Consider the following 57,671-nt stretch of genomic DNA (forward strand, 5'->3'; position numbering starts at 1 on the left):
TGGATGGTTATTCCTATCAGAGCCAATGCGAATCCTCCGATGAACCTTAATGATCCTGATACTGCCATTGGTATGCTGGACTATTATAACAGGGAGCAGTACGGTGACTGGCCGACTATTTACGGCCAAAACTATACCGCTTTCCTTGATGCGAACGGAATGGAGAAGAATGAGGATGGCAGCTTCAGGACCAAAAAAACCGGTGAGATCTATGAAAAGGATGAGAAAACCGGAACCTACAGAAAAACAGGGGACAGGTTCAATTATGTATTCAGTCAGTCTCAGATCAGCCTTATGCCGAGAATGTTCAATCAGGACAAGGACGTAATGGCAAACTACATTTCTATGTACGGAGCTCCGGATTTCACCTTCAATTATGCCAATGAAGAAGTGGCAGACAATCCACAGGCCAAGCAGATCTTTGATGAGCTGAGAGCCAAATATGAAGACAAATCCATTACGGCAGCCGATTACCTGAAAGTGAAGCCATACAACCTGATCAATGTTCAGAAGCCATCACTGGCTCAGAATATGGATTATTTCATAACCTTCCAGAACGGGTATTATTTTGTAAGATACCTGATGTGGAACTTCGTGGGAAGACAGAATGACCTTGAAGGGAATATGGAAAACACCAAAGGAAACTGGATCTCCGGAATTCCTTTTATAGACAATGCCTTACTTGGAAACCAGGATAAAATGCCGGCTAAATTCAAGAATGAAAGTACGGTTAAATTCTTCTTTTTACCCTTAATTTTGGGACTGATCGGTTTCTTTTTTCAACTGAACAGGGATTTTGGAAGATTCTATGCATTGCTTTCATTATTTGTTTTAACAAGTGTCGGAATTGTTTTCTATACCGGTGTAAAACCTTTTGAAGTAAGGGAAAGGGATTATGCGATGGTAGGTTCCTTCTATGCATTTGCGATCTGGATTGGTCTTGGAGCCGGAGCTATCTTATGGTTTATCCAGTCTAAGGTAAAATCTAACGGAGCAAACATCGCCTTAGGTGTCATTTTATTAGGTGTACCTTTTATGATGGGTTTCCAGAATTATACGTCGCATGACCGCAGCAAAAAATCGGCGGCGCGCGACTATGCCTACTCATTCCTGAAATCAGTGTCTAAAGATGATATCATTTTTATCTACGGAGATAACGATACCTTTCCTGTATGGGCTATTCAGGAGACAGAAAGGTTCCGTGATGATGTAAAAACCGTAAATTTTACTCTGTTGGCAACTCCGTGGTATATTGATCAGGTAAAGAGGAAAACATATAATGCAGCGGGAATTCCGAGCGAACTGACTCATGAGGACTACAGAGACGGTGTAAACGACCAGATCTACATGATGAAGAAAGAAGACTGGGAAGGTGTTTTCTCTATGCTGAAAGAGCAGGGGACTCCTGATACAGAGTTCCAGGCATTCAGAAAATATCTTACACAGGATTCACTGACATTGAAGGAAGCAATCAGCTTTCTAAAGTTTAAATCTCCTGAAAAGGACGAGCTTCTGAAAATGTATTTTGGGGAAGAGAAATATGCGGAATACAATATCCTTCCGGTAAACAAATTTATTCTTCCGGTTAATAAAGAAAATGCTTTAAAAGCAGGAATCATCACGCAGGCAGACCTTCCGGACGTTGTGAACCAGATCATGATCACTTATAAAGGAAACACGCTTTATAAAAATAATCTCATGATGCTGGATATGCTGGCCAATTTCGACTGGAAGCGTCCGATCAATTTCTCATCAGGAGGAATCTACGACAGCGAAAACATCTTTTATCTTGACGAATATCTTCAGTTTGAAGGTTTCAGTTATAAATTAGTCCCTATTCATACGGCTCCAAACCCGGATGGTGATATGGGCAGGGTAGATGTCAACTCCCTATACAATGTTGTAAAGAACTTCAGATGGGGAAATTTTAAAGACCTGGGTATTCATTATGATGAAGCAGCAACCTCAAATATTATGGGCTACAGAATGACTGCAGGAAGAGCGGCTTCAGCATTGGCATTAAAGGGGCAGAAAGCCAAAGCGATAGAATTATTAGACCTTGCTTCAAAAGAAATTCCTGCTGCAAAATACAATGATCCCCGCTCATTGAGTTCTATGGTCACCGGATATATCATTGCAGGACAGGAGAAAAAAGGTCTGCAAATGGCAGAGCTTCTGAAAAAAGAGATATTTGAAGAATATGATTACTATCTGAGTCTTTCCCCGGCATTCCAAAGACAGTCAGCCAGGCAGATGAGAGTGAAGCCGATGGAATATTCTCTTGTGGTAGCCGCTGTTACAGATGCTTATAAAAAGCTGGGACAGAACGAAAAAGCTTATGCTTACCTTGTGAAATCTATAGAACCGATTGATAAGAAGTTCAATATTTTCATCAGAGAGCTTCAGCAGATGGGCAAAGAAAAGGCCAGGAAAGAATCTGAAAATATACAGAAGATCTCACCTTTCTACCAGTATTTGTTTGATGTGATGGAACCTTTTGATTCTACCTATTCAAAAGAGAAAGAAGATCAGATTACCCGGGCAATGATCAAAGTTACCCAATAGATGCTTAAAAAGCTTAGCAAAGAAAAAGTCCGGTATAGTCCGGACTTTTATTCTCTACATGATTGTTTATTTCCTAATCAATCGGCTCCCACAATTGAATCTTGTTTCCCTCAAGGTCCAGAATATGCAGGAATTTTCCGTAATCGTAAGTCTCTATACTGTCCAGAATTGTAACGTTTTCCTTTATTAATTCTTTTGCCAGTGCTTCCAGATTTTCCACTCTGTAATTGATCATAAAATCTTTTTCAGAAGGCTCAAAATATTGGGTGGTTTCCGAAAAAGGAGCCCATTGGGTAAGTCCTTTTTTGGTAGTATCTTCACTGTCCCGCCATTCAAAACTGGTTCCGTAAGGGGTTGTTTCAAGGCCGAGATGGGTTTTATACCAATCGTTCATGGCATTGGGATCTTTTGATTTGAAGAGGATACCTCCGATTCCTGTTACTTTTTTCATGTCTATTTTTTAGTCGTTAAAATGAAGAGTCTGGCCGGAAAGCTGATTGATGCTTTCCCTGATTTCAAATATATGTAAAACTTTTTACCGGAATATTCTTTTAATTTAAAATTCATAAGGCGCAGGCTCACTGACTGAAATAGCTAAAAACAATGTCTCGACTGATGACCCCTTCAGAGATCGGAGACTTTGATGAGCTGTAGGTCTCCAATCTTTAGAAAAGCCGGAAAAAATCGATTTGTTTTAATTTTTAATGACTGCTGAAAAACTCCAGCATATCATCTAATGCCGTTTCGGAATGCATCCTGTCACCGTTTTCCAGGGATTCTTTTGTAGCTTCGGCAGCCCTTTTCCGCATCTGAGTTTCATAATGGCTGATGGCGTCCTTCAGCGTGGTGAAACGATCCGATGTCAGACATTCACTCAGTTCCAAGGCATCCAGCATCGCCATATTAGCTCCTTCACCGGCAAACGGTGGCATGACATGGGCTGCATCTCCAAGCAGAGTAAGATTGGGCTTCGTTTCCCATGCCTGATCCAGAGGCATAGCGTAGATAGGACGTGGGATGAAAGGCACTGAGGCATTTTCAAAAAGCTCGTACCAGATGCTGTTCCATTCAGCATATTCTTTTTTAAACCATTCCAGTATTTGCATTTGATCGGAGAAATCCAGACCGCTTTCCTTAGCCCAGTTTTCATTGGTTCTGAAACTTGCATAAAATCCAAGATCACCGCTTCCTTTCTGGCCCATAAGCAGGTTTTTATGAGTTCCGAAAGCCATTATTTTGCCGTTTTTTATCAGCTCTTTAATATGTGGAGCGGCTTTTTCTGCATCATATACATTGCCTTCAAGCATCAGAATTCCCGAATAAACCGGTTTCAGATCTGTAAGATACGGGCGGATCTTAGAATTGGCGCCGTCGGCAGCAATCACAATATCCGCATAAGCAGAAAAGCCGTTCTTAAAATGCAGCTGCCAGCCTCCATTCTGAGGTTCCATTGAAATAAAATGACTGTCCCAGACAACTGTTTCGGGTTTTAAAGAATCCAGAAACATATTTCTTAACGGGCTGCGGTCTATTTCAGGGCGGAAGTTTTCGTTCCCGAAATCCTCATCAGGCTTTGTTTCATGGTCGGTGAATATTATTTCTGCGTGTTCATTTACGATCAGCATTTTGTCTGCCCCGGGACGGTAATTCTTTTTAAACTCATCCATAAGATCAGCACTCCTGATGGCATCCAGTCCCGACCCTTCATGCATGTCAAGCGGAGAACCCTGAACCCGGGCATTTTTATTAAGATCCCTTTCATATACCTTTACATTGGCATTTTTAAGCTGTAAAAGCCTTGCCAGCGTTAATCCTGCCGGACCGCCGCCTACTATTGCTATTGATTTATTTTCTATTAACATTGTATTGTAATTTTAAATTTTACTGATGCAAAATTATTTTTGTTTCAATACGGATAATAGTATAAATCGGTCATTTTTGTTTTTGGATAATTCCTTCGGGACTACACCTGAAAATTTTTTGATTTCTTTGATGAAATGCGTCTGATCTGTAAAATTGAGTTCAGGAAATAGCTTGCCTTCCGCAATATGTCCTAAGGAGGCTCTGAAACGCAGAATGCTGCAGTAGGCTTTTAAAGAAAGTCCGAACTGCTGATTGAAATAACGGTTGATCTGTCTGCTGCTCCAGCCTGCTGTCTCTGAAAGTTCTTTCACACTCATTTCGCCGTTTGAAGAGTAAATGAGGTCAAAAAGCTTTCGTTTTCTTTCATCAACTGCTTCAGGTAGAAGTTCTGTTACTATTTGTGATATTTTTTGTGCAAATTGTTCAAAATCTTTAAGATCATTCGGAGTGAGATTCCAAAAGTTATCGGGAAGAGTCTTAGCTGTATTGAGAAGGGCTGCGATAGAAGTATGGAGAATGTATTCAACAGCCAAAGGTCTGAAGCTTATGACAAAAGCCAGCGTTCCGGAAGGAATACTTCTTTGTTCAGGTGCCGTTTCCAATCCGATGAGAAAAACATTGAACGGCTCATTCGGGCCGGACTGCATAAAAAACAGATCAACCCTTCCATCGGGCATTACAACAACTTCCTTTTCTTTATCCATTGGATTATGAAACATCCCTATGTTTTCTACAAAGCTGTCCAGTGATGGATCCGGTTGAATAAATTTACAGTAGAATTCGTTGTTCATAGGAGTACATCTGTTAAAACCTTTTTCAAGAAACTAAATTACAAGAAATTGGAAATAAAGTGATCAATTTTAATTCAATTCTATGTAACTCTTTGTTTAGTGAATAATTTTGATTTAAAATTTGGAAAATACTCAAATAACTGATAATTTAGTTATAAATCACAATAATGAAATTCCAACTTTTTCTATGCCTCTTTATTTTTGCCATTTCCGGGATCAATGCTCAGACGATTGATAAGGAAAAGCTTCTTGAATATTATGAATCACAGCGTTATGCTGAAGCTGCCCAATATCTGCAGAGTATATATCCTGAAGATACAAAAGATATAAAAGCTCTGACGCAGATGGCATACTGCAATATGATGTCCGGAAAACTTCCGGAAGCAGAGAGAAATTACCTGAAAGTTAATGCTGCTGAGCCGGGAAATCTGCCAGTTTTATTCAGCCTGGCTAATATCAATTCCAGGAGAGGTAATACAGCGAAGGCTAAAGAGTATCTTTTGGAAGTCATTCAGCTGGACAGCCTTAATTTCAGTGCTTACAAACAGTTAGCTGGTTTGGGAAATACTCCTGAATCCCAATTACAATACCTCAAAAAAGCAAATGCCTTAAACCGTACGGAACCGGATATTGCTTACGATCTTGCTATGGCTTACCGGGAAATCAAACAATATCAGCAGGCTTATGACATTCTTGAAACAGCGATCTTTGCTGATGGGGATAATTTTACACTGCAGCAGGCACAGCTTCCGCTGGCCAATCAGCTGGGCAAATACAAAGAGGTTGTTGAAGCCGGAGAAAATCTTCTGAAAAAAAATACAGATGTCAATGTAATCAATGAAATGGGACAGGCTTATTTTTATTTAAAAGATTATCAAAGGTGCATATCCCTTTTTAAAACATTAGAAGATCTTGGGGTTCAGAATGAAGGGACTTTGTATTTTATGGCTTTAAGTTACCGAGAGCTTAAGGAATATGATCAGGCTGCGATATATGCTGAAAAGACCATTGATGAGGGTATTTCTGATCATACAGCACTTTATTATACTGCTCTGGGAGGAATTTATGAATCCAAAAACCGTTTTTCAGATGCTCTGGAAGCCTACAAAAGAGGCCTGATGTTTAAGAACAGCAACAATATCTGCTATCGCTTGGGCGTTTTGTATGACCTTAGCCTGAAACAACCTAAAAATGCAGTTACTTACTATAATCTGTACCTGAAAAATAAACCGGATCCAGAGAAAGAAAAAGAACAGATGAGTTATGCCAAGGCAAGAATCGCAGCGCTAATACATCCAAAAGAGGTGGCCATGAAGTAGGATCTATCCTGGTTGATAAATAAAAAACATCCTCAAATATAATTTTGAAGATGCTTCATTAGGTTTAGCGACAATCCGTATTGATAGAATTCAGGATATAATCTTTGTCCTGAGGAGGTTTTACAAAATAGGAAGTTCCATAAACATTTCCAGGCCGGAAAAAATCTGTAGAAATTACCTGAGCACCGCTGCTGAAGGCTGCTTTTGACCGGGTAAGGTCATTGATCTTGGCTTCATACGTTTCAATATCAGCTCTTGTCCGGACCATAAACCCCTGTTTTACCAGTTCCTGAATGTCCTGCTGCCGGACAATGGCATTATCTTTTAAAATAAAGGCTGCAAAACTGTCCTCCGGCTCACTTTCCATGAACATTAGTCTTTTTTCCAGAGAACCGTCAATAAGATAAGGGCTGTTTTTAGTAGACTGAGTTCCTGCACTTCCCGGTAACAGCATGAATATGAATTTTCCTCTGCTGTCTTCCGCTTTAGGCCAGTTATTGTGCATGACAGCCTCCCGCAGTGTAGGAAACTTACCCTGTACTTCTTTTGGAGTAATGATCTTATCTTTTCCCAGATACTGTACAATCTCCTGATCCAGATCATCGTAAGCTGTTTGGGTAAAAGGTAATACCTGGGTAGAATTAGGGAAAATAGGAAACCCTGAATCCTTGGCTTCCACCATGATAAATAGGGTGGTATGCTGGGGATGCTGGTCAGACCATTGTCTGAGTTCTTTGAGGGCATCTTTTAACGTTGGATAATGCGACCTGAAATCAATATCGGCCATGTGCAGAAGTTTAAAGCCGGGTTGGTCCAGGCCTTTGGTATTATGCGGAGCCAGATCTTTTACGTCTTTCTCCTTTAAGACGCGGTAGGATGCCGGATGATTGAAGCGGTTGCCGTCCGGATCATAGTAAACATCCAGCTCAAGGCCTCGGAGATTGGCATTAAGCTGCTCTGTAAATCCGGGATGATTATAGTTGAGGGCCTCTGTAAAATCCATTCCGTTAGGATGATATTCCTGGAACTTAGCTTTCTGCTCAGACGACATTCCGGAACCGTATTTTGCCATCAGATTTTTAATAATAGGTGCTGCCAGATCCAATACTTTGGGATCTACCGGTTCTGCATAGGAATTGTGAGTTCCCAGCACCTGTATCTGGTTAATTCTGATGTCTTTACATTTTTCCTGGGCATGGAAGATCGAGGCTGCAGCGACTGCAGCAGTGTACATATACTTTTTCATAAAAAGATGATTATTTTTTGTAAGGTTAAAAATTGAAATTAACACCAAGCTGACCTCTTATTCCGGAATAGGAGAGGTTCTCAACTCTGGATTTTTCTCCCATATAATACCGGTTGGGTTCATTAAAAATATTATTCAGTTCTACAAACAGCCTGATATTTTTATTGATGCTGTACGATGTAGAGGCATCTACCGTAAAGTTTTTATCAAAATGCTGATAATGATCGGGACCGGCAGCGGTTCTTATTTCGCTGACGTAATCACCCTTGTAATTTCCAGCCAGACGCAGCATGAGCTTACTGGTTTCGAAAAATAATATGGTATTAAAAATATGTTTGGCCTGATTAGGAATGGTCGTTTTCATGGTTCCGGTCTGTTTTCCGTTTTCATAGACTGGCATATTCATTTCGGAATTGATATAGGTGTAATTTCCTTCAAAACCAAGATGTTTCAGAAATCCGGGAAACCTTTCAAATCGTTTGGAAATTCCGATTTCGAAGCCGTAGAGTTTTGCTCCTTCCAAATTTTTAGGAGTGGTAAAGGTGTATGGAAGTCCATTGATGTTAAGGATAGACTGGTCTTTGTAGATCAGATCGGTAATGTCTTTATAGAAAGCTCCGGCAGTCACAAGGTCCAGTTTTCCGAAATAGTTTTCAAACATCACATCAAAATTATTGGAAAAAGTGGGGTTCAGCTGCGTATTTCCCTGGACGACAGTATTGGACAGATCATTGACAATAGTCCCCGGATTGAGGTCGTTAAAATCAGGTCTGGCGAAAGATCTGGTGTATGCAGCTCTCAGTATCCTATCTTTGGTCAGTTTCCATTTCATATTGATCATAGGCAGAAATATATTGTACTTTTTCCCGTCTTTAATATCTTCTGCTACAGTTCCGGTCTTGTCCGAAACTACTTTCTTGCCGGAGAAGGAAATATCATTATATTCATTTCTTACACCACCCACCAGCTGAAAGTTCTCACTGATGCGCCATGTGCCCATTACATAGGTTGCCCACACATTTTCTGTCCCTCTGTAGGAACTGGTCATATTGGAATTGCTGCTCTTACCGCTTACCTGCTGGAGTCCCAGATTATTTTGAGTAGCGGTATTATAAAATTGGTCGATCTGCCCGTTAGTAATCTGGTTAATCATGACTGACTGATAAGGATTGCCCAGAGGATTCATAAAACCTCCTTTAAAAGGAAAAGGAGCTTGCTCAAACTGACTCATATAGCTTAAAGGAGATCCCGGAATTCCCAGTGCTGATTTTGGCATCCAAACCAATACCGCAGCATCAACTACTTTTTCCTTATTATTGAATTTCGTTCCGAATTGAAGGTTAAAATGCTCTGAAACAGTATATTTCAGATCCATCTGTCCGCGCAGATCCGTTTCGCTGTTACGATTCTGGCTGAGGATCACCTGATTCAGTTTGAGCTGACTGGCAGAAACCGGACTCTGATTATGGGGTAAGGTAAAGTCTGCCGGATCACCCGTGCCGCCCGGAGCATCCATGGCAAAGTATTTTCTACCATCAGAGGCCAGATTTCCATAAGTCATAGGCTGCACAAAATTGATGATCGGGTAGCCTCTGTCATGATCGTCTAAATTTTCCGGAGAATTAAATTTAAAACTTGATCTGGCTTTAGACAAAGACCAGTCTATTTCTAAACGCTGGCCCACCTGATGATTCCCACCCACCTGCATGGAATACAAATCGGTAAGATAATCAGCATGTCTTGCCTGAAGCGTTACATTCTTAGAGTCAAAATTAAAATAGGTTTCCCGGACAGACTGTCCGTCTTTGTACTGACTGTACAGCCCCTTGAAGTACAATTTATTTTTACTGTTGATGTCATAATCCATCGCGTAATTGAAGCCCAAAGTTCTTCTGTCTGCCAGATAATCACGAAGCTGTAATTGATTGATGGAATAGGATGCAGTCTGATCTGCCAAACCATAATTGAAAATATTCCGCATTTGGTCTATAGCAGTTGAACGCTGCCATATCACAGCAGAGGAAATGAATTTCAGTTTCTCCGTGATTTTATTTCCATAAACTATGGAAGAGTTAAACGTTGGAGATTTGGACATATTTACATATCCGGTAGCGGTACTTATGGCCAGTGTTTCTTTGTTTGGAGACGTTTTTGTAATGAAATCTACATTTCCGCCGATAGCGTCGCCATCAAGATCAGGCGTCAGTGCTTTCGATAAACGTACACTCTGTATAAGCTCAGAAGGGAATATATCCATCTGTACTCCTCTGTTGGCATTGTCACCGCTAGCACTGGGCATTCTGCTGCCGTTTAATGTCGAAGAAGTCCATTGCACCGGTGTGCCTCTTACCGCTACAAAACGTCCTTCTCCCATATCCCTTTCAATGGAAACCCCCTGCATACGCTGTACTGCATCTGCAGCATTGCGGTCAGGTAATTTACCGATGGCATCTGCACTCAGAACTTCCGTAATGGTGTTGGAATTCTTTTTCATGGTAATAGCCCGGGCCTGTGAGGCTTTGTAAACACTGGTGACCACTACTTCCTGAATGGCATTCTCTTTTGTCTTTTTTTCGCCTACGCTGATCAAGCCAAGATCAACCGCTTTTTTATCCGCAACTGTAAAAGGAAAATAAATGGTTTCGTAGCCTGCATATTCAATGATCAGCCTGTAATTTCCATCGGGAATATTACTTAATACAAAAGATCCGTCTGTATTGGATGTTATTTTTTCGGCTTTATTTTCTATATACACTAAAGCATTAGGCAGATTCCCCTGCTGATCGACCACAACACCATGGACTGTGGTTTGAGCCATCGCAAGGCCCCCCAGGAAAAACCCTGCTGCAGTGGTTAAAAAAAATCTTCTTCGTAACATTTTATAAATTTTGCACAAAGATGTTTTCCCTGAGAAAGAATTCAGTTCATTTAAATTTTAACAGACTTGTTTAGATTTGTACACTATTTAACGTGTTTATTTTCAGTTGTTTATGTTTGTTAAATAATTGTAATATAGCATTTGAACGTTATAAAACATGATCTGTTGGCAGGCAGTTGAATTCTTTTTTAAAATATTTGTAAAAGGTAGATTTGGACTTAAATCCGCATTGGTAAGCGAGATCTGTAACGTTGGAATCAGGCTCTTCTTCCTGCATGCGTTTGAACTGTAAAACCCTGTTTCGGTTGGTATATTCATGAAAATTGGAAGCCAGGTACTGACTGAATGTAATGGTAAGATCGGTTCTGGAAATAGATAAATACTGTGAAAGCTGCTCCAGGGTAAAGTCTTCATCCAGATAGATAATGCTTTTATCATAAAATTCCTCTATGGAAGATTTTATTTTTTCAAAGTCTATTTTAGAAAGATCTTTGTATTGATATTTTTCCTTAAAAAGCTGCTCTTCAGGGACTATAGGTGTGTCTTTCTTCTGCTGTTCGTGGTACGTTAAAACATAAACGTACAATATCCAGGCGAACTGGATTAAAAAAGAAAGGTTATACATCTTTTGCAACAGAAGAATATCCAGCCCTAATTTGTAGCCGCCCCAAAAAGCCAAAACACTCAGCAGTACGAAAGTTAAAAACAGCCGGAATTTTTTTATAAAAGGGTTGCCGATCTTTTTTTGATGCAGGGACAATAAAACAATACAGATAACAAGACTTCCTATCCAATAATGAATATAATAATTGGCAAAGTATTTTGAGTATAAACCTATAACCAGATCTCCTTCCGGATAACCAAATAACTTTGCCGACAATCCAAAGGTATGGATGAGAACGATCAGAGAGAAAGGGTAGAGAAGATATTTCAGTTTGTCCCGGTGTTTGAAATTGATCAGATAAAAAGTAATGTACAGAAATATCAGGCCTTTAAAAACCCTCAGGCTGCCCGGTATTTCATAAAGAATAGATTCATATCCGAATCTTTGAATGATGAAATATTCATAGCCCATATCCGTTAGTACGGTCACAATATAAAGCAATAGCATATTATGAAAAGACTTTCTGTTCTTGGCCAGACAGAGTAATACAGCCAGCGTAATTACAGCCTGTAGGATGACAACCATTAAAATGTACAACATAGCCAGTTTAAATCTTCCCAAAATTATCAATAAACAGGAAGTATGCTTTTAACGGATCATTAAATTTTTGGTATTTTTATAAAAAGTTTTCAGGAACTCATGCTCATTTTCAAAAGTATAAATGTTCAGTCAGTCAATATAATTTTAAATTAAAAGTAAGCAGCAGGTATGAAATTGAAATTAGGCATTCTGGATCAGTCTCCAGCCATTGAAGGAGGAAGCTCATTACAGGCATTGAAGAACAGTATTGATCTGGCAGTGTTTGCCGATAAAGCAGGGTTTCACAGTGTGATCTACTCAGAACATCACGGCGTGGAAGCATATGGAAGTTCAAGCCCCGAAATCCTGTCTGCTGTAATATTAAGTAAGACCCAACGTATCAAGGTAGGAACAGGAGGGATTATGATGAAAAATTATTCGGCTTACAAGATCGCGGAATGGACCAAAATGCTGGGCAGTCTTTATCCGGAACGGTTTATTTTAGGTCTAGGCAAAGCTCCGGGAGGTTTAAAGGATGCCGTATCCGCATTGAATAACCACAGACCTGTTATTTTAGCCAGCCAGGAAGCTAAACTTGAAGAAATCATACAGTATATTAAAGAAGAAAAAGGAATCTATGACGGGCTTATTGCCCAGCCCAGGGATGTTGCTCACCTGCCCGAGATCCTGTGGCTGGGCTCAGGACTACAGTCTGCCAGGGAAGCGGCAAAGCATGGAGTGGGCTATTCGTATGCAGATTTTATGGGAGGCGGATCAGGATTGGAAAGCACTGAAACTTATTTAAGCGAATTTGACAAAAACCAGTACAGTCCGGCTCCTTCGCTGCAGGTAGCTGTTGCCGTATCTGTCGCAGATGATTTAAAAACGGCAAGATACAATGCCTACGGAATGGCTTATCAGTTTCTGCAGGCACGGCATATTCAGGCTCCCGAAGCACTTCTCCCAGCCGAAATAATCGAACGGAGAATAATGGGAAGCAAAGATGAAAAGGAATTTTTTAATATCCTGGATCATATCATTATAGATACACCCGGCAATATTTCAGGAAGATTACAGGAAAAGGCAGAAGAGTATAATACGGATGAACTTTTGATCCTCTGCAACATGTACAGAGAAAACGACCGGATAGATAGCTATAAAAGTATTATATTGGCCCATTAATAATCAATCCATCTCATGAGCTATAATATCCAGTTATTCAGTATTAAAACAAAAGAAAAAGAGCAGGCAGCCGATGACGACAGTTTTTTTGACCGTGAAGAAAATCTTGTTCCATTAACGGAAGAGCAAATTAACGGATTAAAAGAACGCCTTTTAAGATATAAATACGAACTGGTAAGAGAAGATGATGCCGGAATCCATTTCAGCCATCCGGATGAAGATTTCGGAATGGCTCTGCTTACCCAAAAAGGACTTTATTTCAATGCAAGCCTGAGCGAAAGTTCTATTTTTGAAGTTGGGATGACTGCATCTGAATTCACCGATACCGGTGAATTCGCGAAATATGATCCTCAGAACGAGGGCTGGGAAGAATTTTAGGCTTAGTGAAGATATTTTACAATAATTTTTTAAAGTTCTGAAGCGTTTCCACTACTCCTTCGGGCTTTTCATTTTCAAAAATTCCGGATTTTGACACTCTCTCGAATGTTATAGCCGTTCCGGAAGCAATAATATGAGGAAGATTTTCATTTTCCAACATTTCGGTGAGACCTTTCATTTCATCAATTCTTCTCAGAATATGCTGTGGATAGGTAGGTGTTGTTTTCACAAGGTCCTTATAGGTGCCGGGAAGAAATTCCTGAAGACTTTCATTCAGTTCGTCAAGAATTCCGAAATGGGCTGCTGCGGTCATGGTTTCAAAAAACAAAGCGTTTATTCCTTTATTTACCATAGAAAATAACAGTTTATAAGCAGATGATGCCTCGGTTTTTTCCCCGGCATCTTTTATTTTAAAAACGGAAGAAAACAGATTAATAAACACATGTCTGTACATACCGCTTACCACCAGAACCGCACGGTCAGGAACATCCTTGGAGGCTCCCATTACCGCTCCGTTCACGAATGGAATATCTATTGACAAAAATAGTTGCTCAATAGTAGCGGCAAGAGCTGGAGTATTAGAATTTAAATCGACATAGAGAGGGCAGTTTGAAGCTTTTTCCAGACAGGGAATAATGTTTTCCGCTACTTTCAGGCTTCCTTCCGGGCTGGTAAGAGAAAGGATAACATCAGCCTGCTCAACAGTATCCTGAAGAGAATGTGTATCGATAATTCCTGATTCTTTTATATTCTGTAATGTCCTTTCCGATCTTTCTTCTCCTGCAGTGATAACTTTAAAATTGTGGTTTATAAGTGCTTTTGCTATTTGGGTTCCCATATCTCCGGGGAACAGAACTGCAATAACGGGCTGAGTTTTCAATATTAATAATTTTTGAATGTTGAATATTCGAAGATACAAATCTCCTTAATTTTTTTCAGTTGTCACACACATTGTATCGATACGGGTTATTGATAAAACTGATTCATTAAGGAACTGTTCCGGATTTTGCTTAATTTTGATCCTTACTGCAGTACTTTATTATAATGAATAAGTCCCCGATTAATAATTATTTTCATTCCTTATTTGACATCAAAGAAGAAGTGGTTGGAAAAATTACAGAAACATTCAGTCACTTTGAGCTTAAGGCGAATGAAGTTTTGCTGAGCAAAGATGAGATCAGTACCAAAACATTTTTCCTGGAAAAAGGCTATGTACGTTCCTTTATCCTTAACGAGGACAACGAAGAAATTACAACAAATATTTACACTGCACCCTGCTTTGTCAATGATTTCCTGTCGTTCTTCAGGCAGCAGCCTGCAAAAGAAACCTACCAGACCATTACTGCCTGCTTGTTCTGGGAAACAGGCCTGGAAAATGTACAGCATAACTTTCATCATATCCCGGAATTCAGGGAGTTCAGCCGGCTTCTTTTCGTTCTCAATTATTACAGCATTCATGACAGGCTGATAGAAATGGCCAGCCAGAAAGCTTCCACACGGTATTTTAACCTGATGAAAAAGCATCCCGATATTTTCCAGTTTGTTCCTCTGAAGATCATTGCTTCTTACCTGGGAATTAAAGACAGCTCATTGAGCCGCATCAGAAGAGATATTCATAAAATGTAACCGTACGGGTTTTCGAGTCGGAGTGTTTTCGGGTTTCTGGATATGACTGGCTTTGATTTCGAGATTGTATCTGATGTCTTGCATCTTGACTTTATCATTTTACTATTCACTTGCCAAGCAAAATTAACTATTCACATTTCTGACATCAATAAAAGTCTCATGTCTCGTATCTGAAATCTGACATCTAATTTCTTTTCATTTGTCAAGTGATAATTCAAAATTTGGTGCTCATCTTTGTTAAAAATAATTTATGAGCAAGAAACATATTGCAGTGCTTGGATTGGGTGGAGTAGGCGGATATTTCGGTTTTAAAATAAGCCAGCAAAATGAAGCCTCCAAAAAGTATCAGGTGAGCTTTGTAGCAAGGGGAGAAACTTACCAGAGAGTAAAGGAAAACGGTTTGGTTCTTCTCTCACCCGAGCATTCTGTAAATCATACTTTTCCTGATGCTCTTGAGCAGCATATCAGTGATGTAAAAGATCCCGATCTTGTCCTGATCTGTGTAAAAGAATATGATCTTGAAAATATTTGCCGGCAGCTGAAAGAAATCATCAGCAGAGACACGGTATTACTTCCTATGATGAACGGAGCAGATATCTATGAAAGAATCAGAAAAATAATTCCGGGTCATATTATTCTTCCGACCTGTCTGTATGTAGCTTCGCACATCAAAGAAAAAGGAGTTGTGGAGCATAAAGGAAAAGCAGGGAAAATGATCGTAGGGAGAGATCCTGAACATTTTTCTGCCGATGTCTGCTGGATCGTGGATGTGCTTAAAGAAAGTAAAATTGATTTTGATTTTAAAGATAATTCACTCACAGATATCTGGACGAAATATATTTTCATTGCCAGTTTCGGATTGGTGACAGCTAAACATAATTCTTCCATAGGGATGGTGTGTACGGATGAAAATCAGAGAACCGAAGCATCTGAAATCATGCAGGAAATCAAAAGGATTGCTGACCAAAAAAGAATAGTTCTGGATGAGGACATTATTCAGAAAACATTCGAAAAAGCAGCTACGTTTCCTTTTGAAACTCCAACGTCTTTACAGCTTGACGTCAATTCCGGAAAAGAAAATAATGAACTTGAATTATTGGGTGGTGCCGTTTTGAATTTTGGAAAAGAATTGGGGCTGGAGACGCCTTTCACACAGAAAATTTATAATGAGATAAAAGCCCTGTAAATTGCTTACAGATTTGGCTAAAAGCCGATTGATAAATAAAAGCGGGAAATAAATCCGCTTTTGTATTTGAGGAGTTCACCCCATCTTAAGAGTGAAGGAATTTTTGCCGGCTGAATAATGTATCATCAGTTTCACGATGTTCAGGATCATCCACACAACAATCTACCGGACAGACCGTTTTACACTGCGGTTCCTCATGAAATCCCTTACATTCCGTACATTTTCCAGGAACAATATAGTAAACGTCGTCCGAGTAAGCCTGCTGGTAAGCTCCTGCATCCGTTTCAGCCCCATCCGGAAAGACCACTTTTCCTGAAAGCTTTGTTTTATCCTGCCACCTCCAGTCAACAGCGCCTTCATAGATTGCTGAATTGGGACATTCGGGTTCGCAGGCTCCGCAGTTGATGCAGTCATCGGTTATTGTAATAGCCATATTTTATATTTTACAAGATCATTTTAAAAAGGGATTTCTTTCGACTTACAGCCTGGGAAATCCCTCCGTCTAAACATAACTTAAATGAAAAAACAATAGGTTGTAAGCATGGATCAGATCCATAAACAGTTTATTTTTATGAATTAATCAGGCGCAATTTCTATGGAAAGCCCGTCCATTGCTTCAGTCAGCTGTATCTGACAGGCCAGCCTGCTGGATGGTGAAGTTGTAAAAAGTTCAGATAAAAGGGCCTTCTTCAATATCTCCTTTTTCAGGAAGTGCTGATTCCCGGCTGAGGATATAACAGTGGCAGGTTGCACACATCGCCATTCCACCACACATTGCTTCCATCGGCAGTTCATAAGCTTTACAGATATCTTTGAGGCTGAGTCCCATTTCCAGGGGGCAGATCAGTTGATGGATATTTCCGTCCAGATCCTTCACGGTGATTGTAATTTCTTCCTTCATTATCATTAATCCGTCGTTCATATTACGTGTTCTTTATTATATTCTTTCTATCCTTTTTGTTGTTGCAATACTGATCAGCTTATCGAATTTATCAGAATACAGAGCGGATACCCTCGTTGGATCCTCCTGGTCAAATAATACCGACCTGATAATCGGTACACTGAAAGGAATGGGCCACGCCCGCAGAGATTTGGCAACCGTGTCCATTGTGTTAATGCCCTGCATTGCCTGCAGGCCATCTGCCCAGCAAACCAGCCCAACTGTTTTATCCGTGAGATAAGGCTGATAGTGACTGGCTGTAACTTCAAGCCAGTCCAGGCAGTTTTTCATTACTCCCGGAATACTGCCGTGATAAAGCGGAGCCATCCAGAAATGAATATCTGCTTCCAAAAACAGCTGGGACATACGCTCTACAGCCAAAGGAATCTTAGTAAGACTAGTGTCAAAAAGTGGAATTCCTGAATCAGCCAGTGTAAAGATTTCCGCCTGGAAACCTGACTGTTCCAATCTTTCCGTGAAATATTGGGAAATTCGTCTGGAAGCAGATTCAGGTCTTTTTTCTAAAGAACCGTTAAATATAAGTGCTTTCATTGTTTTCTAGCTTTTAAAAATTACTTTCGGTAAGCCTATTTCGCCATACATCAGACTCTTAACCAAAGGTTTTAGCAGCCCGGCTGCCAATAAATACAGCGATGGATCGTGGTCAGCTCTTGCCCGGACAACAACTTTCTGATTTTTGTAGGATCTCAGATCTGCATACATGAGGCGGCGTTTCCAAAGATCCAGCAGAATGGTTCCGGCATCATTTAAATCTGCATAAACGGCATAAGGAGATAATTTTTCCATTAACATCATAAATGCCCAGGGCGGAATAATAGCATCAGTAGAACAAATGATCGCTACAGCTTTTTCATTGTATACAGAAAAGTCTGCGGCTGCAATAGATTCTTTAAACTCCTTCTCCTTCACGATCATTCCCATGAAAAGATGGTCTTTGATGTCCAGCTCCACGATTTCTGTAGTTGGCTTATAGTCTGAGAGATCAAGAGCAATGATTCCGGAGGCTTTTGCCTTATTGATGAAAATTTTCTGATCCATAATTGATTTTGTAATCAATATTAAAATTAGTTATTTAATTTTTGAAAGAGCTTCTTCGTATTTTTTTTCTACGGCAGACCAATTTAATACAGACCAGAATGAATCAAGATAATCGGCTCTTTTATTCTGGTAAGCTAAATAATAGGCATGTTCCCATACATCTATCCCAAGAATCGGGAATCCTCTGTTGATATGCAGGATATCCATCATCGGATTATCCTGATTGGGAGCCGAGGCGATAGCCAGTGAACCGCTGAATTTTACGAATAGCCATACCCATCCGGATCCGAACTGTCCAAGACCTGCTTTTTTCATTTCAGCCTTAAGGTTTTCCAGGCTTCCAAAAGTGGAATTGATAGCTTCAGCCAGTTTTCCTTCAGGATTTAACTGAGGCTCTGGAGAGAGAATTTCCCAAAAAAGAGAGTGGTTGAAATGTCCGCCACCGTTATTTCTTGCGGCAGGACTGTATTCACTGATTCTTTGCAGTATAGAATCCAGGTCGGCAGAGGTTTCTTCTGATGCCTTCAATGCCGCATTCAGGTTATCCACATAAGCCTGATGGTGACGCTGATGGTGAATGGTCATGGTTTCTTTATCTATAAAGGGTTCCAGTGCATCGTAAGCATAAGGAAGCTGAGGAAGTGTAAATGTGCTCATTGCTGTTATTTTTTTAATTAATGTGTTTCAAAGGTAATCATATATTTTAATAAAACAACTTTATTGTTGTTTTATTAGATGAATGTATTCTACTTTAAATATTTGAATATCATTGGTTTGGTATATAAAACTGAAGATTATAGAAAATGACTATATTTGTTGTGTAAAAATAAAACAACCTAAACATTGTAAAATGAAGAAGCCGGCAGCAGACCGAATCCTGATGTTCTTAAAAATGAGAGGGGAGGCGACATCGCTTCTTATCTCTAAAGAGCTCTCCATAACAAAAGAAGGCGCAAGAAAGCATTTACTGAATCTTGCCGTGGAAGGACTCATCCGTTCTGTCACAAAAAGTGAAGGAGTCGGACGTCCTACAACTTACTATACTCTTACTGAAAAAGGATGGTCACAGTTTCCGGATTCCCATGCTGATGTTACTGTACAGATCCTAAGGTCTGTAAAAAATCTTTTGGGTGAAAATGCATTGGACCTGCTGATCAATGACAGAGAGAAAAACACATATGAACGCTATGAAAAAGCCCTGGTAAAAGCAGAATCTCTAGAACATCGGTTAGATGTACTGGTACGGGTCCGAAGCGAAGAAGGGTATATGGCAGAATGGACAAAAGAAGGCAATGAGTATTTCCTCATAGAAAATCACTGCCCGATATGTGCCGCTGCTACTGAATGTCAAGGATTTTGTCGCGCAGAGCTTTCCAATTTCCGGAACCTGATCGGTAAAGAGTATCAGGTGGAAAGAGTAAATCATATTCTTTCCGGCGGACAACGGTGTGTGTATAAGATTAGTGAGTAATTTTAAATAAAAGATAAAAGATAAAAGATAAAAGATAAAAGATAAAAGATAAAAGATAAAAGATAAAAGATAAAAGATAAAAGATCTTGTTTCTAAAATTCAATAGGAGTGGGCTTTAGCCCGCTCAAAAAATATTAACCGGGCTCTTGAATATCAATAGCTGCAATTCAGAAAATTTGTTATTCCGATTTTATAACTTCCTTCTTCAGGTACCCAGCTTCTATCCCCCAATTCAATACTTCGTCAGTATTTCCATCAGCATCAGGATAGATACCAGTTTTTTAGAAGACTGGTATTCCGGGTTCAGCTGTTCCCTTATTTCCCCCAAAGCTTTGCTCAGTTTATTGCTTACCGTCTTATTGCTGATGCCGAGAGCTTCTGCCGTTTCATCAACAGACATATTTCTTCTGATTCTCATATCATACACGCTCTGTTCCGTGGTGGGAAGCTTTGAAACCACCTCATCAATCATAGATAATAAAGCAGAGATTTCATTTTCTTCAAGAATTTCAAAATATTCCGTATCCGATATATTCATTTCTCCGGCAGGGTCAAATTCGTCAATGCTAATGGTAGATGGTATCTTTTTCGAGATGTTATAATGATCGATGATCCGGTAATGAAGATAACGGAGAAGGTAGCCCTTTGCACTTTCTGTGTCGTCGGTCTGTATAGAGGCTGTATCTTCCAGGATCTTTATCCAGAGGTTCTGCAGCAGTTCTTCAGACATCTCTTTGTCTCTCGTCCTCGTGAAAACAAAACGGTAAAGACTGTCCCAGTACCGCTCATAGAACAGCATGAATGCAGGACGGTCACCTGATTTTATCTTCTTTAATATCGTATAGTCTGTAAGCATCATATCGTTGTTACAAAATTACCTAAAGAAAAATTAACTTTTTATGAACTTTAGGGATTCTAACATTAATTATTTCTGAAACATATCCCCGAAATGTGAATCAAATGTTGAGAAAACAACAAAATAGGTTGAAATTGTTAACAAGCTGGTTTTAATGTGAATACAATATTAAGAACTGCCTGGGGAAGTTTTTCATTTTCACAGTCTTATAGATAGAAGTATCTGTGAATACATGAAATATTTTATGAAAAGCCAAAAAAATAAGAATACTGCAGCTTTTGTTTTTAAGCTCTGGCAAAGAGAAGTTTCCGAAGGGGAGATTTCTGAAAAAGAAAAAGAAATTTTAAACCAGTGGGAAATCCGGACAGAACAAGACCTGGACCGAATCCATATGAAGGAATCCAAAGAAAGGGTTTTATCTGCACTGGAACTTTATTTTATCCAACCGGTAAAAACCGCTCCAATATATCCACTAAAAAAATATGTATACACAGCTGCGGCTGCAATTATATTTCTGTTGTCTTTAGGAGGAATCCTATATACTGAATTCCTTCAACCTGATACCTATACTTCGGGCTCGGAAAACCGTAAAGTTTACCTGGCAGACGGTTCTGTGGTTACATTGTTGAACGGGGCAGAACTCACAGTAGATAAATCATTTCCTGCTTCCACAAGAATAGTGAATCTGAAAGGTGATGCCATATTTTCTGTGGCAAAATCAAAGACACATCCTTTCATTGTACATGCCGATGGTTTCAGTACCAAGGTCCTGGGAACTGTTTTTAAAATTTCGCAGTCCGGAAAAGATAAATCCGTACAGTTGTACGAAGGAAAAGTTGCGGTATCCTATGCAGGAGTTCCGGTTTCCTATCTGAAGCCTAATCAGAAATGGACCAATTTCGGGATAGCTCATACCGCCGCCGTGATTTCACTTACTACAGAAAAGAAGCTGGGAAAACAGAAAGCAGAACTTTTGTCATTAAGCTTCAACGATGTGTCCTTTAAAGAAGTGGCAGATGTGATGCAGAATAATTACAAGATCAGAATCGTGTACCCCAAAGAAACTGCAGAAAAGAGGATAACAGCAGATTTTACAGGAGGTTCAGCCGATGAAAATATGGAAGCGCTGGCCTTTATATTAGGCCTTGAGGTACATAAAGAAGACTATACATATACCCTGAAGAAATAATCTGCCTACATAGAATTAAGAATAAAAGAAATAAAACTTTTAAAAGAGAAATTGAACATATGAAAAGATTGAAATGCGGTCTTACCGTTGCGGCAGTATTTTTTACGGTAGCAGCTGAAGCCCAGGAACTGGTTCAGAAAGTATCATTTTCAGTTCCGGCAAGCAGGCCTCTTATTGAGGTTCTGGAAGATTTTGCCGGAAAAACGGGAATGAGACTGGCCTATTCTAAAACGGACATTAAAGAGCTGAAGGTAAAAGGGATAAAATGTGAAAATACCTCTGTCAATAATTGTCTTAAAGATATTACAAACGGGCTTCCGGTGGCATTTCGCCTTCGTGGGGATCTTATTTCAATAAAATATGAGGGAACAAACTTCTCTGTAACAGGAGAAGGACGGATCACCGGCAAAATTGTGGATGAAGTGGGAAATCCTGTGGCCGGAGCTGAAGTGACAGTTGCTAAAAAGACTATACTCACAGATAATAACGGTGATTTCGTGGTAGATCTCCCTTCCGGAATCTATACTTTAACCGTAAAAGCTCCAAAATACAGCCCGCTTCGGGTAGAAAAACTTTCAGTCAACAATAATGAAACCAACACAGTCTCATTTGCGATGAAGCAGGCTCCGGACAAGATAACGGACATCAGGGAAGTGGTGATTACCGGAACCAGAAAAGCAGATACCCAGGCCGGACTTCTTGCCCAACAGAAAAAAGCTGCCCAGATGAGCGACGGGATCTCTGCTGAGCAAATCTCCAAAACTCCTGACAGTGATGTGGGAGGAACCCTTAAAAGAGTAACAGGAATAACGACCATAGACAACAAATATGTAGTGGTTCGGTCTATGGGAGAACGCTGGAATACAGCGGCTATGGACGGAATCAATCTTCCCAGCACAGAAGCCTACAACCAGAACTTCTCATTTGATATTATTCCTACTGCCATGGTGGAAAGCATTGTAGTAAGCAAAACAGCAACACCAGACATGAATGCCAGCTTTGCAGGAGGTTATGTTGAGGTAAGAACTAAAGATATTCCCAACGAAAACTTTACAACGGTAAGTATGGGAACTTCCTATAATGACCAGTCAGCGTTTAAAGAATTTCTGACCCGCAAACGCGGAAAATATGATTATTTCGGATACGATGACGGCACAAGAGATTTTCCCAAAGGCCTTGAAGCTACAGACTGGAACAATCCTCTGTTTTTTGAACAGTCCAAAAGGTTCAAAAATGATAATTTTTCCACCTTCAGTACCACAGGGGACATGGGCTCCAATATACAGGTAGCATTGGGAAGGTCATTTGCACTCAAAAATAATAGCAAATGGGGTTTTGCCGGAGCATTTACGGTAAGAAATGAGCAGAATAAATTAGACATCGATCATACGGGGAGGGGAAACTGGCTGGACACCACAGCACCATACGATCCTAACTGGCAGGCAAACGGAACAGATCCTATTGTATTTTACAACTTCAAAAATAAAGGAGCTTCATACAATTACAACTCTACATTAGCAGGAATGCTGAATTTCGGATTACAGCTGGGAAAAAACAGAATCTCTTTCCGTAATTCCTACACCCATATTTATGATAATACGCTGACAAGAATAACCGGCTGGAATGAATATACAGGAGGAAGCGGAATGGCCGCCAATGCCGAAGCTTCCTATAATTATTTCTATAACGGAATTATTCCCAATAATAACCCCGCACAGATCAAGGATCTGGACAAACCCTATACCGATAATACCAATTATCCTATCTATCAGACGCTTTTGCAGAACAAGCTTGAGGGAAACCATAAAGTTGGAAATGCAGAAATTAACTGGTTTGCAGCAAGAACAGGAGTGAAATCTGATACCAAAGACTATACGCAGTACCTGAGCCAATATGATTTCATAGGAAGTGAGATTCTTACTTATCATAATATATACAATTCGGCATCTAACTTTTACAGGGGATATATTGGCAATAAAGAAACAGACTATAATTACGGAGCTTCCCTTAAATGGAATTTAGATAAAGGAAATTTTAAAAATGACATCAAAGCCGGTTACGCAGGTGTTATAAAAAACAATACCAACCAGCAGGAGAAGTTTTTTTTAAGAGTGGATGAAAACAGGGATGTCCCGAATGCTGTAAAAGGCCTTTTAACGATGTATGGTTCTTTGTCTCAATGGTTTGATGGTTCCAAATATGTACCGGGAGGAATAGGCTGGCAAACCAGACCGCTGTATAAGGATAACAAATATGAAGGGAAAGTAACCCAGAATGCCTTTTATGTCATGTTTGACAATCGCTGGAAGAATACATTCAGATTGGTTTGGGGAGTCCGTGCGGAATATTTCAAATACGACCTCATCTCTCAGCAATTAGATCTTTCGGATAATCAAACGGTTAAAAAAGAGCCGATAGATGACAAACCGTGGCAGTGGATGCCTTCCGTGAATTTTACATACAGTCCTACCAATAAAATCAATGTAAGGCTTGCCTACAATAAAACGGTAATCCGTCCCCAATTCAATGAGAGAACAGGCCTTCCTTACTTTGATCCGGTAGCCAACGGCTTAATTTATAATACGGAAATGACCTCATCGGTAGTTAATAACTATGACTTCAAATTTGAATGGTTTCCCGGTTTGGGAGAAATATTCTCTGCCGGACTGTATTACAAGGATATCGACAGGCCTATTGAACGCGAAGGCCGCCTTTCAAATGAAGGAAATCTCTTTTTGTACAATGGAAACTCTAAAAATGCAAAGCTGAAAGGGGTAGAAGTGGAGGTCCGGAAAAACCTGGGGTTTATTGCTGAAGAATCTTTTCTGGAAAAGCTATTCGTAAGCGGAAATTTTACTTATAACACGACAAAGATAATTGCTTTCAAAGATCAGTACAAAACCGGGGACAATGGGGAAACCTATGAAGTGGAAAGACCGCTTTACGGACAGACTCCCTACGCTTACAATTTAGGAATGACCTATGATGGAGGGCGTTTCGGTGCCAGCTTTTTATACAATGCCAAAGGCGATCAGTACATCACGGTAGGATATGACTATAATGGTGAAGAAATACAGCGTCCGTATGCGGTAGCAGACGCCCAGCTTTCCTATAAATTCCTGAGGAACAGGAATCTGGAAGTGAAGTTTAACGTCAGAAACCTTTTTAACAGGGTGAAAGAGTTTTATAACAATTTCAATTCCTATTCGGTGCCGAATGGATCCGGAGGAAGCAACATATCTACAGACAGGGAAGCATGGAAACTTCTGCCGGGAGCCACTGACAAATATGATAAAGATATCGACAAGATTACGTTCCGGGCTTATAGCGGAAGGATATTCGGCCTAAACGTGAATTATACATTTTAAAAGACATTATAAAAAACAGAATAAAAGAGCTCATTGATGCAATGTACAGGTTTCGGAATCCTGGACACGAGCCGGATCAATACTGATGATGCGCACAGCAGTACCGGATCAGATAAAAACCGGACGCCGTTGTTTTTTTCCGGACAGCAGCGGATAAGCAGGAAACCCCTGCAGGACAGCTCCTCCTGGAATGCAGGGTGAAATAAAAACCAAATCGCAGGAATATAGAGGCGGATATTCCTAAATATTAAAATTTCCGGTTATAAAAATAACATTACCGGATCTACTAAAAATTATAACAATGAAAAAACTAACTTTAATTGCTGCTGCAGCATTATCTCTTATTGCTTGTCAAAACGATCATTTAGCGGATTCTTCTACACCATTCGAAATGCAGTCTGCTTCTGCTGAATATATTACGGCTTCTGCACTTCCGGTAACATCTGTAAGTGGTGACATTACTTCAAACACTACTTGGAGCGGAGTAGTAGAGATCAACGGTATTGTTACTGTAAAGAATGGTGCTAAATTAACAATCCAGCCTGGAACTTTCATTAAAGCAAAACCTAACACAACGAATACACCTACAGGGGTTCTTGTGATCTCTAAAACTGGTAAAATAGATGCTACCGGTACAGCAACACAGCCGATTATTTTTACAAGTTATAAACTGTTAGACGGAGATGAAAACACAACGGCTGCTCCTGGTGATTTTGGAGGTGTTATTATGCTAGGTGATGCTCCGGCAAACACACCTGATACTAAGACTATCGAAGGATTAACCGGTTCTGATTTTTATTACGGAGGTACCAATGCTGCTCACAACGGAGGTATATTGAAGTATGTTCGTATTGAATTCGCCGGATTCGATCTTTTGGCTCCAAACTCAGGAAATGAGATCAACGGGCTTACTTTAGGTGCTGTAGGAAACGGAACTACTTTAGACCACATCCAGGTATCTTATGGGAAAGATGACTCTTTCGAGTTCTTCGGAGGTACTGTGAATGCATCTAATCTTGTTTCTTTTGCTCCGGATGATGACAACTTTGATTTTGACAACGGATACACAGGAACTATCACTTGTGCACTTGCTTTGGCAGACAACAATTCTACACACAGCCTTAGCGGTGGTGTTTCCGATACCAACGGTATTGAGCTGGATAACAACTCAACAGGTACTGCTACACCACTTATCACAAATCCTGTGATCAACAATCTTACTATCGTAGGATCTCGTACTAATGTGTTATACTCTTCATCAACACCTTCCGGACCATTATATGAAAATGGTATCCACATCAGAAGAGCAGGAAAATTAACATTGAATAATGCTGTTGTTACAGGGTATCCTACAGGAATCAAAGTAGAAGGAACAGGTTCTGAACTGTCTTCAGCTTCTACTTTAAACACAATCAAAGTACACGGATTTACAACTTCTGTTACAGGTACAGGAACTGCGGGAATCCCTGCTGCCAACCTGTTGGTAGGAAGTACAGCTTCAGCTTGGGGAATGACTCAGCCATTCTTCAACGTAGGACCATGGAACGTGGCACCTAGAAACTGTGGAGACTACCAGGGAACTTGGACGAAATATAACTTCTCTATTGTAGAATAATTTTAAATGCAGGGGAAGCTTCCATGTCTTTCCCTGCTTTTTATTTCAAAAATCTCTAATAATCTGTATTATGAAAAAACTATTTTTATTATCTGTTGTATTGCTTTCACAGGCTGTTGCTGCGCAGTCTCTGGTATGGAGCAATTCTTTTGATACCCCTGCTGACCTTCAGGGATGGACCACTCATGATCTGAACAATAATGGAAACGGATGGGTTCAGGGACAGAATATCTATTATAATGGAACAAATGCCCTTACTTACGGTACTGCAGGAGTGCTCCGATATTCAGTAAGCCTGGTTCCCAGCGGAAATGCTGCAGGTTTTGCTACTGAAAACGACTGGATTATCTCCCCACCGATTGATCTGCAGGGAGCATCAGGAACAATCAGTCTGGCTGCTTATATCGGAAGGCAGAGAACTACCCATTTTAATATTGGACGCGATCTTTTTATTTATGTAAGCACTCCTCAGAAACCGGTCCCGGAATTGGCAGATTTCCAGGCTATGACGGTGGATGCAGGAGGAAATGATATTCCAAGCCCGTACAGCATTATTGCCGGAACTGTAGCGAATCCTTTCCCTAATGATCTGACCCAGTTTAACGAAAGTATTATTGATATATCAGCCTTTGCGGGTAAAAAGATCTATATCGGAATATGGTCCAACAGAAAGCCAAGCGGGAATAACCTCCAGAATATCAATATCGATGAAATGGCGATTTATGCTTCCACATTCCTTGACACAAAAGAAGTAAAGAAGAAAGAAAATTTAACGAAAATCAAAGAAAACCCTGTAAAGGAAATTCTTCAGCTACAATTAAATCCAGGTTTAAAAGAACATATGACGACGGTTTCTATCTATAATGTGGCCGGGCAGAAAGTGCTTTCGGCTCAATACAGCAGATCAGTCAATGTAGCATCATTGCAGGCCGGAATGTACATTGCTGAAGTTTCTGACGGAAAAACAATGGAAAAACTGAAGTTTATCAAAAAATAATCACACCGTTTATCAATTTAACCTTCAGAATATTCTGCAGGAATTAACCATGAAAACTTAATCGGTCAAACACGTTTGAAGCTTCCCCGCAAAAACCGTTTGATCATAAACATATCCAACTTAGTTTTTTTTATAATTATTATGTTGTCCCGTACTTTCACCGGGCGGGACAATATTTCTGAGTTTAGATTTTTTAATTTAAAATAATATAGATGAATAAGTTCATTGCACTTGTGTTTTTTACATTGCTTATTTCCTGTTCAGACAGCAGCGTGATGCAGCCGTTTGATAAGTCCCAGAAGCCGGCTGAGGTGAATATCAAAGGATATTCGAAGCCGGATATGATCCAGCTGAGACTGAACGGAACACCCATATCTATTGATGGAAATACTTCTTATACCAATACTATAGAAACAAGACTTGATTTTGTTCTGGATGAAGGAGAAACAGACAGGCTTGGAATCTACAATAATGAAACAGGTACCGAAATTGCCCATTACAATATCACCTACGACAATGTCAGTGATTACAAAACCCTGAATTTTTTCAATCTTCCCGGAATCTTTCTTCAGGCATCCGTGGTTAAGCCGCAGATCAACCTTGGGAAAGTAGGCTTTGAATTCATTTTTCCCAATCTGGGTGAATACTCAGGGAGTTCACTCTCCAGTGTGAAGGGGATTCTGAAAAGAGAAAACGGAGCCGTGCTTGCAGAATTTACCGATATCGGGAAGAAAAATTTTACAGACGTAAAGATCTATAATTTTTTCAGTAATACAGCTCCTGTCTACCTTGAACTGTATAAACCGGATAGCTCTTCGCCATATACCGGATCTGAAATCATTAAAGTAAAAATAAAACAGAATATGGGAGCCAATCTTATCATTCTTCAGGAAAAAATGGAAAATGGTATCCTGACGGTTAAAGGAGAGATTGATGTGGCAGATTATCTGTAATGATGGACAATTTTATGAAGAAATATTTTAATTTTCTATGGCTGTTCTCGGCAATTTCCATGCTGACCTTATCATGCAGCCGTAATGATGATGAGGGCGTTCCGCGTTTCCCGGAAGGAAGCAGGGAATCTGTAAACCAATGGGTGCAGGACAGCATGCGAAGGTATTATTACTGGGCAGACCAGATGCCCGCCAAACCGGATTACCATCTGCCGGTGAAGGATTTTTTTAAAAGTCTTTTATCCTCACAGGACAGGTTTTCATTTGCTGTAGATACCCAGGATCCTTCTTCTTATCCGCGTTCCGTCCGGAATATGTATGGTTTTGATTATGCCGTCATACAGCTGGCTAATGGAAGCGTTGTAACCACCGTAAAGCTTGTTATGAAAAACTCACCGGCATTCAGTTCCGGTCTGGAAAGAGGGATGATGATCACGAAGATCAACGGTAAAGCAATTACAGCAGCCAATGCGGAAGAATTGACTTCATCAATTAAAGATCAGACGGTCATAGAATTAACGGTTGGGACGTGGGAAAATGATGCCGTTGCAAATGAAAAGAACATCACGGTCTACTACGGGTATTCCTTTGAACAGCCTCTGGAATCTAAAATATTTGAAAAAAACGGTAAAAAGACAGGATATCTTTACATCTATGATTTTCCGGACGGAATGACTCCTGCTCTGAATCAGAAGTTTGCAGGTTTCAAAGCAGCCGGAATACAGGAGCTTATCATCGATATCCGGTACAATTATGGTGGGTCCGTCGCTTCAGCAGCGGCGCTGTGCTCATTGATCCCTTCCGGAATTTCCGCATCCTCGCCATTTATTGTCTACAGGGGAAACAAAAACGGAGGTGAAGTAAAACGAACATTTGCCCAGCAGATTGATTATGATCCTAATGCCCTTGATTTCAATACTCTGCGTGCGAATGCTCTGGGATTGGGTAAAGTTTATATTCTTACCTCAACAAGCACGGCATCTGCCTCGGAGATCGTGATCAATAACCTAAAACCTTATATGGAGGTCATTCAGGTAGGAGGCGTGACATTGGGTAAAGATATGGCCGGATTTATGGTGGAAGACAAAAGAAAACCCAAAAAAATATCGTGGCAGCTTCATCCGGTTATTTATAAAGTTTTCAATGCAGATGGGGAAGGCGCTTACGGCAACGGAATTCCCCCACAGATTGCAGCCGGTGAATACGCTTCGCTGCCGCTGCTTCCGCTGGGAGATCCGGAAGAAACCTTAATTTCATCCGCCCTGAACCATATTTATTCAAAATCAGCAGGCAAGAATACTTTGGATCAAAGTGTTAAGATTTTATTTCAGAGTGATACGCCTTCTGCAGCCATCGGAAAGTGACCATTTTTTAATTTTTTAATACATTAAACCAACAGCCATGCAGGGAATAGAACCAAAATTTCACAGCAGCATTACAGACCGTATGGAATATTACCGGGGCCTGCTGAAAAAAGCGGCCGGGGATCCGGATATCCAGCCTTCTGACATGATTTCTAAGGTCTCGGAATTAAGTGAACTCTATGAGGATTATCTGGCTCAAAAGAGGCAGCTGGAAAGAAGCATAAAAAATTACAGACAGTATCACAATGATCTGAGAAAACAGCTGACCCTGAGAGTCAAAGAATTGAAAAGAAAGGTAAAACAAAGGTGATTATGTGAATCATTGAAAGTTGTTGTATGGTTGAGTTGAAAACTTCAAATAAATAAAACCGGAGCAAAAACATTTTTACTCCGGTTCGATTATTATTTTTGTCCTTTAATTATATGATCATTATTTCAGGACCGGTCTAAGAAGAAATTAAAGTAAATCTGCATTCCATCCCGCAGGGAAGCAATAGCTTTCTTCTGAATAAAAACACGTTTTTCCCGTAGCAGTTTCACATTGTTCCTGCGTAGCATAAGGACGGTATAACGGTGATCCAGGTCCCGGGCATCCTTCTTTAGTACCTCCTTTTACTGATTTTAGACCCTCTCTTGAAATTTTTTTAAGATTTTTCATGAATTAAATTTTTAGTTTTTCTTACTCTTTTATAAGCTTTTCAGATTCCGCTTTTAGTTATCCCAAATTAGTGATTTTTTTAATACGGAAACTAAATTAATATGAAAATACTTCATCATCAAGACATCGTTTTATATCCTATTTCAATTCAGAATTTTCATTTTGCCTGGCTGCCGTAATTTTTTCTTCAATCAACCTCCAGTCATAAAAATGGAAAACTCTGCCATTACTCATGGCGACAAATATTCCCTTTGGGAAATTGGGACCCAGATTCACATTCGTTACTTCTGAGCCGTCACTTTCACTGGTGGAAACAGGAATTTCAGCCATTTTTCCCTTGGCGGGATCTTCTCTCAGATACACGTTAAAAGTATCTCTTTGCTGATTGGAAACCAGAATATATCCTGTTTTTTCTGAAGTAGGATAAACAGAAATTCCTTCCACATCAGATGTAAAGTCACCTTTTCCGAAAACCAGAAGTTCCTCATTCCCATTGGCCGGATCTGCATAATACTGATGCACCCCGAACTGCTCGTCAGAATAATAAATATAGCCCATTTCATCATCTACAGCGATACTTTCAATCTCTTTCAGACCACTGTATTTTCCAAACTTCCGGATGACTTCACCGGTTATTTTTCCCTTTTTTTCAGAAAGCTTATACTGCCACAGATAACCGTCAGCCGGGCCGGATTTTCTTCCCACAACAACATGTATTTCTCCTGATACAGGGTTTTGGTACATGGAAATTCCCATCGGATCGCGTTGCGTTTCACCGTCAAATACCGTAAATCCACCCACTTCCTTCAGATCCGGAAGACTGTAAAGCTTTACCATATTGGTTTCCCTTTCCGTCACAGCGGCAATATCGGTTTTCTTTCCGTTCAGCATAAAGCCGTATTCAATATCTACATTGTTCGGGCGTTTCAGTCCTGAAACTTTATTGATGATTTTTCCGTTCAGATCAAAGGCATACAGTCCGCCATCAGTATCCTTATCAGTTCCGATAATAATACTTTTGGAAGCATCCGCAGGATTGATCCAGATGGCAGGATCATCGGTATCATGAACTACCGTTTCTGTAATAACAGAAGGCTTTATGTTTTTCCCTAAATTTTGCGTGCTGCAGCTCACTACAAAAGGTAAGACTGATATGGCTACAATAAATGGTAACTTTTTCATACGTTTAAAAATCAAATTTCAATCCTAAAGTGAATCGCGGTCTGTAATATTCCACCTGTGCGGTTCTGCTTTGGATTCCCTGGTAATACCGTAACGGCTGGTTCGTCAGATTATTGGCTTCGGCGAAAACCCTGAGCTGGCTGGTAATTTTATAAGATGCATTCGCATCAAGGAAGACCTGCTTGTCATAATAACGGTCTTCAAATGATTTTCCACCCAGCTCATCAATATAATCAGATGCGTAATTCATAGAAACCCTTGCTGAGAAACGTTTATTTTCCCACGAAAGAGATCCGTTGAACATATGCGGGGCAGCTCCCGGAAGTCCTACATCTGTTCGCTCCACGCCATCTTCATTTGTGATTCCTTTCGCTTTTGATTGGGTATATGTATAATTAACATACACTCCAAGGCCTTTCCAGAATGCTCCCGGAATAAAGTCAAGCTGACGTTGAAGAGCAACTTCAAAACCATAAATATTTACATGGTCCCCATTACGCTGCTGTGTAAATCTCCAGTTATTTTCTCCCGCAGGAATAGGATTGGACTGTCCTGCAAAATCATTTGAGAAATCAACGGATGTATAATTTCTTCTCGAATAAGTATAAATAAAATCCTTAAGATTCTTATAAAAAAAACCTCCGGAAAGAATTCCAACCGATTTAAAATATTTCTCCGCCATAAAATCGAAATTATAAGCGTAGGTTGCCTTTAAATCCGGATTCCCTGCAGCAATGGTTTCATCCCCGGAAATAACGTTAAGATAAGGAACCAGCGAATAATAGTTCGGACGGGCCAAAGCTGTTGTAAATGCCGCACGCAATATAAGATCCTTAACAGGAACATATTTGAAAGACAAATTCGGGAGTACATTGGTATAAGTGTTCGTACGGTTGATCCTTCCTGCCAGATCTTCCTCGTCCAATACATAATTTCCGGTATAGTCAATTTTTGTGGTTTCAACACGTGCTCCTGCGATCATTGAGAATGTATCGCTGAAATCCTGGTCCCATCTGATGTATCCGGCATAGATATTTTCTTTGGCCGTATAATTACTCGAAAGGAATTCTTCAGGCTTCAGCTCACCTTTAAATAAATTGGGATTGAACAGGTCCAGGCCACCGATGTATGACGGATCTACGAAAGTTCCCGGAACATAATTTCCCGGCTGGAAGTTTTGACCGTCAAAATGAACCGTAGGAACAGATAACAGGCTTCCCATATCATTCAAAGGCTCAAAAGCATAATAATCATTATTCCGTTCTTTTTCCTTTAAACGGAGACGTACACCTGCACGAAGTCTGCCTTTCTGATTTTCGATCACAGAAAACGGAAAACGGACATTGACCTTTGCTCCAAACTCCTTTTCCTGGGTAAAACTGTTGGAATCTGAAAGATCACTTAACTTATAAACACCTAAATTGTCGGCAGAAAGGGGAGTAATTATCGGCCTTTCCGGATCGCTGAGGTCTGAAGAGAAATTCATTTTTCCGTTCTCAAACTCTATATAGCGCTCATGAGGTTTCTTTTCACTTGCCGTTGCATAGTTCATAGACCAGTCAAGATCGATCTTTGATCCCAGAAGATGTTCCCCTCTTAAAGCATAGTTCTGCACTTTCTGTCTTTCCAGACGCGTATTGTCATTATCCGCATCTCCGCCTTTATTCTGCCTTGTGATGCTGCCTTTCCAGCCTGTAATTTCGGTTTCTTCATCATTATAGACCGGCTTTACTTTATAGCCTAAAGCAAATCTGTTCTCTTTATCAGTTCTGAAATTATACATTGCTGAAGCATAGATCTTGTTTTTGGAATTGAATTCATAATCCATATTCAGATCAAAACTGTGTCTTATACGGTGTTCATTATAATAACGGACTCCCATTTTGCTGATATAAGCAGTTTGTGCAGCATCATCTGCAATACTCCAGGTCGGTTCTATATTATCCGAGCCAAAATTATTATTGTTATAGGAAAAACTGAAAACAGCGCCCAGTTTTTTATTTAAAAAACGGTTTCCATATACCAAACCGGCTGTATAATTACCTTTTTCACGGATCGGATTGTAACCTCCCGCCAGAGTTGCAGAAATCCTCTGCCCGTTAGGTGAAGCCCTTGTGATAAGGTTTACCGAACCACCGATAGCATCAGCATCCATATCGGGAGTAAGGGTTTTATTAACTTCGATAGTAGAGATCATATCCGAAGGGATCAGGTCCATCTGAACATTCCTGTTGTCACCTTCAGCAGATGGAATTCTGTCACCGTTTAGCGTAACAGAATTAAGGTTGGGTGCCAACCCCCTTATGATAAGATTCCTGGCTTCTCCCTGGTCATTCTGTATCGTAATTCCGGGAACACGCTTCAAAGCATCACCAATATTGGCATCAGGAAAACGTCCGATCTGGTCGGAAGAGATCACATTGGTGATATTGGCATTGTTTTTCTGCTTGCTCAATGCTCTTGCCTGGTTTTTCAGTGTGGATCCGCTCACGACCACTTCTGCAATCGCTGTTTCTTTTCTTGCAAAAATGATATTCTGTTTTGTGTTCTTTTCAGACTCAACCGTTACACTGTATTCTCTGGTTCCATAGCCCAGATAATCTACTGTCATGGTATAACTTCCTGCAGGAACATTCAGGAAAACAAAATTACCATGATCATCCGAAGTTGTATAGATATTTCCCGGAGCCAGAGAAATTCTGGCACCCGGCAGGGATAATTTGGAATCATCATTGATATTTCCGGAAACAGTACCGGTTTGCGCATAGAAAAAAATGGCTGCACAAAATAAAACGGAGGTAAAAATCTTCTTCACTTTATAACTGTATATTAAGTCGGAACAAAATTAAACGTCTGTTTGGGAGATAGCCTGAATTATAGATTACGATTCTTTTAAGGATTTATGAACAGATACATCAGGATTACTTTCCCGTAAAGTGATAAAGCATCACTGTCACTTATCTTTACATAAAAAAGCTGCGTCAAAAGTATTAATCCTTTGACGCAGCTTGGGCTGTTATTTCTTATTTCTGTTCTATCGAAGGAACATTAGTGATCACTTTCCATTTCCCGTTCTCCCGGACACAGGTGATAAGCGATGAAAACCTGAGGGCCGGACTTTCCAGGGAAACCTGAGCGTACGCAATATTATTTTTCCGTTCCAAAGAATGATAAAGAACTGTTCTCGGTTTCCCGCCAAAAACTTTGTCGCGAACCAGCTGAATATACTCTTCTTTAGAAATGACAAAAATTCCAGGTTGATCAAAAAATCCGTCCTGTATGTTTTGGTAATTTCGATGAAGAATCTGTTCTAAAAGGTTGGTATCATTGGTATCCCCACCTTTAATGAACTTTTCTATAGCTTGTCTGATCTCTTCCATGATTAATTTAAATAGTTAAAAATTGAGGCTTCTGTTAATTCTGTTTTCTTTGAAATCTGATCCGAGGCAGCAGTACCTTCCAAAGGAAAATAGCTGATGTCAGTAATTCCCAGATGATTCAGGATGCTGGTTAAATGAGTTTCAAGAGGATTCATTCCGCCGGGTAACGAGTGAATACCGCCCATGACAGAAATGATATGTGCTTTCTTATCTGAAAGCAGGCCTTTAATGCCTTGGTCATAGGTAAACGTTTTCTTAGTTCTGATTACAAGATCAAAATAAGCTTTCAGCGAAGAAGGAATCCCATAATTGTACATAGGGCAGGTGATCAGGATCTCACTGCTTTTGTAAAGCTCATCAATCAAATTGTCGGACAGAAGAAGATCTTCGGTATACAGATTTTCATTCAAAAATGCATCATAAGTCTGCTGGGTGAGGTGAGGCGTCATTTTTCTGGCAGTATCTCTTTCAATAACCGATCCGTCCGGATGTTTCAGAATCCACTGTTTTACAAAATAATCGCCTATACGGCGTGAATAGGAATCGTTAAGCCTAAGGCTGCTGTCGATTCGGAGGAGTGTGTTCATACTTTTTTTCTTTAAAGACACACCCGACTTCCAAAACGTGACAAAGATGATTAGAAAATTGAGAATTGACCCTTAAATTAATTAATCCTTTTCAACTTTTCAGGATCTACAATAGAATAAATTTCTCTGATCAGTCCATGCTCATTGATATCCAGAATATGGCAGTTGTATATACGGTCTCCCTGCCAGAAGCACAAAGCAGGCTGATGATTGAAAACATTAAAAGTAAAAGGTTTCCCTGAAAGAAACTGCTGTTGCACGTAAGCGAGAAGAGATGCCGTTGCCATTCTGCCGGTTTCTACGGCTTTGATGACACGTATACGTTTCCCACCGTCTGCAGAAAGCCTGATGTCATCTATCAGAAGCTCTTCGATTCTGGAAATGTTTCCTTCACTTAATGCCGTCTGATATTTGTGGAGTATATCGGTATCCGTGGAGTTTGCAGTATCAGGAGCATATTTTATATCTTGCAGCTGTTTTCCTGCACGGCTCAGCAGCTGACGTGAATTATCAATGGAAATATCCAGGATTTCAGCAATTTCCTGATGAGAATAGTCGAAAGCTTCTTTTAAAATATATACAGCTCTTTCTTTGGCATTCAGCTTTTCTAAAAGGACAAGAAGTGTATAGCGAGCCGTTTGCTCCTTGATCAGCTTATTCTCCGCATTGTCAAAGGACAGAGGTTCCGGAAGCCATTCCCCGTAAATCATTTTTTTACTGTGCCTGTTCTTAAAATTGATGGCGTGATTAACTGTACTTTTAATCAGGAAGTTAACCTCGTTCCTGATTCCGGATTTGTCTAAAGAAATATATTTTTCTATTACATCCTGAACAAGATCCTGCGAGTCTTCATAAGACCCTGTGATATTGTAAGCATAGGTAAGCAGTCTGCTGTAATTTTCCTGCATGATATTTCTTTTGAAGACAAACTTAATGAATAAAATGTGACAGTTCTTTTCAAAAATGTTAGATTTTTTAATTGAAATAAAATCCCAATGGCGAAATATTTAGAATTTTTTGGCAATTTGCATCCTGAACAATATTAGCCAGAGAATAGAAAGGAATGATAGAATAAATTCCTGAAATCTTATCCGGTAGAGGGATTGAAGTTCCGGGAGATCCTTTATGAAACAGATTTTACCTTTATTTTGGATCAAATGAAAAAGCTCTCAGATAGATTCATTAAAACTAAAATTAAAGAAAAGTATGGATGAAGCATGTTCAAGAGAATTAATTAAGCTGGCTGAAAAAGATCTGTCAGTTAGAGAGAAACTGGCTTCTGAGGGAAAACTTTCCAACGGCTATCATCCCGAAATGGAACAGGTTCACAGACAAAATGCAGAAAAGCTTCGGGAAATTATCGGGAAAATAGGGTTTCCTACGATTTCAAAAGTGGGGGATAAGGTCAGCGACGCTGCATGGCTTATTATTCAGCATTCTATTGGTGAGCCTGAATTTATGAAAGAATGCTATAACATGATGATTGAAAATAGAAGTGATATCAATCCTTTAAACATTGCTTATCTGTACGACAGAATCCAGGTTTTTCAGAGCCAGCCCCAAAAATACGGAACACAGCTGACTGAAGAAAGACTGCCATATCCGGTAGAAAGTAAAAATAAACTGAACGAAGAACGCCTGAAAATGAATTTGAAACCTTTTTCTCAGGAAGAAATCAACAGGATTCCCGGTATAGAAAAGATGACTGAAATAGATGCAAAAGATGCTGGTTATACGGCATGGAGAATAAAAACAGGATGGATATTGGCACCTTAAATGTATCAATTGGTTTATTGAGCTCATATTTTTTACTAAGAGCTGAAAAAATATTTTGTCAGTTTCAAAAAAACTTTATATATTTGCACCACTTAAAACAACGGTATAGCCGTTATTCAGGAGAGATGGCAGAGTGGTCGATTGCGATAGTCTTGAAAACTATTGACTGTAACAGGTCCGGGGGTTCGAATCCCTCTCTCTCCGCAAGCAAGCTTTTCTAAAGTTTTAAAAAGCGTCAAAAAATATAAAAACCTGAAAATCATTGATTTTCAGGTTTTTTATTTATGGATATTGCCCAAATTAATAATTTCCGAACCGGATTGCAATTATTCAATTCAATTTCAATAAGAAATCACTCAATTACACCTTGAAACTCTTGTCGCAATTCTATTGACAATTGCTGTAAACAGGAGATATAACTAAATTACTATATTAACTGATATTGGCTTATTAATTGATATTAAATTTTAATTTTTAATTATTGATGAACAGATCGATCGTAATTCTTATTTTCTTTTTAAATTGTTCTTTCTTTTTGAATGCACAGGAAAGAAAGGATTCTCTTTACTATAAAATTGAAAATTTTTCTGACAAAAGAAAAGTTACCAAATTTATTCACCGTTTCATATTTCGTAGGGAAGCTGATTCTGCATCTGTTAAAACAAGAACTGAGAAACTTTTACAAAAGACTCACAATGGAAAATATATCAGAAATATCAGGATAGAAACAATTGACCCGTTTGGATACGGTTCAAAAGAGAAAAAAGAAAAATCCAGATGGTATGATTGGTTCACAAATCATCTTCATGCCAATACACGAACCTCTACTGTTAATCATTATTTACTTTTTCAGGAAGGTGAAGAATATAATGCCCAGAAACTTTATGAATCTGAACGTTTGCTAAGGGCAATGCCTTTTATAAACAGGGTGAATATTAGTGTTTCCGACAGTACTTCCAGCAAAGATTCTATTGATGTTGTGGTAAAAGTTCTCGATTCCTGGAGTTTAAAGCCGAGAGTCAGCTATTCAGGAAGTAAAATTGGTTTGGGTGTTACCGAAGAAAATCTTTTGGGACTGGGACACGAATTGAATCTACTTTATAGAAATGATTCCAAAGAAAAGCAGGACTATCTTTTGGGGAGTTACACGGCATTTAACCTTTGGGGCTCTTATATTAATGCCCAGATATTGGGTGAACGGGATTTTTTGAAAAATGAAAGAATTAATTTCAATGTCAGAAGAGATTTTTTCTCGCCCCTTACAAAATGGGCGGGTGGTTTCACTTTCGAATATTTTATGCGGAATGTTTCACTTCCAATAGAAACAGCCACTACTTTTCCGGAAGTTCAGATCAAGGTATACAGCCAGGATTTATGGGGTGGTTATCAAATCCCTGTTTCAGCTGATTCAAATGAAAAGGTCGACAGCAATATTGCATTGATAGGAAGATTCCAGAATTATCAATATAAAGACAGTCCGGGAATCGACCAATATCAATATTTTAGTTCTTACAGCAGTTTTCTGATGTCTGCCGGTTTTATTCGCAGAAATTTTTCAGTTCAGAAGAATATTTTTCAATATAATTTGCCGGAGGATATTGCTTATGGTCATTCAATGAACCTTACGGCCGGAGTTTTATCAAGAAGTAATGAAGTGATGCCTTACGTGGGAGTTTCTGCATCATATGGTAATTTTATAAAGATTGGTTATTTCAATCTGAAAGCTCAGTTTGGAAGGTTTTTTAATGAAGACAGTCAGAACCGCGAGTCTTTTCGTTTGGATGGAACTTATTTTACCAATCTTATGGATTGGAAATTTGCCAAAGCAAGGCATTTCTTTTCTCCAACTTTAGCATTAGGAAATCCGCAGCATAATTATTCTTATAAAGACAGAATTAATCTCTCTTCTGCAGATGAATTTCCTGTGTATAATTCAGATTACATAGGCACAAAAAAATTGGTTTTGAGATATCAGCTTCAGCTTTTTATTAATAAAACCTGGAAGAATTTTCATTTCAGTCCTTATCTAACCGCAGCAGTCGGATGGCTGGGTATGCCTGATGATAAATTACTGAAAACAAAAAGTAACACTAAAATAGGCATTGGTGTTTTGATCAATAATCCGTATTTGGTTTTCAACAGAATACAAATTTCTTTTACTTACTATCCCCGCGTTCCTTTTGATAATAATTCAATTTTTGATTTTAACAGCAACCGGAACAATGTGTTGCCGGTGAATGACTTATCAACAGAAATCCCGCACTTTGTGAATTTCGGAAACTGATGATGTTATTTTATATTTAAAAAGAGCAGGTAACTTGACTGATTGAAGTTTTGTTCGATATTTAATAACACTTAAAAGTTTAATTACTTAAAAACAAGTTATGTCTTAATTTTTTAAATCCCCGGAAACAAAACCAGAGCAAACCGATTGGTGTATGTTGATATATGATTTATCTGGTTACCAATTTAACTAGCAGCAGCCCAGATTCATTCTGTGACGGACTTTACAATGTGTTTTTATGTTTCAATTTCTTTAAAGGTTTCTCAGAGGAAGTCCGGAATTTGTGTTGCCCCGAAACCGGAACGACATAATTAATTTAAAAAGTATTAAGAAAGAATATCAGTATTAAAATCTCTTCCTATATCGCAATCTAAAATAATCATGATTACCCATTGTATGTGATTCGAAACTATGAATGAAGGTAGCTTTATGGGTATTAAATTACGTACTTACTGTCTCTAATTTTCTGAAATTTAAATAATAGCATCATAAAACTACGATATATCGTAGTTTTTAAAATACACTTTATTGTTTAATTATTTGATTTATAGTATTTTAAATTTTTAGCGTACTTATTGAAATTAACTCTTTGAATTTAATTATCAATCAAAAAATTTAAAACAATGAGTACATTAAAATTAAAAGACGGTACAGAAATTTTCTACAAAGACTTTGGAAAAGGGCAACCTATCATGTTTCACCATGGATGGCCTTTATCATCTGATGACTGGGATGCTCAGATCATGTTCTTCCTGCAGAAAGGATATCGGGTAATCGCCTTCGACAGAAGAGGGCACGGACGTTCGGGCCAGACTACTACCGGACATGAGATGGAAACTTATGCCGCTGATGTTGCTGAACTGACAGCATATCTGGATTTAAAAGATGCGATCCACGTAGGTCATTCAACCGGTGGAGGAGAGGTGATCCGTTACGTCAACAAATATGGCAAAGACAGAGTTGCCAAAGCAGTTTTAATCAGTGCTGTTCCGCCAGTAATGGTAAAAAGTGAAAATAATCCTGATGGAGTTCCCATGGAGGTATTCGACGACATCAGAAACCAAACTCTTACCAACAGACAACAGTTCTATATCGATTTGACTGTTCCTTTTTATGGGTACAACAGAGAAGGTGCTGTGATAAAAGAAGGGGTGCAGAGAAATTGGTGGAGACAGGGAATGATGGGAAGTATTTTAGCCCACTACGAATGTATAAAAGCATTTTCAGAAACCGATTTTACGGAAGATTTAAAAGCTGTTGATATTCCTGTTTTAGTATTACACGGAGAAGATGACCAGATTGTACCTTATCAGAATGCAGGTGTAAAATCTGCCCAATTGCTGAAAAACGGCACATTGATTACTTATCCGGGATTCCCACACGGAATGCCAACTACGGAAGCAGAAACCATTAACAATGATATACTGGCATTTATAAAAAAGTAAAAGTTTTTTATTCAGTAGGTAAATAGTGATTTATTCTAATCCAGAAAATTTTTATGGAAAATTCAAATACAAAACAATCAGCATTTAATCCTGAAGATTTTTCAATTGTACCGGCTCGCAGTTTCGATCAACTGGCAGTAGGCGAGGTATTCAGAGCTCCAAGCAGAACGTTGACAGATGCTCATGCTTCAGCTTTTCAAACCGTATCATGTGATAACCACCCCATCCATTATGATGCGGAATATGCCAAAAGACAGGGACATGATGCACCGGTAGTTCATGGTTTACAGGTTTTGGCCTTTACTGCGCCTGGGGCAACCTTGCTGCCGCATTATTTCGGGAAGGTTTTCATCAGCTTTTTGGAACTCTCATGTAGTTTCTTGAAAGAAGTTCATTCGGGAGATACATTATATTCTTCGCTCACGATTACGGATCTTAGTCCGCAGGGAGATAACGGTATTGTGACGACAAAAGTAACAGTGTATAATCAAAAATCTGAACTTGTATTGGAAGGTCAGCATAAATACTTATTGAAGAGATAAATTATGACCTATCATAACAGTTAATAGCTGATATTCTCTTTTTGAATCCTCTGCCTCATCCTTCCACAGGAATAATCAGCTTTGGAACATGGAGCAGCGGATTTGAAAAAACTCTATCAATTCCCACAATACTTATTCGTTGGATGTGATTTTTTAAATACATCTCTAAATACTTTATATCATGAAAATTAAACCAATGATCAGTGCGGTTATTGTATTAACCACACTATTCGTTTCGTGCAACACGAAAGATAAATCGGAAAAAAATGCTGAAAAAACAGCTGCAGCAAGAGCTGAATATATTGAAGTTGAGCCCAATGTAAAACTGCATGTTACCGATCTGGGCCAAGGAAAGCCGGTTATTCTCATCCACGGGTATCCTTTGAGTGACGCTTCATGGGAGTATCAATATCATGCGTTGCTAAAAGAAGGTTACCGGGTAATCGGAATCACCTTGAGAGGTTTCGGACAGTCCGATAAACCTTATGGAAAATATAATTACGATCAATTTGCGGCTGACATCAAGGCTGTTCTTGATCAATTGGACATTAAGGATGCGACATTGGGTGGGCATTCTATGGGAGGTGCAATTGCCCTGCATTACGTGGCAAAATATAACAGTGCCCATGTAAGCAAATTGGCCTTATTTTCAGCCGCCGCTCCCTGCCATACCAAAAAAGCTGATTATCCCTATCCGTTTTTTACCAAAGAAGATATCTCTAAGTGGGTTGAACTAAACAATACCGACAGACCTGCATTACTGGCAGCCATCGGTGAAAAATTTGTGTATTCCCCGACTTCCGTATCTCCCGGAATCGGAGCCTGGCTGGGCAGTATCGAGATGCAGTCATCCCCGTATGCAATGGAACAGGCATTAATTGCTTTAAGAGATGAAGATTTGCGCGGTGATCTTCCAAAAATTAAAATCCCCACTTTAATTCTCCATGCGAAAGAAGACAAAATTGTGTCTTTTGCATTGGCGGAACAGATGCATAAAGCTATTTCAGGATCTCAGTTGGTTCCTTTTGACAAAAGCGGACACGCTTCATTCCTGGAAGAAAAAGATAAGTTTAATGCAGAATTCATCAAGTTTTTGAAACAATAAGTACAGTCAATACTTATTCATTTAACCAGAATAAATACATAATAATAAACAAATAAATTTATGAAACCATCAACCAAACTACTTTCTCCGGATAATCATGCACTCATATTGATTGATTTTGAAGGTCAAATGGCATTTGCCACCAAAAGCATCTCAATGAATGAGCTGCGTAATAATGTGGCTGTAATCTGCGGAGCTTCCAAAATATTTAACGTACCTACGATTGTAACGACGGTCGCTGAAGAAAGCTTTTCAGGACCGGTATTCCCTGAAATAGAAGAAGCATATCCTATAGCAACTTCGGGCTATATCGACAGAACAACAATGAATACGTGGGAAGATGAAGCAGCTTATAAAGCAATTGTAGCCACTCAGAAACAGAAGCTGGTTTTTGCAGGATTATGGACCGGGGTGTGCATCGTAGGACCTGCATTGTCCGCCCTTGAAGAAAACTATGATGTGTATGTTATTACTGATGCCTGTGGTGATGTAAGTGATGAAGCACATGAAAGAGCGATTCAGAGAATGATTCATGCAGGAGTAAAACCAATGACCTCCATCCAGTATATTTTAGAGCTTCAGAGAGATTGGGCACGTCAGGAAACCTATATTCCTGTGACTGATTTAATGAAGAAATACGGGGGTTCTTATGGATTGGGAATTCACTATGCTCATCATATGCTGAACCATTAATATTATAAAAATTTTCAATGTTGAGATCTGCACATTACATATGCTCTTTAAAAGCGGTCATCTTTCTGCTCTTTTTATTTTCCGAAAACGTATCTGCCCAGAGTTTTAAGCTCCTTCGTTACGATGAGAATTATGAATATTTAAAAGATTCTTCAGACACTTTTTATAACAGGGTGAAATTTCTTCCCCTTAATGAAAAGAAAGATATCTATCTGTCTTTTGGAGGCGAGGCACGCTATGAATATGTAGATTTCAACAATGAAGATTGGGGAAGACTGGATATAGGACACAATAACTTTTTTCTGCAGCGATATGATCTTCACGCAGATATGCATGTAGGGAAAAATATCAGGGTATTTTCACAGGTCAGAAGTGCCTTACAGAACGGAAGAAAAAACGGTTCAAGAGGTATTGATGAAGATCAGTTAAGTATTCAGAACCTTTTTATTGACGCTAACCTGATCAATAAAACAGATCAGAAACTGACTTTCAGGCTGGGACGTCAGGAACTTGATTACGGTTCAGGAAGATTGATCTCTGTAAGAGAAGGTCCCAATGCAAGACTTTCTTTTACCGGGGCTAAAATAATGTATTCCTATAAAAATGTTTTTGCAGATGCTTTTGCCATGATGGCAGATAGTATCAATGCAGGAGTTTTTGATAATAAGACTTCAAAACAGCTCAATCTTTGGGGTGCCTATTCTAAAATAATTTTTCCAAAAGCCGGAAACCTTGATCTGTATTATATCGGGATACGAAGGGATGAATCCGTTTTTGAATCCGGTACAGCCAAAGAAAAACGCCACACAGTAGGAGGGAGATTTTGGAAATATGGCGGTGGATTTATCTATAATCTTGAAGCCGCGTATCAGTTTGGAAGTTTTGGAGATCAGCATATCAGTGCATGGACAGGTTCGGTGGATATTGGTTATCTGTTTGAAAATGTAAGATTCAGACCCGGCATTAACCTGAGGAATGATTACATTTCCGGAGATCATTCAAAAGAGGATGGAAAGCTTCAAACGTTTAATCCTCTCTATCCAAAAGGCGGGTATTTCGGGTTCAGCCCACAGATCGGGCCGGTGAATCTTATAGATATTCATCCTTATGTAACACTGGACCTAACCTCCAAACTCAAAATGCAGATGGATGTTGTTTTCAACTGGAGGTATGCTCTGCAGGATGGGGTGTACAGACCGAGCGGAGTGCTCAATCGTCCGGGCAGTAATTCTGATAAAAGATATATCGGAACAGCCTATTTAACCAATTTTACCTATAGTTTTAATCGTTATTTCTCTTTAGTAAGCGGAATTCAGTACTTCAGAAAAGGAGTTTTTATTGAAGATATTATTCCCAATGCTAAAAGCGGTGTCTTCTACAATATCCGATTAGGATTCAAATTTTAATCATTACTAAAATCATTTATTATGCAAAATTCAATATCAAAATATTTTACTTGGTGCAAGGCGATTTTTGTCGCATTGATTCTGACAAGTTCAGGAGCCCAGTTCGTTTCAGCGCAGACATTAACTGAAACAAAAGCAGCAGTAGGAACTACCACCACATGGGGAAAAGTAGACGGGGTTTCCGTTGTGGGTCTTGTACAGGGACCATCTGCAGCTGTGGCAGACCTTCAGATTGCCTGCGTTTTCGAGTATACAGAAGGTGATATTTTCAATCCACCCGCACTACCTGCCGAACTGAACGGGATGGTTCACCTGGATGAAGCATTAAAGGGAATCATTACAGAAGTCAGAAAAAAAGGTCAGTTCAAAGGATATGCTTTGGAAACATTACTCATAACACCACCAAAAGGAAGTTTAGCCTCTAAAAAACTCTTGTTGATAGGATTGGGCGACAGAAATTCTTTCGATGCCGGATTAATGAAAAAAGTAGGAAGCGTTGCAATGAGAGAAGCTTTGAGGCTGAACGTAAAAACGGTTTCTTTTGCCAGTGATATTAAAGATGCCGGAATAGATTCTCCCACGGCATTGGTTGCCGAAAATGTGGTTTTAGGAGCATTTGATGCCTATCGTACCCAGTTGTATCTGGACACCCGGCATTTATCTGAAAAAATAAATCTCCAGAAACTGATATTGCTTGCAGGTCCATCATTTTTCAATGTTGCAGGCGGAGGAATTAAAGAAGCAATTACCAAACTGAACACCCCATAATCCAATGAAAGCAGATCTTATTTTATATAACGGAAAGATTCACAGCTTCAGTAAAGAAATAACTGATATTTCAGCTGTTGCCATGAAGGAAGGCAAAATTATCGCTGTAGGAAATGACGGATTGATAGACCAGTTTGCAGATGCAGCTACAGAAATGATCGATCTTAAAAAAAGGAGAGTAGTTCCGGGAATTAATGATTCCCATATTCACCTGATCAGGGGTGGATTAAATTATAATCTCGAATTAAGATGGGATGGTGTCCCTTCATTAGCCGACGCTCTTCGAATGCTTAAAGAACAGGTTGACCGCACTCCTTCGCCCCAATGGGTTCGTGTTGTGGGCGGATGGTCAGAGTTTCAGTTTGCAGAAAGAAGAATGCCTAGTTTAACAGAAATCAATGCCATTGCTCCGGAGACGCCTGTTTTTATTCTGCATTTATATGACAGGGCATTGATGAACAGAGCGGCATTAAAAGCAGTGGGGTATACCAAAAATACTCCGGCTCCTCCCGGCGGGCAGATTGAAAGGGATTCAAACGGCGAACCGACAGGACTTATTATAGCAACACCGAATGCCATGATTTTATATTCAACTTTAGCAAAAGGTCCAAAACTTTCGTATGAACACCAGGTAAATTCCACCAGACATTTTATGAAAGAACTGAACCGGTTTGGGATTACAAGTGTAATTGATGCGGGAGGTGGCTTTCAAAACTTCCCCGATGATTATAAGGTGGTCAGTGAACTGAATGAAAATAATCAGTTAACGGTGCGGATTGCCTATAATTTATTTACTCAGAAGCCAAAGAACGAGTTTGAAGATTTTACTGAATGGATTGATACCGTTAAGCTTTATCAGGGTGATGATATGTACCGTCATAACGGTGCCGGAGAAATGTTGGTTTTTTCTGCCGCAGATTTCGAGGATTTCTTACAGCCAAGGCCGGATCTTCCCGAAAATATGGAAGCTGATCTTGAAAAAGTAGTCCGTTTACTGGTTGAAAACAGATGGCCTTTCAGGCTTCACGCAACCTATAATGAAAGTATCACAAGATTTTTAAATGTATTTGAAAAGGTAAATCAGGACATTCCTTTCAATGGCCTTCCCTGGATTTTTGATCACGCTGAAACCATTGACGAAAAAAATATTGAAAGAGTAAAAATGCTCGGCGGCGGAATTGCCGTTCAAAGCAGAATGGCTTACCAGGGAGAATACTTTACAGACCGCTACGGTTCAGCAGCCGCAGAAAATACACCTCCTATAAAGAAAATGCTTGAAATGGAAGTGCCTGTTGGCGGCGGTTCAGATGCCACAAGAGTCAGCAGTTACAATCCCTGGGTTTCTATGTACTGGCTTACTGTGGGAAAAACAGTTGGCGGACTTCAGCTGTATCACGAAACGAGGCTGGACAGAAAAACGGCATTAGAATTATATACCAAGGGAAGCGCATGGTTTTCTCAGGAACAGCAGAAAAAAGGAGACATTCAGGTAGGAATGTTTGCTGATCTGGCAGTTCTTGATAAAGATTATTTCACGATTGAGGGTGAAGAAATAAAAAATATAGAATCGGAAATGACAATAGTTAATGGTAAGATTGTCTATGCAAAAGGAGAATTTTCATCCTTCGCACCACCTTCCATCCCTGTTCTTCCCGACTGGTCGCCTAGTCATTTGTACAATGGTTATTATCCCGCCGGCGGACATTTGCAGAAAGAAATTGGAAAAAATGCAAAAGCAGACCTTAAAGCACCTCTCGCTTCACAAGTCCACAGTTGCGCGGGAAGTTGCGATATACATCACCACAATCATGACGCAGCAAGGATGAGTTCTGTTCCTGTTAATAACTACCATTCATTCTGGGGTGCGTTGGGATGTTCATGTTTTGCTTTTTAAACGTTAAAAAATTATGGAAATTTTAAAACAAATTCTTGAGTCAGATTTAGGTTCTTCTTTTAACGACTTGGCTTTCCTGGTTTTCCGTGTACTCTTCGCCATCCAGTTATTCAGAGTTCACGGGCTGAAAAAATTCAGGCTGGAAAACGGTCAGAAAGAAATTATTCCGAATCCTCTCGGACTTCCGGAAAAAATGAATGCTTTGGTGGCCTCGTTTGCCGATTTGGTCGTTCCTTTTTTAATCATTTTAGGTTTGGGAACCAGACTCGCCATATTGCCTGCAATTGGTGTAACGGCGATCGGCTATTTCATCGTTCACAGAAAAGATTCTCCCGAAGTGAGGGATGTACCTTATATGTACACCTTGTCTCTACTCTTAATTCTTGCCTTGGGTGCAGGAAAATATTCACTCGATTATTATTTATTAAATATACTTTAAAATGAAAACTTCAATAGGAATAAAAAATGAAAACTTGGCGAAAGTCGCTGAGGTATTGGTTCAGACGCTGGCAGATGAATTTGTACTCTACACCAAGACAAAAAAAGCCCACTGGAATGTGGAAGGAGCAGATTTCTACAACAAGCATCTGTTTTTTGAGGCTCAATATGAGCAGCTGGATGAGATCATTGATAATCTTGCCGAAAGAATCAGAACATTAGGACATTATGCGCCGGCTACGTTAAGAGAATATCTTGCCCTGACTCATTTGTCTGAACATCACTTAGAATCCAATGACAGTCTCACCTATATGAAAGAACTTCTTTCTGATCATGAAAGTATTTTGATTCACCTTCGTGAACATATTGAAAATTTTGCTGTTGAATTTCATGATGCGGGAACCAGCGATTATATCACCGGATTATTGGAAATCCATGAAAAAATGGCTTGGATGCTGCGTTCACATTTAAAATAAAAAGGATGGAAGTAAAGAATAATATAGGCTTTGTGACATTACTTTTAACCATGATCGCGGGATATTGTGATACAGTAACTTTCGTATCGGCGGACGCTGTTTTTTCAGCACATGTTACGGGAAACTTTATTGTATTTGCCTATCAGTTGGTGAAAGGTTCCGATGTTCACGCATGGGTAAAGCTGCTTACTTTTCCCGTATTTATCCTGGCAGTTATCACTGGCGGGCGGATTGCGTACAGGGTTGCGAATCATTATACCATTCTGTTTTGCGAAGGACTTTTGCTATTATCAGGAGGAGGTATCGTAGCCATATTGAGCTATGCCGGTATTTTTACAGAATGGATGATGTATGCCGTTGCTATGGTCGCTGTTTTTGCGATGGGGCTGCAGAATGCTTTCGGAAAACTATATGCTAAAGAAACGCACGGACCTACTACAATGATGACCGGAAATGTAACCCAGGCATCTTTGGACGTTGGAAATTTGATAAAAAACGGTTTTAACGATGCGGATGCCCTGACCAGCTTAAAAAAACAACTGGTAACTATTTTAGGTTTTCTGACCGGTTGTTTTTTAGGAGCTTTTGCAGGGAAACAGTTCGGTCTTGTAACACTGGCTTTGCCGGGCTTGGCGATGATCATCTGCTATCTTTATCACCGTAAAATTTAGTCTGTAAAGACTGGTACATAATTGAAGAATGAATTATCTTTAAAAAATGAATTTTACCCTTTATTTTATTAATAAAAATCCACTAAAGGTATTTTATTTTTCATTTGTTTTACTGTTTTTAAGTATCTCATTAAGAGCTCAAACCAGGGAAAATCCTGTACTGCTGAGGAAGCAGATCTCTTCTTCAGAAAATGATAAGCAGAAAACAGCTTTATTGCTGAGGCTGAGCAATTTTTATATAACCAAACAGGGAGAAATGAAAAAAGATCTTGACAGTGCGGAAGTCCTTAACAAAGAAGCAAAAGTGCTGAGTGTAAAATCCGGAGATAAGCTGAACAAAGGTAAATCTATGTTTCTGGAGGCAAAAATAGATAAAGAAAGAGGAAATAAAGCGGTTGCCTTTACAAAAATGAAACAGGCTGTCAATTATTTTGAAACCAATAAAATGGCTGAACAGGCGGGAGAAGGATACGAAGAGCTTTCTTTTATGTATGATAATGATCCCAAAAATATGGACATCAAAATAAAGCTGAAAGAAAAAGCCCTCATGCTTTATAGAAATTCAGGAGTGAAACTGAAGCAGGGCTCTGTTTTGAAAGATCTGGGTGAGCTGTATAACATAATGGAAAATCCGGATAAGTCGATACCATTGCTTAAAGAAGCTTTATCCGTTTATCAATCGGTTAAATTTAAAGAACTGCAGGGCGTTTATAATTTCCTTTCTCAGGCTGAGGTTCAGAAAGCAGATTATGAGGAGGCTTTACGTTACGGGCTTTTAGCTGAAAAAACAGCTGAGAGCCTTAATGATAATTCGCTGCAGATGAGCTCTATATGCAACCATATAGGAATGGTTTATTATTATCTGCGACAAAATGATGATGCTATAAAATATTGGAAAAAAGCATTAGCCATCGCAAAAAAAAGCAATGATAATTCATACATACGTACTGTGGCCAACAATATCTCTACCATGTTGATCAGACAAAAGAAATTTGAGGAAGCGATTGCCATGATCAAAGAATATAAAGCCCGGTATCCGATTACAGACCAGGAATTTGAAATGACTGAAAATTACATCCTCTTCAGTACGTATACCATTCTTAAAAAATTCAGTAATGCTGAAATGTACTACAAGATACTGGTGAATTATTATGGTGAAAACGGAGAAAAGAATAACAAGCAAATTTCATTGTTGAGAAGCTTTGTTTTTTATCATTACCAGACCAGGAATTATAATGCGATGTATCGTGAGGCAAAGCTTTTTGATTCAATAGCCAAAAAAAACGGGAATGACATGTTGCGCTCCGAAAATCATTTGATTTGGTTTAAAGCAGATTCTGCCAGGGGAAAGTATCTTGATGCAATTGAACATTACCAGCTGTATAAAAAACTCTCAGATTCTGTTTTTAACGGCGAAAAAAGCAAGCAGATCAACAGCCTGAAAATTCAGTTTGAAACAGAGCAGAAAGATAAAAATATTCAGTTGCTTACCCAGAAAGGGAAAGTTCAGGAAATTCAGATTACCAATGATACTTTTGTAAAGTACATTTTTATAGGAAGTATTCTGGTGCTGATTATCTTTGCAGCCTTACTTTACAACCGGTCAAGACTGAAAAGCAATGCCAATAAAACGCTTGAGCTGAAACGTAAGCAGATCGATGAACAGAATGAACAGCTGAAAAAACTGCTGTCCGAAAAAGAATGGCTGCTGAAGGAAATCCATCACAGGGTAAAGAACAATCTGCAGATCGTAATCAGCCTCCTGAATACACAGTCAGCATATCTGGAAAACGAAGATGCTTTAATGGCCATTCAGAACAGCCAGCACAGGATGCACGCCATGTCTTTGATTCATCAGAAACTGTATCAGTCGGATAATCTGTCAATGATAGATATGTCGTGGTATATTTATGAATTGATCAGTTACATCAGGGAATGCTATTCATCAGAAAAGAAAGTCAGTTTTACAATGGATATTGACAAGGTTTTTCTGGACGTTTCGCAGGCTGTACCAATGGGACTCATTGTCAACGAAGCGATCAATAATACCATTAAATATGCATTTCCTGAAAACCGGAAAGGAGAAGTTATCGTCACTTTTAAAAGTACCGGAAAAGATGATTTCGAATTGATTGTCTCTGATAACGGAGTAGGACTTCCGGAAGACTTTAACATTGATGAAAGCGAATCTCTAGGCATGAATCTTATGAGAGGATTAACTGACCAGCTCGACGGAACTTTTCTCCTGGAAAACAAAAATGGTTTAAAGATCATCATCAAATTTAGGAAAAAAACAGAAATTGATATTTCAAAATAAGAAGTTGAAATTTAAATCAGAATGAAAGAAAAAATTTTAATTGTAGAAGATGAATTCATCGTGGCCAATGATCTTAAAATTATGCTGGTAAAAGCAGGCTATCACATTACAGGAATTGCCTCTTCAGTAGTTCAGGCCAGGAAATTAATTGCAGAGAATAGGCCCGATTGGGTTCTTCTTGATATTATGCTCAAAGGCGATCTTACAGGAATAGATCTTGCCTGGGAATTGCGTGAAATCAGCCTGCCGTTTCTATACATTTCTGCCAACACCAACCAGTCAACGCTGGAAGCGGTAAAAGAAACCCAGCCTTATGGATTTATGGTTAAACCTTTCCGTGAGCGGGATCTGATCGTCATGCTTGATATTGCCAGGTACCGTTTCGGTATCGAGAAAGGGAATGAATTTGTGAAGAATATTGATCATGAGACTATTGAAGGCATTATCGGAAAAAGCAGCAGTCTTCAAAATGTTGTAGAAAAGATAAAAGTGGTGGCACCTACCGATACTTCCGTGCTTATAGTAGGAGAAAGCGGAACCGGGAAAGAAAAAGTAGCTCATGCTGTACACGAATTTTCGGAGCGAAAAGATCGTCCTATTATCGTGGTGAACTGCGCTGCATTGCCTTATTCTCTCATTGAGTCTGAACTTTTCGGGCACGAAAAAGGAAGCTTTACAGGGGCCAATACCATGAGAATCGGGAAGTTTGAACAGGCAGACGGAGGAACCGTTTTTCTGGACGAAATTGGTGAATTACCACTGGACTCACAGGTAAAACTCTTACGTGTCTTGCAGGAAAAGGAAATTGAGAGGTTGGGCGGGAATAAAACCATTAAGGTCAACGTCAGAATTGTAGCGGCAACCAACCGGTCTTTAGAAAAAGAAGTGGCGGAAGGAAGATTCAGGCTGGATTTATATTACCGGTTAAATGTTTTCCCAATTGAGCTGCCGCCATTAAGAGAACGAAAAGAAGATATTGAATTGTTAGCTGATTTTTTCCTGACCAAGTATGCGTCAGCTTCAAGACGAAATATTACTTCAATACGTCCAACAGCATTAAATCAGCTGCATAATTACAACTGGCCGGGAAACATAAGGGAATTGGAGCATCTTATAGAAAGAAGTGTTCTCCTGGCAAAAACGGCAGAAATTGAGAGTTTTGATCTACCCGATACCACAGAAAAATCTTCTGACCAGCCTCAGGGTCAGTTAAAATCGATGGAGGAAATGGAAAGAGATCATATTCTGAGTGCCCTGCAAAACTCCAACGGAAAAGTCTCAGGAATAGGAGGAGCCGCAGAATTATTGAAAATACAGCCCCAAACCCTTTATTCTAAGATGAAAAAATTAGGAATTGATAAAGGGTATAAATAAGCCTGAACAAATAATTTACACATTTAATCTTGTTGAAGTCACTTATGGCTAAGTGAAGCATTTGTCATGAAATTTTCAACCTAATTGAGCTAAAAAAACGATCAATAATTATGGAAAAAGAAACCGTCAGAATAGAAGGATTCAGTGATGCTGTTTTTGCGATTGCCGTAACACTGCTGGTTTTGGATCTTCATTTACCGGAAGAACATGCAATAAAAAACGGAAATGATCTTTTCATCTTCATAAAGAGTCAATGGCCTGCATTTTTAGCTTTTATCCTTTCTTTTTTCAGCATTTTTATCATGTGGGTAAACCATCATAAAATTTTCAAACAGATCTACAGCCGTAATTCTGCCATTATGTTTGCCAACGGGTTGATCCTCTTTTTAGTTTCTGCCGTTTCTTACCCGACTGCTTTACTGGCAAGATATTTCAATGGGGAAGCGTCTTCCATGGTTGTGGCTTTCTATACGGGAATTTTTATTCTTATTAATTTTGCATATAATCTGCTTTGGTTTTTAGCCGGTCGTAATAAAAAACTTTTACGTCCCGGAATTACCGATGCTGCCATCAAAAAAATCCGCAACAATTACCTGTATGGCTTTCCGATTTACCTCATTGCTTTGATCTTCTCCTTTTGGATTCCTGCAGTTTCCTTAACAATACTATTAGGTTTGTGGATTTTCTGGGCCTTATCTTCAGGGAAAATTGAAATGAGTATGAAGAATCAGAAAGATTAATGGCTTCAAAGCAATTTTTTATGTTTTATCGTTCTTGTTCAAATAATGTCCTTTCCGTATTCCTAGTTTTTGCATTTTTGAAATTAGTGTGGTAGCCGGTAAACCTAATAATAATGCTGCTCCCTGAGGTCCGAAAATTCGCCCGTTGCATTTTTCAACTGTCTTTAGAATATGTTCCTTTTCCACCTGATGTAATGTTTTGATCTGAAAATCCTGATCTATGCCTTTGACGTTAAATGCCTTTAGATCCATTTCTCTGATCATATTATCTTTTGCAGTGAGAATACTTCTTTCAATCATGTTTTCAAGTTCACGGATGTTTCCGGGCCATGCATTTTCACACATGGCATGTATCACTTTTTGAGAGAAGCCGTTAACTTTTCTACCTGTTTTTAGATTGAGTTTTTTCAATAAATAATTGGCCAGCAACGGGATATCCTCTTTTCTGTCGCGCAATGCAGGTAAATGGATAGGAAAAACATTGAGACGATAAAACAGATCACTCCTGAAATTTCCTTCCGCAACCTCTTTTTCCAGTGTCCGATTAGTGGCAGCAATAATTCGCGCATTCACTTTAATGGTTTTGTTCCCGCCGATTCTCTCAATTTCTTTCTCCTGTAAAACCCTCAGTAATCTTCCTTGAAGAGCTAATGGGAGTTCTCCAATCTCATCAAGAAAAATAGTACTGCCATTAGCCTGTTCAAATTTTCCTTTACGCTGTTCTGTAGCCCCTGTAAAACTTCCTTTCTCGTGCCCGAAAAGTTCACTTTCTATAAGGCTGGCAGGAATAGATGCGCAATTAATTCTGACCATTGATTTGTGAGACGAAGAAGAAAGCTCATGAATAGTTTGGGCTATCAGCTCTTTCCCGGTTCCTGTTTCTCCATAGATGATTACATTGGATGAGGAAGAAGCTACTTGGGAGATTTGCTGATAAATCTGCTGCATGGCTTCACTGTCTCCAATGATGCCATTAAATCCTTCTTTATTTTCTTGCTCATCTTTTTTAGTTGTTTCACTATCTTTTTGAAAATGGGTTGCCGAGCCCTTAAAGGAATCCTGCCTTTCAGAGAAAAAAATGTTTCTGATAGTGATTGATAATTGGGTAGAAATACCCCTGAATATTCTTTCCAACCGGTCATTAAATTCAATGAGATTTTGGTAGAAAAGAAAAATTACATTTTTCTGATCTCCAACAGGAGGCAAACAAAAACCTACAGCCATATACATTCCCAGTTTTTTTGCGCTGATAAGATAAGGCGGTATTGATGTTTTCCTTTCAGAGAAATCTTTAAGATAAAAAATGACAGGCTCCGAAGATTGTAAACATTGTTCAAAATAAATATCCGGTAAATCGTAATGGCTGTTATCATGCTTTTCAGTGATCAGGGAGCTGTAGAAAATCTCCTGTTTATCATCCTTTTTAGTAACGATAGTCACATTATTAAACTGATATTCATTTTTAAAGGTTTGATTTAATACAACATTGAAATGATTTTTATCTAAGATTTTGGCAAAGGCAGAGGTTATAGATGAAATTACCATATACTCTTTCTGCATTTCCTGAAGCCGGGTCCTCATTAAATCAATATTTTGATCAGACTGTTTGTTCATAAAGATCTATCGATTGAAAGGATAAAGATAGAGAAAACAGTATTATTTTGTGACAGATTCATTACATTATTTCAAATCAGAAAAATGGCTGCACATTACAAAATAAATAGTGGGCATTTCTGGGCTGAACTCCCTTCTTAACTGTAATGCAAAATAAAGTAGGCAATTAGCGGATGGTTTAGTCTCTTTTTTGTGATATAGGTTAAAAAACAACTTATTTTAATAATTTTCTTATTATATTTAAATTTTTAAATGTTATAATGAAATATTGTTGATAATATGAATAAGTATCCAGTTCCTGACAATGAAAACGAACGAATTAAAAAGTTGGAACTGCTTAATTTGTTAAATTTACCAAAAGACCCTCAATTGGACGTTTTTGCGGAGACTGCGTGTTTGGTTTCCGGCTGTGAAAATGCTCTTATTGCTATAATGGAAAGCCAGACCCAGACAATACAAAACTGTGTAGGAATTTCTTTAGACAGGGTAGATCGCCAAAATACGGTTTGTCAGTATTCTATTGCAAGCGGGGAGGTTCTGGTCATTAATGATACATTATTGGATGAAAGGTCACGCGAAAATCCACTGATTATATCAGGAGGCATTCGTTTTTATGCCGGTGTCCCGTTGATTGATGATGAAGGATTTGCCCTGGGCACGCTATGCGTTTTTGATTATGAGCCTAAATCTTTGTCAGGCAGCCAGGTCTCAACTCTTAAAAAACTGGGCGAAGCTGTTACCAAGCTTTTAATCGGGAAGAGAAAAAACCTTCAGGCAGAATATTTTCAGCAGATTTTTGACATCTCCAATAATCCGATATGTGTACTTGATAACCAGCTTATTCTGAAAGATATAAATCCTGCTTTTAGACTGGCTTTCGGATTAGATAATGATCACTTAACTAATTTGCAGTTTTTAAATCTTGTCGGAGATCAGAATTATAATCTAAAAGAAAAAATAGATTATCTTCTTCAAAAAGATGAAGAACTGATCATTACCACAACCACAAAGATCCATGAAAACAGTTATGTCATCATAGAGTGGTATCTGAAACAAAATCAAAATCATTCTGAAATTTTTTGTTTCGGAACTAATATTACCCAGCATATTGAAGAAAAACTGAAGATGGAAAGTTCTGAGCGTCGTTTCAGAAGCTTTTTTGAAAATGCCATCGGTTTAATGAGTATGCATGATATGGAAGGCAATATTCTTGAGGTTAACAAAAAAGGAAGAGAAGTCCTGCATTATTCCGAAGACGAAGTAAGCGGACTGAATTTAAAAGACCTTGTCCCGGAAAAAAACTGGGAATTACTTGATAGCTACCTGCAGCGAATTAACGAAAATAAGGAGGATCTGGGTACCATGATCCTTAAAACAAAGGAAGGGGTGGAGCTGATATGGATGTATCACAACCGTGTAGAAATCAATAAAGAAGGAAAGCAATATGTTATAAGTACAGCACTGAATGTGACTGAAAGAATGACGCTGGAAAGAGATCTTGTGCACACAAAAAAAATCCTTGAACAAACCAGCGCTGTGGCCCAGGTAGGAGGATGGGAAGTCAACTTGAAAAATAACTCTGTATTCTGGTCCAAGACGGCAAAAGAAATTCACAAAATCAACCCGGAAGCTCAACCGGATTTTAAAAATGCATTGCTCTTTTACAAGGAAGAGGACAGACCTCGGGTCGAATTTTTATTTAATCGTGCAGTGACACAGGGGATTCCTTATGATGAGGAGTTTCAGCTTGTACGCAATGACGGAGTTACGATCTGGGTGAGGGTAAAAGGGATACCTGAGTTTGAAGATGGTGTCTGTACGAGGATCTTTGGAATCATTCAGGATATTGACGAATTTAAGAATCTCTATCTTGAACTGGAGAAAAAAGAAGCGATGATGCAGTCGTTTGTGATGTATACTCCTGTGGCAGTGGCCATGTTTGACAGAGATCTTAATTATCTCTCCGTAAGCAGCAGCTGGAAAGATGAGTTTCATATGAATGATATGAAACTGGTGGGCGAAAATATTTTTACCATCTCACCGAATGTTCCCAAAGAGCGTAAGACGATATACCAAAACGCCCTGGCAGGCAAAGCATATAAAAATGAAGACTTTACCATCCGGGTGGATCATAAAGAAGGTCTCCAGCATTATAACCTGGAAGTAACGCCATGGTATCTGTCCGATGAAGTAATAGGCGGGATCATTGTATCTGTACAGAATATTACCCAGATTGTAAAAACCAATGAAGAGCTTAAAAAAGCCAAGAAGATGGCCGATATTGCAAGCAAA

51 protein-coding genes and 1 tRNA gene (1 of these 52 running past the window's edge) are annotated in these 57,671 nt (G+C 39.2%); 32 read left to right on the top strand and 20 right to left on the bottom strand.

The window, feature by feature from the left end:
* Positions 1–2,565 (top strand): DUF2723 domain-containing protein (locus AC4IFE_RS16545; RefSeq protein WP_490758245.1); only part of this gene is annotated, 2,565 nt, incomplete at its 5' end.
* A gap of 73 nt (positions 2,566–2,638) precedes the next feature.
* Here AC4IFE_RS16545 and AC4IFE_RS16550 read toward each other — a convergent pair.
* From AC4IFE_RS16550 to AC4IFE_RS16560, 3 genes are all read right to left on the bottom strand, one after another.
* Positions 2,639–3,016, bottom strand: coding sequence for a VOC family protein (locus tag AC4IFE_RS16550; protein ID WP_490758246.1), 378 nt, complete (start codon positions 3,014–3,016; stop codon positions 2,639–2,641).
* Between the two features lie 250 nt (positions 3,017–3,266).
* Complete coding sequence (locus AC4IFE_RS16555) at positions 3,267–4,427, bottom strand: FAD-dependent oxidoreductase (protein ID WP_490758247.1); 1,161 nt, start codon at positions 4,425–4,427, stop codon at positions 3,267–3,269.
* A 33-nt stretch (positions 4,428–4,460) separates the two neighbouring features.
* A complete protein-coding gene (locus AC4IFE_RS16560; RefSeq protein ID WP_490758248.1) occupies positions 4,461–5,219 on the bottom strand; it encodes a helix-turn-helix domain-containing protein in 759 nt (252 codons plus the stop codon).
* Positions 5,220–5,386: 167 nt separating this feature from the next.
* On the opposite strand from AC4IFE_RS16560, the gene AC4IFE_RS16565 reads away from it, so the two are divergent.
* Complete coding sequence (locus tag AC4IFE_RS16565) at positions 5,387–6,538, top strand: tetratricopeptide repeat protein (RefSeq protein ID WP_490758249.1); 1,152 nt, start codon at positions 5,387–5,389, stop codon at positions 6,536–6,538.
* 64 nt (positions 6,539–6,602) lie between these two features.
* Here the strand turns inward: AC4IFE_RS16565 and AC4IFE_RS16570 are convergent, their stop codons facing one another.
* The 3 genes from AC4IFE_RS16570 to AC4IFE_RS16580 form a co-directional block, all read right to left on the bottom strand.
* Positions 6,603–7,784 (bottom strand): phosphatidylinositol-specific phospholipase C domain-containing protein, encoded by a 1,182-nt coding sequence (locus tag AC4IFE_RS16570; RefSeq protein WP_490758250.1) that lies wholly within the window; start codon positions 7,782–7,784, stop codon positions 6,603–6,605.
* A 25-nt stretch (positions 7,785–7,809) separates the two neighbouring features.
* Positions 7,810–10,662, bottom strand: a complete 2,853-nt coding sequence (locus AC4IFE_RS16575) for a TonB-dependent receptor (protein WP_490758251.1) — start codon at positions 10,660–10,662, stop codon at positions 7,810–7,812.
* Positions 10,663–10,810: 148 nt separating this feature from the next.
* On the bottom strand, positions 10,811–11,866 hold the full coding sequence (locus AC4IFE_RS16580) for a helix-turn-helix domain-containing protein (RefSeq protein ID WP_490758252.1): 1,056 nt from the start codon (positions 11,864–11,866) through the stop codon (positions 10,811–10,813).
* Positions 11,867–12,034: 168 nt separating this feature from the next.
* On the opposite strand from AC4IFE_RS16580, the gene AC4IFE_RS16585 reads away from it, so the two are divergent.
* Both AC4IFE_RS16585 and AC4IFE_RS16590 read left to right on the top strand, forming a co-directional pair.
* The gene (locus tag AC4IFE_RS16585) at positions 12,035–13,027 is read left to right on the top strand and encodes an MsnO8 family LLM class oxidoreductase (protein WP_490758253.1); all 993 of its coding nucleotides are present in this window, start codon (positions 12,035–12,037) and stop codon (positions 13,025–13,027) included.
* A gap of 15 nt (positions 13,028–13,042) precedes the next feature.
* Positions 13,043–13,405, top strand: a complete 363-nt coding sequence (locus AC4IFE_RS16590; protein ID WP_490758254.1) for a hypothetical protein — start codon at positions 13,043–13,045, stop codon at positions 13,403–13,405.
* Positions 13,406–13,421: 16 nt separating this feature from the next.
* Here AC4IFE_RS16590 and AC4IFE_RS16595 read toward each other — a convergent pair whose 3' ends face one another.
* Entirely contained in the window at positions 13,422–14,285 is an 864-nt protein-coding gene (locus AC4IFE_RS16595) for a DUF1932 domain-containing protein (RefSeq protein WP_490758255.1), read from the bottom strand.
* A 164-nt stretch (positions 14,286–14,449) separates the two neighbouring features.
* On the opposite strand from AC4IFE_RS16595, the gene AC4IFE_RS16600 reads away from it, so the two are divergent.
* Positions 14,450–15,031 carry a Crp/Fnr family transcriptional regulator gene (locus tag AC4IFE_RS16600; RefSeq protein WP_490758256.1) on the top strand — a complete coding sequence of 194 codons (582 nt, stop codon included), beginning with the start codon at positions 14,450–14,452 and terminating at the stop codon, positions 15,029–15,031.
* 250 nt (positions 15,032–15,281) lie between these two features.
* Positions 15,282–16,217, top strand: a complete 936-nt coding sequence (locus tag AC4IFE_RS16605) for a ketopantoate reductase family protein (protein WP_490758257.1) — start codon at positions 15,282–15,284, stop codon at positions 16,215–16,217.
* A gap of 85 nt (positions 16,218–16,302) precedes the next feature.
* On the opposite strand, the gene AC4IFE_RS16610 is transcribed toward AC4IFE_RS16605, so the two are convergent.
* The 5 genes from AC4IFE_RS16610 to AC4IFE_RS16630 form a co-directional block, all read right to left on the bottom strand.
* Positions 16,303–16,650: a 4Fe-4S dicluster domain-containing protein gene (locus AC4IFE_RS16610; RefSeq protein WP_490758258.1), complete on the bottom strand. Its 348-nt coding sequence runs from the start codon at positions 16,648–16,650 to the stop codon at positions 16,303–16,305.
* 237 nt (positions 16,651–16,887) lie between these two features.
* Positions 16,888–17,139: a 2Fe-2S iron-sulfur cluster-binding family protein gene (locus AC4IFE_RS16615; RefSeq protein ID WP_490758259.1), complete on the bottom strand. Its 252-nt coding sequence runs from the start codon at positions 17,137–17,139 to the stop codon at positions 16,888–16,890.
* A 15-nt stretch (positions 17,140–17,154) separates the two neighbouring features.
* Positions 17,155–17,709, bottom strand: coding sequence for an NADPH-dependent FMN reductase (locus AC4IFE_RS16620; RefSeq protein WP_490758260.1), 555 nt, complete (start codon positions 17,707–17,709; stop codon positions 17,155–17,157).
* A gap of 6 nt (positions 17,710–17,715) precedes the next feature.
* Positions 17,716–18,216 (bottom strand): DUF2480 family protein, encoded by a 501-nt coding sequence (locus AC4IFE_RS16625; RefSeq protein WP_490758261.1) that lies wholly within the window; start codon positions 18,214–18,216, stop codon positions 17,716–17,718.
* A 30-nt stretch (positions 18,217–18,246) separates the two neighbouring features.
* Positions 18,247–18,873, bottom strand: coding sequence for a superoxide dismutase (locus AC4IFE_RS16630; RefSeq protein WP_490758262.1), 627 nt, complete (start codon positions 18,871–18,873; stop codon positions 18,247–18,249).
* A gap of 193 nt (positions 18,874–19,066) precedes the next feature.
* Between AC4IFE_RS16630 and AC4IFE_RS16635 the strand changes: the two genes are divergently transcribed.
* Positions 19,067–19,687: a helix-turn-helix transcriptional regulator gene (locus AC4IFE_RS16635; protein ID WP_490758263.1), complete on the top strand. Its 621-nt coding sequence runs from the start codon at positions 19,067–19,069 to the stop codon at positions 19,685–19,687.
* Positions 19,688–19,919: 232 nt separating this feature from the next.
* Here the strand turns inward: AC4IFE_RS16635 and AC4IFE_RS16640 are convergent, their stop codons facing one another.
* Positions 19,920–20,546: an RNA polymerase sigma factor gene (locus AC4IFE_RS16640; RefSeq protein WP_490758264.1), complete on the bottom strand. Its 627-nt coding sequence runs from the start codon at positions 20,544–20,546 to the stop codon at positions 19,920–19,922.
* A gap of 241 nt (positions 20,547–20,787) precedes the next feature.
* Here AC4IFE_RS16640 and AC4IFE_RS16645 point away from each other — a divergent pair, with 241 nt between their 5' ends.
* The 8 genes from AC4IFE_RS16645 (at position 20,788) to AC4IFE_RS16680 (ending at position 30,339) form a co-directional block, all read left to right on the top strand.
* Positions 20,788–21,732, top strand: coding sequence for a FecR family protein (locus AC4IFE_RS16645; protein ID WP_490758265.1), 945 nt, complete (start codon positions 20,788–20,790; stop codon positions 21,730–21,732).
* Positions 21,733–21,791: 59 nt separating this feature from the next.
* The gene (locus AC4IFE_RS16650) at positions 21,792–25,100 is read left to right on the top strand and encodes a TonB-dependent receptor (protein WP_490758266.1); all 3,309 of its coding nucleotides are present in this window, start codon (positions 21,792–21,794) and stop codon (positions 25,098–25,100) included.
* Between the two features lie 36 nt (positions 25,101–25,136).
* Positions 25,137–25,301, top strand: a complete 165-nt coding sequence (locus AC4IFE_RS16655) for a hypothetical protein (protein ID WP_490758267.1) — start codon at positions 25,137–25,139, stop codon at positions 25,299–25,301.
* 100 nt (positions 25,302–25,401) lie between these two features.
* The gene (locus tag AC4IFE_RS16660) at positions 25,402–26,715 is read left to right on the top strand and encodes a beta-helix domain-containing protein (RefSeq protein WP_490758268.1); all 1,314 of its coding nucleotides are present in this window, start codon (positions 25,402–25,404) and stop codon (positions 26,713–26,715) included.
* 70 nt (positions 26,716–26,785) lie between these two features.
* The gene (locus AC4IFE_RS16665; protein ID WP_490758269.1) at positions 26,786–27,712 is read left to right on the top strand and encodes a T9SS type A sorting domain-containing protein; all 927 of its coding nucleotides are present in this window, start codon (positions 26,786–26,788) and stop codon (positions 27,710–27,712) included.
* A gap of 212 nt (positions 27,713–27,924) precedes the next feature.
* Positions 27,925–28,665, top strand: a complete 741-nt coding sequence (locus AC4IFE_RS16670) for a hypothetical protein (RefSeq protein WP_490758270.1) — start codon at positions 27,925–27,927, stop codon at positions 28,663–28,665.
* A complete protein-coding gene (locus AC4IFE_RS16675; RefSeq protein WP_490758271.1) occupies positions 28,665–30,029 on the top strand; it encodes a S41 family peptidase in 1,365 nt (454 codons plus the stop codon). Before AC4IFE_RS16670 ends, AC4IFE_RS16675 begins: the two co-directional genes overlap by 1 nt.
* A gap of 37 nt (positions 30,030–30,066) precedes the next feature.
* Positions 30,067–30,339, top strand: coding sequence for a hypothetical protein (locus AC4IFE_RS16680; RefSeq protein ID WP_490758272.1), 273 nt, complete (start codon positions 30,067–30,069; stop codon positions 30,337–30,339).
* 147 nt (positions 30,340–30,486) lie between these two features.
* Here AC4IFE_RS16680 and AC4IFE_RS16685 read toward each other — a convergent pair whose 3' ends face one another.
* The 6 genes from AC4IFE_RS16685 to AC4IFE_RS16710 form a co-directional block, all read right to left on the bottom strand.
* Positions 30,487–30,687, bottom strand: a complete 201-nt coding sequence (locus AC4IFE_RS16685; RefSeq protein ID WP_490758273.1) for a bacteriocin-like protein — start codon at positions 30,685–30,687, stop codon at positions 30,487–30,489.
* A 138-nt stretch (positions 30,688–30,825) separates the two neighbouring features.
* On the bottom strand, positions 30,826–31,869 hold the full coding sequence (locus AC4IFE_RS16690; protein WP_490758274.1) for a phytase: 1,044 nt from the start codon (positions 31,867–31,869) through the stop codon (positions 30,826–30,828).
* Positions 31,870–31,873: 4 nt separating this feature from the next.
* Positions 31,874–34,684 carry a TonB-dependent receptor gene (locus AC4IFE_RS16695; protein ID WP_490758275.1) on the bottom strand — a complete coding sequence of 937 codons (2,811 nt, stop codon included), beginning with the start codon at positions 34,682–34,684 and terminating at the stop codon, positions 31,874–31,876.
* Positions 34,685–34,892: 208 nt separating this feature from the next.
* Positions 34,893–35,249 (bottom strand): nuclear transport factor 2 family protein, encoded by a 357-nt coding sequence (locus AC4IFE_RS16700; protein WP_490758276.1) that lies wholly within the window; start codon positions 35,247–35,249, stop codon positions 34,893–34,895.
* A 2-nt stretch (positions 35,250–35,251) separates the two neighbouring features.
* Entirely contained in the window at positions 35,252–35,836 is a 585-nt protein-coding gene (locus tag AC4IFE_RS16705) for an FMN-dependent NADH-azoreductase (protein WP_490758277.1), read from the bottom strand.
* Positions 35,837–35,913: 77 nt separating this feature from the next.
* Positions 35,914–36,744, bottom strand: coding sequence for a sigma-70 family RNA polymerase sigma factor (locus tag AC4IFE_RS16710; RefSeq protein WP_490758278.1), 831 nt, complete (start codon positions 36,742–36,744; stop codon positions 35,914–35,916).
* Positions 36,745–37,042: 298 nt separating this feature from the next.
* On the opposite strand from AC4IFE_RS16710, the gene AC4IFE_RS16715 reads away from it, so the two are divergent.
* The 16 genes from AC4IFE_RS16715 (at position 37,043) to AC4IFE_RS16790 (ending at position 53,765) form a co-directional block, all read left to right on the top strand.
* On the top strand, positions 37,043–37,612 hold the full coding sequence (locus AC4IFE_RS16715) for a DUF6624 domain-containing protein (RefSeq protein WP_490758279.1): 570 nt from the start codon (positions 37,043–37,045) through the stop codon (positions 37,610–37,612).
* 119 nt (positions 37,613–37,731) lie between these two features.
* Positions 37,732–37,816, top strand: a tRNA-Ser gene (locus tag AC4IFE_RS16720).
* A 331-nt stretch (positions 37,817–38,147) separates the two neighbouring features.
* On the top strand, positions 38,148–39,896 hold the full coding sequence (locus AC4IFE_RS16725; protein WP_490758280.1) for a POTRA domain-containing protein: 1,749 nt from the start codon (positions 38,148–38,150) through the stop codon (positions 39,894–39,896).
* Positions 39,897–40,519: 623 nt separating this feature from the next.
* Positions 40,520–41,341, top strand: a complete 822-nt coding sequence (locus AC4IFE_RS16730) for an alpha/beta fold hydrolase (RefSeq protein WP_490758281.1) — start codon at positions 40,520–40,522, stop codon at positions 41,339–41,341.
* A gap of 53 nt (positions 41,342–41,394) precedes the next feature.
* Entirely contained in the window at positions 41,395–41,883 is a 489-nt protein-coding gene (locus AC4IFE_RS16735; RefSeq protein WP_490758282.1) for a MaoC family dehydratase, read from the top strand.
* A gap of 181 nt (positions 41,884–42,064) precedes the next feature.
* Positions 42,065–42,988 (top strand): alpha/beta fold hydrolase, encoded by a 924-nt coding sequence (locus AC4IFE_RS16740; RefSeq protein ID WP_490758283.1) that lies wholly within the window; start codon positions 42,065–42,067, stop codon positions 42,986–42,988.
* A gap of 60 nt (positions 42,989–43,048) precedes the next feature.
* On the top strand, positions 43,049–43,681 hold the full coding sequence (locus tag AC4IFE_RS16745) for a hydrolase (protein ID WP_490758284.1): 633 nt from the start codon (positions 43,049–43,051) through the stop codon (positions 43,679–43,681).
* A gap of 17 nt (positions 43,682–43,698) precedes the next feature.
* Complete coding sequence (locus AC4IFE_RS16750) at positions 43,699–45,087, top strand: alginate export family protein (RefSeq protein WP_490758285.1); 1,389 nt, start codon at positions 43,699–43,701, stop codon at positions 45,085–45,087.
* Positions 45,088–45,108: 21 nt separating this feature from the next.
* On the top strand, positions 45,109–45,855 hold the full coding sequence (locus AC4IFE_RS16755) for a M17 family peptidase N-terminal domain-containing protein (RefSeq protein ID WP_490758286.1): 747 nt from the start codon (positions 45,109–45,111) through the stop codon (positions 45,853–45,855).
* A 4-nt stretch (positions 45,856–45,859) separates the two neighbouring features.
* Complete coding sequence (locus AC4IFE_RS16760; RefSeq protein WP_490758287.1) at positions 45,860–47,749, top strand: amidohydrolase; 1,890 nt, start codon at positions 45,860–45,862, stop codon at positions 47,747–47,749.
* 13 nt (positions 47,750–47,762) lie between these two features.
* The gene (locus AC4IFE_RS16765) at positions 47,763–48,188 is read left to right on the top strand and encodes a DoxX family protein (RefSeq protein ID WP_490758288.1); all 426 of its coding nucleotides are present in this window, start codon (positions 47,763–47,765) and stop codon (positions 48,186–48,188) included.
* A gap of 1 nt (position 48,189) precedes the next feature.
* Positions 48,190–48,663: a Dps family protein gene (locus tag AC4IFE_RS16770; RefSeq protein ID WP_490758289.1), complete on the top strand. Its 474-nt coding sequence runs from the start codon at positions 48,190–48,192 to the stop codon at positions 48,661–48,663.
* Positions 48,664–48,668: 5 nt separating this feature from the next.
* On the top strand, positions 48,669–49,334 hold the full coding sequence (locus tag AC4IFE_RS16775; RefSeq protein ID WP_490758290.1) for a YoaK family protein: 666 nt from the start codon (positions 48,669–48,671) through the stop codon (positions 49,332–49,334).
* A gap of 46 nt (positions 49,335–49,380) precedes the next feature.
* Positions 49,381–51,651 carry a histidine kinase dimerization/phosphoacceptor domain -containing protein gene (locus tag AC4IFE_RS16780; RefSeq protein ID WP_490758291.1) on the top strand — a complete coding sequence of 757 codons (2,271 nt, stop codon included), beginning with the start codon at positions 49,381–49,383 and terminating at the stop codon, positions 51,649–51,651.
* Positions 51,652–51,672: 21 nt separating this feature from the next.
* Positions 51,673–53,025, top strand: coding sequence for a sigma-54-dependent transcriptional regulator (locus AC4IFE_RS16785; RefSeq protein WP_490758292.1), 1,353 nt, complete (start codon positions 51,673–51,675; stop codon positions 53,023–53,025).
* 110 nt (positions 53,026–53,135) lie between these two features.
* Positions 53,136–53,765 carry a TMEM175 family protein gene (locus AC4IFE_RS16790; RefSeq protein WP_490758293.1) on the top strand — a complete coding sequence of 210 codons (630 nt, stop codon included), beginning with the start codon at positions 53,136–53,138 and terminating at the stop codon, positions 53,763–53,765.
* 18 nt (positions 53,766–53,783) lie between these two features.
* Here AC4IFE_RS16790 and AC4IFE_RS16795 read toward each other — a convergent pair whose 3' ends face one another.
* Entirely contained in the window at positions 53,784–55,379 is a 1,596-nt protein-coding gene (locus AC4IFE_RS16795) for a sigma-54 interaction domain-containing protein (RefSeq protein ID WP_490758294.1), read from the bottom strand.
* A 279-nt stretch (positions 55,380–55,658) separates the two neighbouring features.
* Here AC4IFE_RS16795 and AC4IFE_RS16800 point away from each other — a divergent pair, with 279 nt between their 5' ends.
* On the top strand, positions 55,659–57,671 hold the 5' portion of the coding sequence (locus tag AC4IFE_RS16800) for a response regulator (RefSeq protein ID WP_490758295.1). Its footprint extends 1,887 nt past the window's final position; the window shows 2,013 of its 3,900 coding nt (coding positions 1–2,013); it begins with the start codon at positions 55,659–55,661; the stop codon falls past the right edge of the window.

This window comes from Chryseobacterium sp. UF-81, assembly GCF_058245105.1.

What these genes read in the sequence shown, in the direction of transcription:
- AC4IFE_RS16710 (WP_490758278.1), bottom strand. Translation starts at nt 36,744, where the DNA reads ATGCAGGAAAATTACAGCAGACTGCTTACCTATGCTTACAATATCACA.
- AC4IFE_RS16735 (WP_490758282.1), top strand. Translation starts at nt 41,395, where the DNA reads ATGGAAAATTCAAATACAAAACAATCAGCATTTAATCCTGAAGATTTT.
- AC4IFE_RS16685 (WP_490758273.1), bottom strand. Translation starts at nt 30,687, where the DNA reads ATGAAAAATCTTAAAAAAATTTCAAGAGAGGGTCTAAAATCAGTAAAA.
- AC4IFE_RS16675 (WP_490758271.1), top strand. Translation starts at nt 28,665, where the DNA reads ATGATGGACAATTTTATGAAGAAATATTTTAATTTTCTATGGCTGTTC.
- AC4IFE_RS16550 (WP_490758246.1), bottom strand. Translation starts at nt 3,016, where the DNA reads ATGAAAAAAGTAACAGGAATCGGAGGTATCCTCTTCAAATCAAAAGAT.
- AC4IFE_RS16585 (WP_490758253.1), top strand. Translation starts at nt 12,035, where the DNA reads ATGAAATTGAAATTAGGCATTCTGGATCAGTCTCCAGCCATTGAAGGA.
- AC4IFE_RS16790 (WP_490758293.1), top strand. Translation starts at nt 53,136, where the DNA reads ATGGAAAAAGAAACCGTCAGAATAGAAGGATTCAGTGATGCTGTTTTT.
- AC4IFE_RS16645 (WP_490758265.1), top strand. Translation starts at nt 20,788, where the DNA reads ATGAAAAGCCAAAAAAATAAGAATACTGCAGCTTTTGTTTTTAAGCTC.
- AC4IFE_RS16680 (WP_490758272.1), top strand. Translation starts at nt 30,067, where the DNA reads ATGCAGGGAATAGAACCAAAATTTCACAGCAGCATTACAGACCGTATG.
- AC4IFE_RS16715 (WP_490758279.1), top strand. Translation starts at nt 37,043, where the DNA reads ATGGATGAAGCATGTTCAAGAGAATTAATTAAGCTGGCTGAAAAAGAT.
- AC4IFE_RS16665 (WP_490758269.1), top strand. Translation starts at nt 26,786, where the DNA reads ATGAAAAAACTATTTTTATTATCTGTTGTATTGCTTTCACAGGCTGTT.
- AC4IFE_RS16740 (WP_490758283.1), top strand. Translation starts at nt 42,065, where the DNA reads ATGAAAATTAAACCAATGATCAGTGCGGTTATTGTATTAACCACACTA.
- AC4IFE_RS16705 (WP_490758277.1), bottom strand. Translation starts at nt 35,836, where the DNA reads ATGAACACACTCCTCCGAATCGACAGCAGCCTTAGGCTTAACGATTCC.
- AC4IFE_RS16560 (WP_490758248.1), bottom strand. Translation starts at nt 5,219, where the DNA reads ATGAACAACGAATTCTACTGTAAATTTATTCAACCGGATCCATCACTG.
- AC4IFE_RS16775 (WP_490758290.1), top strand. Translation starts at nt 48,669, where the DNA reads ATGGAAGTAAAGAATAATATAGGCTTTGTGACATTACTTTTAACCATG.
- AC4IFE_RS16755 (WP_490758286.1), top strand. Translation starts at nt 45,109, where the DNA reads ATGCAAAATTCAATATCAAAATATTTTACTTGGTGCAAGGCGATTTTT.
- AC4IFE_RS16700 (WP_490758276.1), bottom strand. Translation starts at nt 35,249, where the DNA reads ATGGAAGAGATCAGACAAGCTATAGAAAAGTTCATTAAAGGTGGGGAT.
- AC4IFE_RS16730 (WP_490758281.1), top strand. Translation starts at nt 40,520, where the DNA reads ATGAGTACATTAAAATTAAAAGACGGTACAGAAATTTTCTACAAAGAC.
- AC4IFE_RS16650 (WP_490758266.1), top strand. Translation starts at nt 21,792, where the DNA reads ATGAAAAGATTGAAATGCGGTCTTACCGTTGCGGCAGTATTTTTTACG.
- AC4IFE_RS16660 (WP_490758268.1), top strand. Translation starts at nt 25,402, where the DNA reads ATGAAAAAACTAACTTTAATTGCTGCTGCAGCATTATCTCTTATTGCT.
- AC4IFE_RS16620 (WP_490758260.1), bottom strand. Translation starts at nt 17,709, where the DNA reads ATGAAAGCACTTATATTTAACGGTTCTTTAGAAAAAAGACCTGAATCT.
- AC4IFE_RS16745 (WP_490758284.1), top strand. Translation starts at nt 43,049, where the DNA reads ATGAAACCATCAACCAAACTACTTTCTCCGGATAATCATGCACTCATA.
- AC4IFE_RS16600 (WP_490758256.1), top strand. Translation starts at nt 14,450, where the DNA reads ATGAATAAGTCCCCGATTAATAATTATTTTCATTCCTTATTTGACATC.
- AC4IFE_RS16580 (WP_490758252.1), bottom strand. Translation starts at nt 11,866, where the DNA reads ATGTTGTACATTTTAATGGTTGTCATCCTACAGGCTGTAATTACGCTG.
- AC4IFE_RS16765 (WP_490758288.1), top strand. Translation starts at nt 47,763, where the DNA reads ATGGAAATTTTAAAACAAATTCTTGAGTCAGATTTAGGTTCTTCTTTT.
- AC4IFE_RS16780 (WP_490758291.1), top strand. Translation starts at nt 49,381, where the DNA reads ATGAATTTTACCCTTTATTTTATTAATAAAAATCCACTAAAGGTATTT.
- AC4IFE_RS16590 (WP_490758254.1), top strand. Translation starts at nt 13,043, where the DNA reads ATGAGCTATAATATCCAGTTATTCAGTATTAAAACAAAAGAAAAAGAG.
- AC4IFE_RS16615 (WP_490758259.1), bottom strand. Translation starts at nt 17,139, where the DNA reads ATGAACGACGGATTAATGATAATGAAGGAAGAAATTACAATCACCGTG.
- AC4IFE_RS16570 (WP_490758250.1), bottom strand. Translation starts at nt 7,784, where the DNA reads ATGAAAAAGTATATGTACACTGCTGCAGTCGCTGCAGCCTCGATCTTC.
- AC4IFE_RS16750 (WP_490758285.1), top strand. Translation starts at nt 43,699, where the DNA reads ATGTTGAGATCTGCACATTACATATGCTCTTTAAAAGCGGTCATCTTT.
- AC4IFE_RS16655 (WP_490758267.1), top strand. Translation starts at nt 25,137, where the DNA reads ATGCAATGTACAGGTTTCGGAATCCTGGACACGAGCCGGATCAATACT.
- AC4IFE_RS16635 (WP_490758263.1), top strand. Translation starts at nt 19,067, where the DNA reads ATGAAGAAGCCGGCAGCAGACCGAATCCTGATGTTCTTAAAAATGAGA.
- AC4IFE_RS16610 (WP_490758258.1), bottom strand. Translation starts at nt 16,650, where the DNA reads ATGGCTATTACAATAACCGATGACTGCATCAACTGCGGAGCCTGCGAA.
- AC4IFE_RS16760 (WP_490758287.1), top strand. Translation starts at nt 45,860, where the DNA reads ATGAAAGCAGATCTTATTTTATATAACGGAAAGATTCACAGCTTCAGT.
- AC4IFE_RS16555 (WP_490758247.1), bottom strand. Translation starts at nt 4,427, where the DNA reads ATGTTAATAGAAAATAAATCAATAGCAATAGTAGGCGGCGGTCCGGCA.
- AC4IFE_RS16795 (WP_490758294.1), bottom strand. Translation starts at nt 55,379, where the DNA reads ATGAACAAACAGTCTGATCAAAATATTGATTTAATGAGGACCCGGCTT.
- AC4IFE_RS16575 (WP_490758251.1), bottom strand. Translation starts at nt 10,662, where the DNA reads ATGTTACGAAGAAGATTTTTTTTAACCACTGCAGCAGGGTTTTTCCTG.
- AC4IFE_RS16630 (WP_490758262.1), bottom strand. Translation starts at nt 18,873, where the DNA reads ATGAGCACATTTACACTTCCTCAGCTTCCTTATGCTTACGATGCACTG.
- AC4IFE_RS16625 (WP_490758261.1), bottom strand. Translation starts at nt 18,216, where the DNA reads ATGGATCAGAAAATTTTCATCAATAAGGCAAAAGCCTCCGGAATCATT.
- AC4IFE_RS16785 (WP_490758292.1), top strand. Translation starts at nt 51,673, where the DNA reads ATGAAAGAAAAAATTTTAATTGTAGAAGATGAATTCATCGTGGCCAAT.
- AC4IFE_RS16565 (WP_490758249.1), top strand. Translation starts at nt 5,387, where the DNA reads ATGAAATTCCAACTTTTTCTATGCCTCTTTATTTTTGCCATTTCCGGG.
- AC4IFE_RS16670 (WP_490758270.1), top strand. Translation starts at nt 27,925, where the DNA reads ATGAATAAGTTCATTGCACTTGTGTTTTTTACATTGCTTATTTCCTGT.
- AC4IFE_RS16690 (WP_490758274.1), bottom strand. Translation starts at nt 31,869, where the DNA reads ATGAAAAAGTTACCATTTATTGTAGCCATATCAGTCTTACCTTTTGTA.
- AC4IFE_RS16605 (WP_490758257.1), top strand. Translation starts at nt 15,282, where the DNA reads ATGAGCAAGAAACATATTGCAGTGCTTGGATTGGGTGGAGTAGGCGGA.
- AC4IFE_RS16770 (WP_490758289.1), top strand. Translation starts at nt 48,190, where the DNA reads ATGAAAACTTCAATAGGAATAAAAAATGAAAACTTGGCGAAAGTCGCT.
- AC4IFE_RS16640 (WP_490758264.1), bottom strand. Translation starts at nt 20,546, where the DNA reads ATGATGCTTACAGACTATACGATATTAAAGAAGATAAAATCAGGTGAC.